This window comes from Streptomyces sp. SCPE 10 (assembly GCF_051980735.1).
Taxonomy (GTDB): domain Bacteria; phylum Actinomycetota; class Actinomycetes; order Streptomycetales; family Streptomycetaceae; genus Streptomyces; species Streptomyces misionensis.
Genome location: NZ_CP197069.1, coordinates 2933867 through 2991537, shown reverse-complemented (window position 1 = coordinate 2991537; position 57671 = coordinate 2933867). Strand labels below are relative to the sequence as shown.

Sequence of the window (57671 nt, the reverse complement as noted above, 5' to 3'; positions counted from 1 at the left end):
GTGGGAGCGGTCCCACGGGGTGACCGGGGCTCTCTCCCCCGTGGCTTGAAACCACCAAAGGTCCTTCCCTCTGCACCCATTGACACGCCGTTGACCAGCACCTTCATCGCATGCCGAGCGCTGTGGGCTGGCCGCTGCTCGAACCGAGAGGGCAGGTCCGGGCCGTCGCACACCGGCGGTCGGATTCCTGAGGTCCGTTCCCACTGGAACAAGGAGTAGTGGAATGCGCATCACCCGTACCGGCGGCCACGGCCGCAGAGCGGCGGCCGTGGCCACGGCGGTCCTGGCGGCCTCCGCAGTGCTGCTGACCGGCTGCAGCAGCGACGGCGGCTCGGACGCCTCGGACTCCAACGGGAACATCACCCTCAAGCTGGCGGACTTCGGCCAGTTCGGCTACAAGGAAGCCGGCCTGCTGGAGCAGTACCACAAGCTCCACCCCAACATCACGGTCAAGGAGGAGACCACCGCCAACGAGCAGGACTACTACCCGAAGCTGCTTCAGCAGTTGAACTCGGGCAGCGGTTTCGGCGACGTCACGGGCATCGAGGTCGGCCGCATCAAGGAGGTCGTGGACACCCAGGCGGGCAAGTTCGCGGACCTCAGCAAGTCGATCAACGTGAGCGACTGGGTCTCCTGGAAGGAGAAGCAGGCGACCGCGCAGGACGGTTCGGTGATCGGGGCCGGCACCGACATCGGCCCGATGTCCCTGTGCTACCGCAAGGACCTGTTCCAGAAGGCGGGCCTGCCCACCGACCGCGAGGCCGTGGCGAAGGCGGTCTCGGGCGGCTGGGAGGACTACCTCAAGCTGGGCGAGCAGTACCAGAAGAAGGCGCCCGCCGGCACCAAGTTCATGGACTCCGCGAGCGCCATGTACAACGCGGTCGTCAGCTCCTCCTCGGAGCAGTACTACGACTCCTCCGGCAAGCCGGTCTACAAGGACAGCGCGTCCGTCAAGCAGGGCTGGAACCTGGCCGCCGAGGCCGCCTCGAAGAAGCTCAGCGCCGGCCTGGCCCAGTTCCAGGACCCGTGGCAGGCGGCGCTGCGCAAGGGCACCGTGGCCACCGTGGTGTGCCCCGCCTGGATGGCCGCGCAGATCTCGACCTACTCCGGTGACGCCTACAAGGGCAAGTGGGACATCTCCCGCGCCCCCGGCACCACCGCGGCCAACTGGGGCGGCTCCTTCCTGGCCGTGCCCAAGGGCGGCAAGCACGTCAAGGAGGCCATCGAGCTGGTCAAGTGGCTGACCGCCCCCGAGCAGCAGGCCGCCGTCTTCAAGGCCGTCGGTGTCTTCCCGTCCAACAAGGGCGCGTACCAGCTGGCCAGCGTGAAGAACGCCAAGCTCCCGTACTTCAGCGACGCCCCGATCGGGCAGATCTACGCCGACGAGGCCAACTCCATCCCCGAGGCCGTGCTCGGTGCGAAGGACGGCGTGATCAAGGACACCATCTCCACCCAGATCAACAACATGGAGCAGCGCGGCACCAAGCCGGACAAGGCCTGGAAGGACGCCACCGACACCATCGACAAGGCGATCGGCTGACGACCGCCGGGTGCGGGCGGCTCCACCGGCCGCCCGCACCCGCGCCCGCGCGGGGCCGTGTGCCGGCCGCCGTCGCGGGCGCGGGGCCGCCGGGCGGGGCGGGCCGGGCACCGGGCCATGGACAGCGGGACCCGGACCGGCGCCGCCACGCCCGGCAGGACCACACCCCGACCGGCGCTTCCCGCCCGACCGCCACGTCCGGCGGGAAGCGCCGGCCGGGCGGGCACCAGGCCCCAGGCCGGTGCCCGGCGGGACCGGACCCGGCGTCCGGTCCCGCCGGGGCCGGCCCCGCACGCACGTCAGGCCGCGGCGCGGGCCGCTCGGCACTTCAGTCCATCCGCACAAGGAGCGGCGGGACGGGCGCCCGGTTCCCGAACGCGTCTTTCGCCCCGTACCCGGCCCAGACCTTCAGGGAAGGACTCCCTCGTGGCAACGACAACCCCCGTACGGGGTACCAGCACCCCGCCCCCCGGCGGCTCCGGCGCCGCGCCGAACGGCCGCGGCGGATGGCGCAGCCGGCTGTGGCGCTTCGACGACATCGCGTCGCCGTACGCCTACATCGCCCCCTTCTTCCTCGTCTTCGGCGCCTTCGGGCTCTACCCGCTCCTCTATACCGGGTGGATCGCCCTGCACCGGGTGGAGATGACGAGCCTGAGCCAGTCCCAGTGGGTCGGCTTCGACAACTTCTCCAAGATCCTCCAGGACTCGGAGTTCTGGACGGCGGTCGCCAACACCTTCGTCATCGGCGTCCTCTCCACCGTCCCGCAGCTCCTCGTGGCGCTCGGGCTCGCCCACCTGCTCAACTACAAGCTGCGCGCCAGCACGTTCTGGCGGACGGTCATCCTCACCCCGTACGCCACCTCGGTGGCCACCGCCGCGCTGGTGTTCGCCCTGGTCTTCCGGGCCGACGGCGGCGTCCTCAACTGGGTGCTGCACTTCTTCGGCGCGGGCAACACCGACTGGGGCAACGGGGAGTGGACCTCGAAGATAGCCATCTCGGTCATCGTGATCTGGCGCTGGACCGGATACAACGCGCTGATCTACCTCGCCGCCATGCAGGCGGTGCCCAGCGAGCTGTACGAGGCCGCCTCGATCGACGGGGCGACGCGCTGGCAGCAGTTCCGCAAGGTGACGATCCCCTCGCTGCGGCCCACGATCCTGTTCACCATCGTCATCTCGACGATCGGCTCCATGCAGCTGTTCGGTGAGCCGCTGCTGCTGCAGGGCGGCACGCTCGGCGCCGTCGGCGGCAGCGAGCACCAGTACGAGACGCTCAGCATCTACCTCTACAACTACGGCTGGAAGCTCGGGCATCTGGGCCCGGCCGCCGCCGTGGCCTGGGCGATGCTCGTCCTGCTGCTGCTCATCGCCTTGATCAACTGGATCGTCGGCCGGTTCGTGCGCAAGAGCGCGGCCTGACGGGAGCGATATCGATGACCACGATCAGTCCCACCAACACCGCCGCGCCGGAGGTCCTCGCCCACGAGGGCAGTGGCCGCCGACGCTTCAAGATCGGCGCCGGCCAGCAGCTCAAGGGCGGCCCGTTCACCTACATCGCGCTCGTCGTCGTCGGCCTGGGCTCGATCCTCCCGCTGTACTGGACGCTGGTGGCCGCCTCGCACGACCAGCAGCGGGTCCTGGACACCCCGCCGCCGCTGATACCGGGCGGCAGGCTGTGGAGCAACCTCCAGGCGGCCTGGGAGCAGGCCAACCTGGGCAAGGCCATCGTCAACAGCGTGATCGTGGCCGGCTGCATCACCGCCGCCACCCTGTTCTTCTGCACCCTCGCCGGGTACGCCTTCGCCAAGATGCGCTTCCGCGGGCGCGGTGTGCTGATGACCGCGGTCATCGCCACCCTGACCATCCCGCCGCAGCTCAGCGTGGTCCCGCTGTTCATGCTGATGTCCGACATCGGGTGGGGCGGCAAGCTGGAGTCGGTGATCTTCCCGACCCTGGTCGGCGCCTTCGGTGTCTTCTTCATGCGCCAGTACCTGCTGGAGGCCCTGCCCTACGAGCTGATCGAGGCGGCCAAGGTGGACGGGGCGAACAACCTCCGTATCGTCTGGAACGTGGTCCTGCCCGCGGCCCGGCCCGCGATGATGGTGCTCGGCATGCTCACGTTCGTGCAGGCGTGGAACGACTTCTTCTGGCCCTTCCTCGCGCTGAACCAGGAGAACCCCACCATCCAGGTGGCGCTCGGCCAGCTCAGCGCCTCCTACACCCCCGACCAGAGCATCGTCATGGCCGGAGCCCTGATCAGCACGCTGCCGCTGCTGGTCGTCTTCATCGTCTTCGGCAAGCAGATCGTCGGCGGGATCATGGCGGGCGCCGTCAAGGGCTGAGGCCCCCGGGCCCGTGCCCCGCGGCCGGGTCCGCCCCGCACGTCCCGCCGCGGGCACCGCTGCGGCCCGTCCGGTACGACCCGCACACCGTACGGCCCGCCCCGCGCGCGGGCCGTACCGGACGGGCGTTCACCACGCCCCGGCCCGTTCCGTCCCCCGACCCCCACCCACCCCCGGTCCCGCACCGCCGGACCACCTTCCGTACCCTTCCGCACGCCACCTTTGGGAGCGCTCTCACCATGACCGCCGTACGACCCGAGACCAGTGCCCAGCAGGCGTCGAGCACCTCGTTCCCACCGGGCTTCGTCTGGGGTGCCGCCACCGCCGCCTACCAGGTGGAGGGTGCCGCCGCCGAGGACGGCCGCACCCCCTCCATCTGGGACACCTTCAGCCACACCCCCGGCAAGGTCCGCAACGGCGACACCGGTGACATCGCCGCCGACCACTACCACCGCTACCGCGACGACGTCGCCCTGATGAAGGACCTCGGCCTCAAGGCGTACCGGTTCTCCGTCTCCTGGTCCCGGGTCCAGCCCACCGGCCGCGGCCCCGCCGTCGAGCGCGGCCTGGACTTCTACCGCAGGCTCACCGACGAGCTGCTCGAAGCGGGCATCACCCCGGTCGCCACCCTGTACCACTGGGACCTGCCGCAGGAGCTGGAGGACGTCGGCGGCTGGCCGCACCGCGACACCGCGCACCGGTTCGCCGAGTACGCCGAGATCATGGCCCGCGCCCTCGGCGACCGGGTCGGCGTGTGGACCACCCTCAACGAGCCCTGGTGCAGCGCCTTCCTCGGCTACGGCTCCGGCGTGCACGCGCCCGGCCGCACCGACCCGGCCGCCACCCTGCGCGCCGCGCACCACCTCAACCTGGCCCACGGCCTGGGCGTCGGCGCGCTGCGCTCGGTCCTGCCGTCGTCCGCGCAGATCTCCCTCACCCTCAACCTGCACCAGGTGCGCCCGCTGACCGACAGCGTCGCCGACGCCGAGGCCGCGCGCCGTATCGACGCGGTCGGCAACCGGATCTTCACCGGCCCGGTCCTGGACGGCGCCTACCCCGAGGACCTGCTTGCCGACACCGCGCACCTCGTCGACTGGGCGCAGCTGGTGCACGACGGCGACCTGGCGGAGATCTCCCGGCCCATCGACGTGCTCGGCGTCAACTACTACTCGCCCACCGTGGTGTCCCTGGCCACCGAGGGCGTCGGCACCACCAAGAACGACGGCCACGGCGCCAGCGAGCACTCCCCGTGGACCGGCTGCGACGACGTCGCCTTCCACCTCGCCAACGACCAGCTGACCGCGATGAACTGGGCCATCGACGCCAACGGGCTGCACACCCTGCTGACCGGGCTCGCGGCCTCGCACCCGCAGCTGCCGCTGATGGTCACCGAGAACGGGGCCGCCTTCGACGACTACGCCTCTCCCGAGGGCCGGGTCGAGGACCCGCAGCGGATCGCCTATCTGCACGGCCACCTGGAGGCGGTGCACCGGGCCATCGCCGACGGGGCGGACGTCCGCGGCTACTTCCTGTGGTCCCTGCTGGACAACTTCGAGTGGTCCTACGGCTATTCGAAGCGCTTCGGCGCCGTCTACGTCGACTACCCCACCCAGCGCCGCATCCCCAAGGCGAGCGCCCACTGGTACGCCGGCGTGATCCGCGACAACGCGCTGCCGGCCGCCCGGTGAGCGAGGCGGGGGCCTGACCGGCCACGGGTCCGAGGGGCGCGGCCGCGAGCCCGGCCGCGCCCCTTCGCGTTCCCGCGGGGGCGGGGGAGCCGGCCCGGCGAGGGACGATGGGAGCGGGGGCGGATCGGTCCCTGCTGTTACATTCCTGGCCTGAGGGCGGCGAACGGGAGGCGCGACCATGTCGGTCAACGGTGGACGGGGCCGGGGCGGCCGGCGGCCGACCCTGGAGGAGGTCGCCGCGCGGGCCGGGGTCGGCCGCGGCACGGTCTCGCGCGTGATCAACGGCTCGCCCCGGGTCAGCGACGCGACCCGCGCCGCGGTGGAGGCGGCGGTCGCCGAACTCGGCTACGTCCCCAACACCGCGGCCCGCGCCCTGGCCGCCAACCGCACCGACGCCATCGCGCTGGTGGTGCCCGAGCCGGAGACCCGGTTCTTCGCCGAGCCGTACTTCTCCGACATGCTGCACGGGGTGGGTGCCGAACTGGCCGAGACCGAGACGCAGTTGCTGCTGATCTTCGCGGGCAACGACCGGGAGCGGCGGCGGCTGGCCCAGTACCTGGCGGCCCACCGGGTGGACGGCGTCCTGCTGGTCTCGGTGCACGCCGACGACCCGCTGCCCGATCTGCTGGCCCAGCTGGAGATCCCGGCGGTGATCAGCGGCCCGCGCTCGGCCGCGGAGACGCTCACCTCGGTGGACTCGGACAACTACGGGGGCGCCCGCGCGGCCGTGGAGCACCTGCTGTCCCGGGGGCGCACCCGGATCGCCCACATCACCGGCCGCCCGGACGTGTACGGCGCCCAGCGCCGTGTCGACGGCTACCGCGACGCCCTGCGCGCGGCCGGCCAGGAGCCGGACGAGCTCCTCGTGGAGCCGGGCGACTTCACCGAGGAGGGCGGCCGCCGGGCGATGTCCGCCCTGCTGTCGCGCCGCCCCGATCTGGACGCGGTCTTCGCCGCCTCGGACGTGACGGCGGCCGGCGCCCGCCAGGTGCTGCGCGAGGAGGGCCGCCGCATCCCGGACGACGTCGCCCTGGTCGGTTACGACGACTCCGCCATCGCCCGCCACATGGACCCGCCCCTCACCAGCGTCCGCCAGCCCATCGAGCAGATGGGCCGGACCATGATCAGCCTGCTCCAGTCCGAGATAGCCGCCGCCGGCCGCGGCCCGCAGCAGCGGCACACGGTGCTGCCGACGGAACTGGTGCCGCGGGCGTCGTCCTGAGCGGGCGCCCCGGGGGGCACCGCGAGGGCGGTGCGCGGCTCGGGGTCCTCGGCCTCGGACGGGGCGGCGCCGAGGGCCGCGCTCTGGGCGGTCGGGGCCGCGCGGGCGTGAGCGGCCGCGGCCGGGTCGGCGGGCGTCGAGCGCGGGGTGGCCGGCGTGCTCTGCGGCGGTTTGGGGCCTGAACGCGAAACAGCCGGTGATCCCGTCGTGCGACGGAATCACCGGCTGTTCGTTCAGGGTGAGTGACGGGACTCGAACCCGCGACATCCTGGACCACAACCAGGTGCTCTACCAGCTGAGCTACACCCACCACGACCGGTGTGGGAACTTGTCGTTTCCCCGACCGGCCGAGAAGAAGTCTACAGGGTCCGAAGGGGTGCTCGCGCACAGGTTTTCGCGCCGCACCCCCAGGGCCCCCGGACGTACTACTTCGCCGGCACCACGTGCTTGGCCGCGATCGTCCGCGCCGTGTCCGAGTCGGGGCCGGGCTGCGGGACGAAGATGGCCTCGCGGTAGTAACGCAGTTCGGCGATCGACTCGCGGATGTCGGCGAGGGCCCGGTGGTTGCCGTTCTTCTCCGGGCTGTTGAAGTACGCCCGCGGGTACCAGCGGCGGGCCAGCTCCTTGATCGAGGAGACGTCCACGATCCGGTAGTGCAGCCAGTCCTCCAGCGTCGGCATGTCCCGCAGCAGGAAGCCGCGGTCGGTGCCGACCGAGTTGCCGCACAGCGGGGCCTTGCCCGGCTCCTTCACATGCTCCTTGATGTACGCCAGGACCCGCTCCTCGGCGTCCTGGAGCGTCGTGCCGCCCGGGAGCTCGGCGAGCAGCCCGGACGCGGTGTGCATCTGACGCACCACCTCCGGCATCGTCTCCAGCGCCCGCTCCGGCGGGCGGATGACGATGTCCACCCCCTCGCCGAGTACGTTCAGCTCGGAGTCGGTGACGAGGGCGGCCACCTCGATGAGAGCGTCGTCGGACAGCGAGAGGCCGGTCATCTCGCAGTCGATCCACACCATGCGATCGTTCATGCGACCACCCTAAGGCGGACCTCCGCGTTTGGGATGCCCCGCGTCGGTACCGGCCGCGGACGAGAAGACGGCCACAGGGGAGAACAGGGGAGAACCGCGGGGAGCCGCGAGGGGATCGCGGGGAGCCGCCGGGAAAGGGAGCGGGGGCGGAGCCCGAAGACTCCGCCCCCGCTCCCCGACCGTCGGGACCCGTCAGCTTCCGGCGCGCGGTCCGGGGAGCAGCGTCACCGCCCCGGCCGCCGCCGTGCGCCGGCTCTGGATCGGCACCCCGCTGTCCCGTTCCGGGTGCAGCATCGCGGGCACCGAGCCCATCGGACCGGGCCCCGGCAGGCCCGGGGACGAGATCGGCTGGCCGGACGGCGGCTGCGCGCCGGCCGCCTCCGGCTCACCCGGCTTGTCGCCCTGCGGCCGGCGGGCCCGGTAGGCGGCCCGGTACGCGGCGGGCGAGGAGCCCAGCTGGCGGCGGAAGTGCCCGCGCAGCGCGACCGGCGAGCGGAATCCGCACCGGCCGGCCACCTCGTCCACCGAGTAGTCCGACGTCTCCAGCAGCCGCTGCGCCTGGAGCACCCGCTGGGTGATCAGCCACTGCAACGGCGCGCTGCCGGTGAGCGAGCGGAACCGGCGGTCGAACGTACGGCGGCTCATGTACGCGCGGGCCGCCAGCGTCTCCACGTCGAACTGCTCGTGGAGGTGCTCCAGCGCCCAGGCGACGACCTCGGCGAGCGGGTCGGCGCCGATCTCCTCCGGTAAAGACCGGTCGAGGTAGCGCTCCTGACCGCCGGAGCGGCGCGGCGGGACCACCAGGCGCCGGGCGAGCGCGCCGGCCGCCTCGTTGCCGTGGTCCGTGCGCACGATATGAAGACAGAGATCGATTCCGGCCGCCGTACCCGCGCTGGTGAGCACGTCGCCGTCGTCGACGAACAGCTCCCGCGGATCGACGTGCACCGACGGATAGCGCTTGGCCAGCGTCGGCGCGTACATCCAGTGGGTGGTCGCCGGGCGGCCGTCCAGCAGCCCGGCCGCCGCCAGCACGAACGCGCCGGTGCACAGCCCCACGATGCGGGCGCCTTCCTCGTGCGCCCGGCGCAGTGCGTCGAGCGCCTCCTCCGGTGGCGGCGCGGTGATCGAGCGCCAGGCCGGTACGACGACGGTGCCGGCGCGGGAGATCGCCTCCAGCCCGTGCGGCGCGGTGAGTTCGAGGCCTCCCGTGGTCCGCAGGGGGCCTTCCTCGCCGCCGCACACCAGCAGTCGGTAGCGCGGTACCCCGGCGTCCTGGCGGTCGATCCCGAACACCGACAGCGGTATGGAACTCTCGAAGATGGGGCCGCCGCTGAACAGCAGCACCGCGACGATCTCCTTGCGGCGACGTCCGGACAGTTTCCGGACAGCGGCTTCCGGCGCGGCAGTGGAGTCGTGGCTCATACTGCTAAGCCCCCCTCGGTGGTCGCGGCTCCTCGGTTGTGTCGCTCCTGCACGTTTCCCCTCGGTCCTGCACGAGTCCCCCGCCATAAGACAGTCAAGATCGAATCTACTGGGTCCCGCGCACGCACGGTGACCAGTTCCAAATGCGGCACATTGTCGACATGACAACTTGGCGTGAAGCATTCGATCACGAAGGGTTGCACTCGCGAGCCGTGCAGGGAAGTGCGCCTCGTGGCAGTGGCCAAAGCGCGTAGGGTGCGCAGCGCCCCACGGACCCTTTCCGTGCAGGTGGAACGGGGGTTGAGGGGTGGTCAGGACCGCCTTTGGGCGAGAACCGGAAGTTGGCTGAAAAGAAGCGCTTGGAAGCGTGGAAACCGGTCAGTCGACCGGTGTCCGCTCCCGGGTGTGACGTCCGCCTCTTTGCACGCCGGAACGGTCCGCCCCGCGCGCGCCCCCGTGCCGGGCACCGCGCCCCCGGCCCCCGCCCGCACCGTCGGCACCCCGCCGCGCGCCGCGCGCTCCCCGCGCCCGGCGACCCCCTCGCACACCCCGGCCCGCCCGTGCGCCGCGCGCGCCCCGCGCACCTCGCGCACCTCGCTCCGAGCGGCGCAGCAGCAGCCGGCAGACGGCGGTGACGGCGGCCAGGCCCAGCGCGGTGCCCGTGGCACCGGCCAGCGAGGTGCCGTACCAGACCAGGACCACGGGGACGAGGACGCAACTGAAGGCGGCCCAGCGGATCAGCTCGCTCGCGCTGTCCGGCGCGGCGGGCTCCTCGTCGGTCCGGGGACCGGGCATCTCGTACTCCCTGTGGCGCCTCGTGGCTCGCTGTGGCGGTGGCTCACCCCCTTCAACGCCCGTCCGACCGGTCGGTCACCGGCCGTGCGGCTGTGAATCCTGTGCAAACCGCCTGTACGGGGCAGCGAGCATTGCGTTACGGGCGCGGCTCGTGCATGCTCCGGTGAACCCCTACGGACGTCTGGGGACCTTACGGAGCGTGCAAGGGATCTGGGCTCGGGAGGCGTGCCGCCGTACCCTTGGGGGTATGGGGTGGGGAAGATGTTTCCCGGACAGCTCCGCTGCACACTGTCGCCCATCCCATAAAGGATCACAACGCCGAGACAGCCATGGCCGGTCACGAATTCTTCGAACCCGCGGACCGCAAGCGGCCGGTCGCCGATCCCACGGCGGCCGAACCCCTGGCGGCGGACGAGTCACGCCAATCCTGCGATCCAGCCTTCCGGCACGGGGTCGTCGTCGGCTTCGACGGCTCCACCTCCAGCGAGCGCGCCCTCGCCTATGCGATAGGCATGGCCCACCGCTCCCACTCCGGCCTGATCATCGTGCATGTCGCCAACCGGCTGCCGACCACCGTGTGGGCGGGCTGCGAGCCCCCGGTCTTCGTGGACGTACCGGACCACCGCACGGAGGTCCTCGGTCTCGAACTGGCCTGCGCGGACTACCTCTCCGAGGTGCCGTGGATCCTGGTCGAGCGCGGTGGGGACATCTGCCACGAACTCGAGGAGGTGGGGCGGGAGTACGAGGCGGACGCGATCGTCGTCGGCTCCACCCACGGCATCGTGGGCCGGATCTTCGGCTCCGTCGCGGGGCGGCTCGCCCGCCGGGCGCGGCGGCCGGTGATCGTCATCCCCTGACACGGGAAGGACCCCCGTGCGCCGCGCACGGGGGTCCCCTTCCGGTCCGCTACTCGACCGTCACCGACTTCGCCAGGTTCCTCGGCTTGTCGATGTCCCGGCCGAGCGCCTTCGCCGTGTGGTAGGCGAGGAGCTGCAGCGGGATGCCCATCAGGATCGGGTCGAGCTCGTCCTCGTTCTTGGGGACGACGATGGTCTGGTCGGCCTTCTCCTGGTGCCGGTGGGCCACCGCGAGGATCTTGCCCTCGCGGGCCTTGATCTCCTCCAGCGCGGCGCGGTTCTTCTCCAGCAGGTCGTCGTCGGGCACGATCGCGACCGTCGGCAGGGCCGGCTCGATCAGCGCCAGCGGGCCGTGCTTCAGCTCGGAGGCCGGGTAGGCCTCGGCGTGGATGTAGGAGACCTCCTTCAGCTTGAGGGAGGCCTCACGGGCGACCGGGTAGCCGCGGACCCGGCCGATGAAGAGCATGGAGCGGGCGTCGGCGTACAGCTCGGCCAGCTCCTTGATCTGCTCCTCCTGCTTGAGGATCTCGGTGATCTGCTCGGGCAGCCTGCGCAGGCCCTCGATGATCCGCTTGCCGTCGCGCACCGAGAGGTCGCGGGTGCGGCCCAGGTGCAGGGCGAGCAGCGCGAAGGCGACCGTGGTGTTGGTGAAGCACTTGGTCGACACGACGCAGACCTCGGGGCCCGCGTGCACGTAGATGCCGGCGTCCGCCTCGCGCGCGATCGCCGAACCGACCACGTTGACGACGCCGAAGACCCGCGCGCCCTTGCGCTTGAGCTCCTGCACGGCGGCGAGGACGTCGTACGTCTCACCGGACTGGGAGACCGCGACGTACAGGGTGTCGGGGTCCACCACCGCGTTGCGGTAGCGGAACTCGGAGGCCGGCTCGGCGTCGGCGGGGATACGGGCCAGCTCCTCGATCATCTGGGCGCCGATGAGCCCCGCGTGGTACGAGGTGCCGCAGCCGAGGATCTTCACCCGGCGGATCTGCCGGGCCTCGCGGGCGCCCAGGTTGAGACCGCCGAGGTGCACGGTGGAGAACCGGTCGTCGATCCGGCCGCGCAGCACGCGGTCGACCGCGTCGGCCTGCTCGAAGATCTCCTTGTGCATGTAGGTGTCGTGGCCGCCCATGTCGTACGACTCGGCCTCCCACTCCACCGTGGTGGGCTCGCTCGTGGTGCGGGTGCCCTCGGTGGTGTAGGTGCGGAAGTCGTCGGCCTTGAGGGTGGCCATCTCGCCGTCGTCCAGGGTCACTATCTGACGGGTGTGCATGACCAGGGCGGCGATGTCGGAGGCGACGAACATCTCCTTCTCGCCGATGCCGAGGACGACCGGGGAGCCGTTGCGGGCCACCACGATCCGGTCGGGGAAGTCGGCGTGCAGCACGGCGATGCCGTACGTGCCCTCGATCAGCCGGACCGCCTGGCGGACCTTGTCCTCCAGCTTCTCGGCGGTCGAGCGGGCGATGAGGTGGGTGAGGACCTCGGTGTCGGTCTCGGAGAGGAACTCGACGCCGTCCGCCTCCAGCTTGCGGCGCAGGTCGGCGGCGTTGTCGATGATGCCGTTGTGGACGACGGCGACCTTGTTGTCGGCCGACATGTGCGGGTGGGCGTTCACGTCGGAGGGGGCGCCGTGGGTGGCCCAGCGGGTGTGGGCGATGCCGGTGGTGCCCTTGAAGCGCGCCGGGATCTTCGCCTCCAGGTCGCGCACCCGGCCCTTGGCCTTGACCATCTTCAGGCCGGGCGCCTTCGGGGAGGTGACGACGACGCCCGCGGAGTCGTACCCGCGGTACTCCAGCCGCTGGAGGCCCTCCAGGAGGAGGGGGGCGACGTCACGCTTCCCGATGTAACCGACAATTCCGCACATATACAGGTATTCCTAGCCGTAGACGATGCGGCGCAGCTGCCTGAGCGTCAGCTCGGGCGGTGCCACCGCTCGATATCTGAGGTCCGCCCCGATCCGTTCGAAGATCTCCGCGTTCACCAGGCCCTGGGCCTGGAGTTCGCGGTGGCGGCGACGGACGAAGTCCTCCGTCGACTCGTCGAAGTAGGCGAGCACGTCCTGGATCACCCGCAGCGCCTCGCCCCTGGCCAGGGGCGTGGACCGCGTCAGATGATCTACGAGTTCGTCGTGCACCCGGTAGATCCTCGGGCAACAGAGACGGATTCGCAAGAATCCTGCCCGATATCGGGCAGCCCACGGCCGGGCGGGGCCGCGAAGTTGCCCCAGCCCTGTGGGGCACCTCACATCCTGTCCAGCACCGCCCGCTTGGCCAGGGTGAACTCCTCCTCGGTCAGCACCCCGTCACGGCGCAGCTCGCCCAGCTCCCGCAACCGGCGCAGCAGCGCGTCATGGGTGTCCTCGGCGGCCCCCCGCTCCGGTGCGGCCCCCTGCTCCGGCAGTGGCGTTCGCCGTGGGGCGGGCGACTCGTCGCGGGGCCCGGCGGACCCCGGCGCCGAGGGGTGCGGCAGCCGCGCCTGCACGGCGGCGGCCACCAGCGCCATCAGCGGGTCCTTGCGGAAGCCCCACAGCTCCACGGCGTTCGGGTCGTACTTGGCTCGCGCGGTGACCGGGGCGCCCCGCACTACGAACCGCAGGTGCCCGTTCTCCAGCCCGGACGCGGGCCGCCACTGCACGCCGAGGATGTCGGCGAGCGGGAGGGTCCGGGTGCCGGTCTCGGCCTTGACGTCCTCGGTCTTCCAGTTCCACTCCAGCCGCACCCGCTCCCCGTCGAAGTGCGCGCTGCCGTCCCCGGCGGACGCGGACACCGGCAGCGGCGGGCCCGGCAGCAGAAAGCCGGAGACCGGCTCGGCGGAAACCCCCTCCAGCAGCAGGGCGTTGCGCACCTCGTCCGCGAAGTACTCGGCGACGCCGTACCGGTCGGGCCGCACGGTCAGCCGGTAGGGGTCGTCGGCCTCGCCGAGCCGGCCGCCGGTCGCCTGGAGCAGCGGGTCGGCGCCCTCGCGCAGCCGCAGCCTCAGCCACCCCGACTTCTTGCCCCGCTCGACGGAGACGGAGGCCAACGCCCCCAGCGGGACCACGAGTTCACCGAGTTCCCGGCGCAGCGACCCGACCGACCCGTCCCGGCCCGGAGTGAGCCGCAGGGCGTCGCCGTCGAAGACCCAGGTGCCGTCCTTCTGGATGATTTCCGCCACAGAGGGATTGTTTCACCGGATCTGCGGGAGAGTGGTCTCGACCAGATACGAAGGGAGCGCATGTGAGACGGAACCACAGCTCGACTCCCCGAACCGGCCGCGTTCTCGGTTCGCTGCTGCTCGCCCTGGCGGCCGGCGCCTTCGCCCTCGGCGCCGCCCCCACCGTGCCCGAGGCGCGCGCCGCCGCCGCGGGCGCCCGTGCCGCGGCCCCCATCCCGCTGGGCCGGGTGGTCCCGGCCCCCGCCTCCGTCACCCCGGGCGGAGCGCCGTACCGCCTCACCCGGGGCACCGCCGTCCGGGTCGACGACTCGGCCGGGGTCCGCCGCGTCGGCGCCTATCTCGCCGGCATCCTGCGGCCCTCCACCGGCTATCCGCTGCCGCTCACCGACCACGGCGGCGGCATCCGCCTCCACCTGGCCACGACCGGCCTGGGCGCCGAGGGGTACCGGCTGCACAGCGGCCCCGACGGGGTCACCCTCACCGCGGACACCCCGGCCGGCCTCTTCCACGGTGTGCAGACGCTGCGTCAGCTGCTGCCGGCCGCCGTGGAGAAGAAGACGGTGAGCCGGCGGAGCTGGCGGATCGCCGGCGGCACCATCGAGGACCGGCCCCGCTACGCCTACCGCGGCGCCATGCTGGACGTCTCCCGGCACTTCTTCGGCGTCGACCAGGTGAAGCGGTACATCGACGAACTCGCCCTGTACAAGGTCAACGAGCTGCATCTGCACCTCAGCGACGACCAGGGCTGGCGCATCGCCGTCGACTCCTGGCCGCGCCTTGCGTCCTACGGCGGCGCCACCGAGGTCGGCGGCGGCAAGGGCGGTTACTACACCAAGGCGCAGTACCGGCAGATCGTCTCCTACGCCGCCTCCCGCTACGTGGAGGTCGTCCCGGAGATCGACATGCCCGGCCACACCAACGCGGCCCTCGCCTCGTACGCCAAGCTGAACTGCGACGGCGTGGCACCCCCGCGCTACACCGGCACCAGCGTCGGCTTCAGCTCGCTGTGCGTCTCCAAGGACGTCACCTACACCTTCGTCGACGACGTCGTGCGGGAGCTGGCCGCGCTCACCCCGGGCCGCTATCTGCACATCGGCGGCGACGAGGCACACTCCACCAGCCACGCCGACTACGTGACGTTCATGGACCGGGTCCAGCCGATCGTCGCCAAGTACGGCAAGACGGTCATCGGCTGGCACCAGCTCACCGGCGCCCACCCCGCCAAGGGCGCCCTCGCCCAGTACTGGGGCCTGGACGGCACCAGCGCGGCCGAGAAGGACCAGGTCGCGCAGGCCGCCCGCAACGGCACGGGGCTGATCCTGTCCCCGGCCGACCGGGTGTACCTGGACATGAAGTACACCAAGGACACCAGGCTCGGCCTCACCTGGGCGGGCCTGGTGGAGGTGCGCAGGTCGTACGACTGGGACCCCGGCGCCTATCTGCCGGGCGCGCCGGCGTCGGCGGTCAGGGGCGTGGAGGCGCCCCTGTGGTCGGAGACGCTGAAGACGTCCGCCGACATCGAGTACATGGCCTTCCCGCGGCTGCCGGGCGCGGCCGAGCTGGGCTGGTCGCCGGCGGCCACCCACGACTGGGACACCTACAAGGTGCGCCTGGCCGCCCAGGCCCCACGCTGGGACGCCCTCGGCATCCGCTACTACAAGTCGCCGCAGGTGCCCTGGCCCACGAGCTGAGACGGAGGGGAACGGGCGCCCCGGAGGACCGTACTCCGGGGCGCCCGCCCGTCTCCGGGTTCTCGCGGTCCCAGGGCTTCAGAACCCGGCGATGGGGTTCTCCAGGGTGCCCACCAGCTGGAGCGACCCCGACGGGTCGGCGAGGTCCACCATCTGCCGGTTGTCGCGCAGCTGGAGCCGGTTGAGGCAGGACAGCGCGAACTCGGGGGCGAACACGTCGTACCGCCGGAACCGGTCGGCGAGCTGGGGGTTCGCCTCCTGGTAGGCGCGGGTGACGTGCGCGACCGTCCGCCAGAACTCGTCCTCCGTGAGGACGCCCTCGGCGGCGAGGAGGGCGGCGAGGAAGCGGAAGAAGCAGTCGAAGACGTCGGTGAAGACCGACAGCAGCCTCTCCTCCTCGGGGACGTCGGCGCGGATCCGTGCCACCTCCGGCGGCAGCGGCGTATCCGGGTCCATCACCACGATCTCCTCGGCGATGTCCTTGTACACCGCCCGCCGCACGACCCCGTCCCGCAGCACCAGGATGGTGTTCTCGCCGTGCGGCATGAACGCCAGGCCGTAGGCGTAGAAGCTGTGCAGCAGCGGGACGTAGTACGCCCGCAGGTACGCCGCCAGCCAGTCGGCCGGCGCCAGCCCGGACCGCGCGATCAGCGCGCCCGCGAACGAGGCGCCCTCGTGGTCCACGTGCAGCAGGGAGGCCATGGTGGCGAGCGACTCGCCGTCCTGGAGCGCGGGCACCGGGCTCTCCCGCCACAGCGCGGCCAGCATCTTGCGGTAGGGGGAGTGGCGGTCGGTGGCCCGCTCGTACTCCAGGTGCCGGTAGCCGACGGCGGCCCGCTCCCGGATGATCGTCAGACCGGTGCCCTTCAGCACCGGGTCGTCCTCGATCAGCCGGGCGAGCCAGTCGTTGATGGCCGGGGTGGCCTCCATGTAGGCGGCCGAAAGCCCGCGCATGAAGCCCATGTTGAGCACGGACAGGGCCGTCTTCACATAGTGCTTGTGCGGGTCGCTGGTGTTGAAGAAGGTCCGGATGGACTGCTGGGCGAGGTACTCGTCGTCGCCCTCGCCGAGGCAGACGAGGTGACGCCGGGCGATCTCCGCGGCGAAGGTGACCGACAGCTTGTTCCACCACTGCCAGGGGTGGACCGGCAGGAAGAGGTAGTCGGCGGGGTCCAGGCCCTGCGCGGTCAGCGTCCGGTGGAACCGCTCGACGGTCGCCGCGCCCAGCTCGCCCCGGACGAAGCCCTCGTACTCGATCCCGGCCCCCGCCGTGAACGCGGCCCGCGAGCGGTGCGCGGCCAGCCACACCAGGCGGATCGGGCGCGCGGTCTCCGGGGCGTACGACAGGTACTCGTCGACGCCGAACCCGAGCCGTCCGTTGTTGGCGACGAAGCAGGGGTGGCCCTCGGTCATCCCGGTCTCGATCGCCTGGAAGCCGCTCGCGGCCAGCTCGGCCGCCGTGACGCGGGGCTTGGTGAGCTTGTAGCAGGTGCCGGCCAGGGTGGAGGAGATCTCCTCCAGGTAGACCGGCAGCATCTCGTCGCTCAGCCCCAGCGACCCCTTCAGCTCGATGAAGAAGTCCAGTGCGGCGAGCGGGAGTTCACTGCCGTCGCGGTGGCGGGTGATCGAGCCGGCGTCGACCTGCCAGTGGTCGAGGGCGCGGCGCACGGCGGTGAACCGGTACGTGGTGAGCCCGTCGTCGCCGCGGACGACGTACCCCTCGCCGTCCTCCTCGGGGGTGATCAGGCGCTCGTGCGCGAACTCGGCGAGCGCCTTGCGTATCAGCAGCCGGTTGGCGGTCGCCCAGCGGTCGGGGGACAGGTGGGCCACGGCCTGCACGGGGGTCATCGGGCCACCGCCCGGGTGAACTGCTCGCGGGTGCAGAAGCTCAGCAGGGCCTGCTTCTCCGGCTTGCCGATCTCCCGCTCGGCCACGAAGCCGACGGCCGCGTTGAGGGCGTGCACGGCCGTGTTGCGCACGTCCGGCTCGACGACGACGCGCCGCACCGCCGGATCCTGGAACAGGCGGGCCATGACGGCGGTGAGGACGGCCCGGGTGAAGCCGTGCTCGGGTGTGTCGGTCGCCGGGGTCAGGAAGTGCATCCCGACGTCACCGGGGCGCGCCTCGTAGAGGCCGACCAGTTCCCGGTGCGCCGGGTCGTACTTCTCCATGAGGAAGACGGGCCGCTCGCCGCGCAGCCCGAGGAGGGCCTCCTGGTGCTCGTCGGCGGCCATCTCCGTGTACACGCGCTCGATGTCCGCCGGCCGGGCGTCCTGCATCATCCAGAAGGCGGCCTTGGGGTGGGTGATCCAGGAGTGCAGCAGCGCCGCGTCCGCGCGCGGATCGACGGGACGGAAGCCGAAGTCGGTGTCGGTCATACGGCGAACTCCTGGAAGGCGATGGACTTCTCGACCGGGTAGTGCTCGCTGCCGAGCAGCTCGCGGATGATGGTCGCGTTGCGGTACGGGCCCATGCCGAGGTCGGGGCTGGTGATGCTGTGGGTGTGGACGCCGGCGTTCTGGAGGAAGACGCCGCGGCCGGTGACGTCGATGCTGTAGTTGCGGGCGACGTCGAAGCGGCCGTGGCCGTCGAAGCGCAGCCGGTCGCGGAGCGGGGCGAGGAAGGCCGGCGGCTCGTAGTGGTAGCCGGTGGCCAGCACCAGGCCCTCGCTGCGGATCTCGAAGTCCTTGCCCTGCTCGTCCTGGCGGAAGCCGAGGGTGTAGCTCCCGTCGTGGTAACGGGCGCTCACCAGTGAGGAGTTGGTGAGCAGCCGGGTCGGCAGCGGCCGGTCCCCGCTCGCCACGTCCTTCTGGTACAGCAGGTCGAAGATCGCGTCGATCAGCTCCGAGTTGATGCCCTTGAACAGGCCCTTCTGCTGCTTCTCCAGCCGGTAGCGGGTCTCCTCGGGCAGCGCGCGGAAGTAGTCGATGTAGTCCGGCGAGGTCATCTCCAGCGTCAGCTTGGTGTACTCCAGCGGGAAGAACCGCGGGGAGCGGGTGACCCAGTTGAGCTGGTAGCCGTGGACGTCGATCTCGGACAGCAGCTCGTGGTAGATCTCCGCCGCGCTCTGCCCGCTGCCGACGACCGTGATCGATCTCTTCTCGCGCAGCTCCGCCTTGCGGTGCATGTACGCGGAGGTGTGCAGCAGGTCCCCGCCGAGGCCGCGGCAGGCCTCGGGGAGGTAGGGCACCGTGCCCGTGCCGAGGACGAGGTGCCGGGCCCGGTACGTCTCCCCGGCGGCGGTGCGCACGAGGTACAGCTCGCCCTCCTCGTCGTACGACACCTCGGTGACCGTGGTGCCGAACCGGACGCTGCTCAGCCGGTTCGCGGCCCAGCGGCAGTAGTCGTCGTACTCCACCCGCAGCGGATAGAAGTTCTCCCGGATGTAGAAGGAGTACAGCCTGCCCTTCTGCTTCAGGTAGTTGAGGAAGGAGTACGGCGAGGTCGGGTCGGCCAGGGTGACCAGGTCCGACATGAACGGGGTCTGGAGGTGGGCGCCGTCCAGGAACATCCCGGCGTGCCACTCGAAGCCGGGCTTGGACTCCAGGAAGACGGCGTCCAGCGCGTCGATCGGCTCGGTGAGGCAGGCGAGACCGAGGTTGAAGGGGCCGAGACCGATCCCCACGAGGTCGTGGACGCGGCTGGCTTCAGGAAGCGCGGTCAAGGGATTCTCCCAGGTACTGCTCGGCGTGGCCGGCGATCAGATCGAGGACGGCGGCGATGTCGGCCGGGGTCGTCTCGGGGTTGAGGAGGGTGAACTTCAGGTAGTGGCGGCCGCCGACCTTGGTGCCCGCGACCACGGCCTCACCGGAGGCGAACAGGGCTTTGCGGGCATGGAGGTTGGCCCGGTCGATCTCGGCCGGGTCGGTGACGGCGGCCGGGACGAAGCGGAACACCAGGGTGGACAGGGACGGCTCGACCACCACGTCGAACCGCGGGTCGGCGGCCAGCAGCCGCCACCCGGCCACGGCCAGGTCGCAGACCTCGTCGAAGAGTTCGCCGATGCCGTCGGCGCCCATGGTGCGCAGGGTCAGCCACAGTTTGAGGGCGTCGAACCGGCGGGTGGTCTGGAGGGACTTGTCGACCTGGTTGGGGATGCGCTCGCGCACCGTGCGGCGCGGGTTGAGGTAGTCGGCGTGGTAGGTGGCGTGCCGCAGGGTGGCGCCGTCGCGGACCAGTACGGCGGAGGAACTCACCGGCTGGAAGAAGGACTTGTGGTAGTCGACGGTGACCGAGTCGGCGCGCTCGATGCCGTCGATGCGGTGCCGGTACTTCCGGGAGGCGAGCAGCCCGCAGCCGTAGGCGGCGTCCACGTGCAGCCACACCCCGTACCGGTCGCACAGTTCGGCGATGCGGGGCAGCGGGTCGATGGAGCCGAAGTCGGTGGTGCCGGCGGTGGCGACGACCGCCATCGGCACCAGCCCCGCACGGCGGCAGCGCTCCAGTTCGCCGGCGAGGGCGACGGTCCGCATCCGCTTGTCGCGGTCGACGGGCACGGTGACGACCGCGTCCTCGCCGAGCCCCAGCAGTTTCGCCGACTTCTGCACACTGAAGTGCCCGATCTCCGAGGCGAGGATCCGCAGCTTCGCCGGGTCGTGGCACTTGGCCTCCTCCCGGGCCAGCAGCAGCGCCTGGAGGTTGGACTGGGAGCCGCCGGACGTGAAGACCCCGTCCGCGGCCGGCCCGAGCCCGATCCGCCCGGCCGTCCAGTCGATCAGCTTGCGCTCGATGAGGGTGCCGCCTGCCGACTGGTCCCAGGTGTCCAGCGAGGAGTTGACCGCGGAGAGCACCGCCTCGCCGAGCACCGCCGGGATGACGACCGGGCAGTTGAGGTGGGCGAGGTAGCGGGGGTGGTGGAAGTAGACCGCGTCCTTCAGATAGACGTCCTCCAACTCGTCCAGCGCGGCCCCGGTGTCGCCGAGCGGCCGGTCCAGGTCGATGGCGTCGACACGGGGCGCGAGCGCGTCCGGCGCGACGCCGGTGAACGGCCGCTCGACACCGGCGAGTTTCTCCGCCACCCGCTCGACTCCTTCGGTCACGGAGCGGCGGTAGTGCTCCGCGGTGCGGCCATTGAGCAGGTGGGAGCGCATGGGGGTGTCCTCCGGTGAGGTGGATTCAACTTAGGTTAGCCTAACCTAACTTTCCTGGTTCGAGGCGCACGTCTGCGCGGACGAGGGCCATGCCCCGAGGGGGGCTACTCCCCCGTCGCCCGCAGCTCTTCCTCCGTCAGGCCCCGGCGCCAGTAGCCCACGAACGTCACCCGGCGCCGGTCCACGCCGCGGTCGGCGACGAAGTGCCGGCGCAGCGCCTTGACGTGGGCCGATTCTCCGGCGAGCCACACGTAGGGTCGTGCGGCGTCGTCCAGTGGGGCCTCGCGGAGGGTGGTGAGCGGTTCGGGGGAACCGGTTGCGCGTACCAGCCAGGTGATCTCCGCGTCGGCGTCCGTGCGCACGTCCTGGACGTCACCGGCGCAGGGGACATGGAACCAGGCGCGCACGGGGGTGCCGGCGGGGAGGGATTCGAGGATGGCGGTCGCGGCCGGTACGGCGGTCTCGTCGCCCCACATCACCACCAGGTCGGTGTCCTCGGGCGGCCGGAACCGGATCGACCGGTTGTCGGCGACCACCGGGCCGAGCAGCAGCACCCGGTCGCCGGGCACGGCGCGCGAGGCCCACCGGGAGGCGGGCCCCGCGGGCGTCGGGGCGCCCGGCTCCGTGCCGTGCAACGCGAAGTCGATGTCGACCTCGTCCGGGTCCCGGCGCAGGGCCCGCAGGGTGTACGACCGCATCACGGCCCGCACGTCCTGCGGCAACTCCCGCCACCGCCGGGACCAGTCGTCGTCCAGGTCGAGCGGTACGACGGGCTCGGTCTGCCCGGGGCGCGGCAGGAACAGGGAGAGCGACTGGTCGCGCCCGTCGGAGTGGAAGGCGTGCAGGGCGTCGCCGGTGAAGGTGACCCGGACGAGCGTCGGCCCGAGCCGCCGCGTCCGCGCGACCTGGAGGGGGAAGAACCGGAAGGGGGAGGCGACGGCTGTCGTCATGAACGGGCTCCTGAGGGGGTGGGGTCAGGGCTGGGTGTGCTCCGCGCGCCGGTTCAGCGGACCTTCTTCGCCTTCTCCAGCGCCTCGGCCAGGTTCGTCAGCAGCGGGACGCACTTGTCGTACGACAGGATCGGCTCGGGGGAGCGGGGGATCACCTGGCCCGCCTTCACCGCGGGCAGCTTCTTCCAGGTCGGCTTGGTGATGTCCGCGGGCTGGATGGCCGAGGTCCGGTCGTCCATCATGATGATGTCGGCCTGGTACTTGTCGACGTTCTCCCAGCTCAGCGACTCGTACCAGCCGCCTCCCTGCTTCTTCGCACTCTCCGGCGGCTCCACGAAGTTCACCCCGAGCGCCTTGAAGTACTCCAGGTCGACGGAGAGGTTGGTGCCGGAGACGTAGAAGAGCTGGTCGCTCGCGCTGCCCGCCATCACCTTGATCTCGGGCCGGGCCTTGGCCGCGGCGCGCAGCCGGGCCGCGGCCTCCTCGAACCGCTTCTTCGCGGCGGTGACCTTCGGCGCCTTCATGTCGGCGCCGAGCGACGCCGCGAGGTCCCACATCCGCTGGAGGGGCTCGGTGAGCGGGCGGTCGTAGACGGAGATGCCGACGCTCGGGGCGAGCGCGCCGATCTTCTTCGCGGACTCCTCCGGGACGTACCAGAGGGTGCCGGCGTCGTCGAACATGGTGCTGATCAGCACGTCCGGGGCGAGGGCGGCGTACTTCTCGATGTTGAACTGCCCCCAGGCGTTGCCGAGGACGGTCACCTTGCTGACGTCCATGTCGCCGGCCTGCACGTCCGGCTTGCCGTCCTTGGTCGTCGTGGGGCCGAAGACGCCCTTGACCCGGACGCCGTAGTCGTGGAGCGCGGCGCCGACGCCGGTGAAGGCGACGATGTTCGCCGGGGTCCGATCCAGCTTCACGGTCGTACCGCGGTCGTCCTTGAAGGACCAAGGGCCGGACTTCCCGGTGGCCGCCGCTTTGCCGCTGCCTTCGCCCTTGTCGTCCCCGCAGGCCGCGAGCGCGGCGCCGAGTCCGACGGCGCCGCCCGCGGCGAGCAGGCCGCGGCGGGAGAGGTGGAGGGCACGGGCATGGGACATGGGTATGACCGCTTTCGAACGGGGCGCGACGCCCGCCGGACAGGTGCAAAGGTAGGTTAGCCTAACCTTCCTTGCTGTCCAGGGTGTGGTGTGCGGACCGGCTGTCCGGCACCCTGCCGCCGACACGGGAAAGGCCGCGCGGCCCGGGTGGCGGTCAGGTCGCCCACCCGGGCCGCGCGGCCCGTTCCCCGGTGCCGGGGCCCGTCAGCTCACCAGTCCCAACTCCCGGGCGATCAGCATCCGCTGGACCTCGCTCGTGCCCTCGCCGATCTCCAGGATCTTGGAGTCGCGCCACATCCGGGCGACCGGGTACTCGTTCATGAAGCCGTAGCCGCCGTGGATCTGGGTGGCGTCCCGGGCATTGTCGACGGCGATGGTGGAGGAGTAGAGCTTGGCCAGGGCCGCCTCCTTCTTGAAGGGCTCGCCGCAGACCAGGCGGGAGGCGGCGTCGCGCCAGGCGAGGCGGGCCGTGTGGGCCTTCATCTCCATGTCGGCGATCTTGAACTGGATGGCCTGGTTGGCGCCGATGGGCCGGCCGAAGGCGTGCCGCTCCTTGGCGTACTTCACCGACTCGTCCACACAGCCCTGGGCCAGGCCCGTGGCCAGGGCGGCGATGGCGATGCGGCCCTCGTCCAGGATGCGCAGGAACTGGGCGTAGCCGCGGCCCTCCTGGCCGACCAGGTTGGCGGCGGGCACCCGCACGTCCACGAAGGAGAGTTCACGGGTGTCCGAGGCGTTCCAGCCGACCTTGGAGTAGGGCGCGGCCACCGTGAAGCCCGGGGTGCCGGACGGGACGATGATCGAGGAGATGAGCGGCTTGCCGTCCGGCTTGCGGCCGGTGACCGCGGTGACCGTCACCAGCCCGGTGATGTCCGTGCCCGAGTTGGTGATGAAGCACTTGGAGCCGTTGATGACCCATTCGTCGGTGTCCGGGTCCAGCCGGGCCGTCGTACGGGTCCCGCCCGCGTCGCTGCCGCCGTCCGGCTCGGTCAGCCCGAAGGCGCCCAGGATCTCGCCCGAGCACAGCCGGGGCAGCCACTCGCGCTTCTGCTCCTCGGTGCCGAAGAGGTGGATCGGCATGGCGCCGAGCGAGACGCCGGCCTCCAGGGTGATGGCCACCGAGGAGTCCACCCGGGCCAGCTCCTCCAGGGCGATGCCGAGCGCCAGGTAGTCGCCGCCCATGCCGCCGTACTCCTCCGGGAACGGCAGCCCGAACAGACCCATGCGGCCCATCTCGCGGACGATCTCGTACGGGAACTCGTGCCGCTCGTAGAAGTCGCCGATCTTCGGCGCGACGACGTCGTGCGCGAACTCCTCGACCGTGCGGCGGAGTTCCTCCAGCTCGGGGCTGAGGCGGTGGTCCATGCTGATCACTGTTCCTTGTGGGAGAGAGCGCGGACGGTACGGGAGGGGCTGGGCCGGTCGAGGTGGGCGGCCATCCACACGCTGGTGGCGGTCAGCCGGGCGAGGTCGACGCCGGTCTCGATACCGAGCCCGTGCAGCATCCAGACCAGGTCCTCGGTGGCGAGGTTGCCGGTGGCGGACTTGGCGTACGGGCAGCCGCCGAGCCCGCCGGCCGACGCGTCGACCGTCGTCACGCCGTGCTCCAGGGCCGCGTAGGTGTTGGCGAGCGCCTGTCCGTAGGTGTCGTGGAAGTGCACCCCGATCTCGTCGGTCGGCACGCCCTCCTCGTTGAGCAGATCGAGGAGTTCGCGCACCTGGCCGGGGGTGGCCACGCCGATGGTGTCGCCGAGGCTCAGCTCGTCGCAGCCCATGTCCCGCAGGGCCGTGCAGACGCGGACCACCTGGCGCGGCGGCACCGCGCCCTCCCAGGGGTCGCCGAAGCACATGGAGACGTAGCCGCGCACGTGCGCGCCCGCGTCCTTGGCCTGGCGCACCACCGGCTCGAACACGGCGAGGGACTCGTCCACCGTGCGGTTGAGGTTGGCCTTGGCGAAGGACTCGGTGGCGCTGGCGAAGACCGCGATCCGGTCGGCGCCCAGCCCCAACGCCCGCTCCAGACCCCGCCGGTTGGGGACGAGGACGGGCAGCGCGACCCCGGGCAGGTCCCGCACCTGCGGGAACAGCTGCTCCGCGTCGGCGAGCTGGGGCACCCACTTGGGGTGCACGAAGCTCGTCGCCTCCACGGTCGTCAGGCCCGCGTCGGCCAGCCGGCGGATGAACTCGGCCTTCACCCCGGTCGGTACGGCGATCTTCTCGTTCTGGAGCCCGTCGCGCGCCCCGACCTCGTGGATCCGCACCCGGCTGGGCAGGCCCGGGGCCGGTACGACCATGGGCAGTCGCTCGGTGCTCACCGCGCCTCCTCCGTCGGTGCGATGACGGCCAGCACCTGGTCCATGGCGACCGTGGTGCCCGGCGTCACGTCCAGCTCGGCGACCGTGCCCGCGTGCGGGGCGGAGATGACGTGCTCCATCTTCATCGCCTCCACCACCAGCAGGCTCTGGCCGGCGACCACCTCGTCGCCGACGGCGACCTTGACGACGGTCACCGTGCCGGGCATCGGGGCGGTCAGCGAGTCGGCGCCCGCGTGCGCGGCCTGGGACAGGGAGTCGGCCACCGGGTCGTGGTCGCGCACCTGCCAGGCGTCGCCGTCGCGGCCCAGCCAGTCCCCGGCGCGGTGGAAACCGTGCCGGACGCCGTCGAGGGTGACGGTCACCGCGGTGTCCGTGACCTCGGCGGTGCCGCGCGGGGTGTACGTCACCGGCTCCTGCACCCGCAGGGGGAAGGCGGGGGGCTTGGGGGTGCCGCCCAGGCGCCAGCCGTCGGGCACGGAGAAGGGGTCGGTCCAGCCGGTGCCGCGCGGCTTCAGCGCCTGGAGGCGTACGGCCGCCGCCGCCTCGTAGACCTCCCCCGGTACCCGGGTGGTGACCAGTTCGTCCACGACCCGCTCCACCAGGCCGGTGTCCAGCTCGCCCGCCACCACGGCCGGATGGCCCAGCAGCCGGCGCAGGAAGCCCGCGTTGGTCGGGACGCCCAGCGTGACCGTCTCCGCTAGCGCCGCCCGGAGCCTGCGCAGCGCCGTCTCCCGGTCGGGGCCGTACGCGATCACCTTGGAGAGCATCGGGTCGTACAGGCTGCCGACCTCGGTGCCCACGCTGAGGCCGGAGTCGGTGCGGACGCCGTCGCCCTGCGGCTCGTTCAGCAGCAGGACGGTGCCGCCGGAGGGGAGGAAGCCGCGGGCGGGGTCCTCGGCGCAGATGCGGGCCTCCACCGCGTGCCCGGTCAGCCGGACGTCCTCCTGGGCGAAGCCCAGCGGCTCGCCGGCCGCCACCCGCAGCTGCCACTCGACCAGGTCGAGGCCGGTGACCAGTTCGGTGACCGGGTGCTCCACCTGGAGCCGGGTGTTCATCTCCATGAAGTAGTACGACGACGGGTCGTTGCCCGGCACGATGAACTCCACCGTGCCCGCGCCCCGGTACCCGCACGAGCGCGCCGCCTGCACGGCGGCCTCGCCCATCGCCGCCCGCGTGGCCTCGTCGAGGAGGACGCTCGGCGCCTCCTCGACGATCTTCTGGTGGCGCCGCTGGAGCGAGCACTCGCGCTCGCCGAGGTGGACCACATGGCCGTGGCCGTCGGCCAGCACCTGGATCTCGATGTGCCGGGGCCGGTCGATCCACCGCTCCACCAGCAGGGTGTCGTCGCCGAAGGAGGCACGGGCCTCGCGGCGGGCGGCGGCGATCTCCTCGTCCAGCACCGACAGGTCCCGCACCAGGCGCATGCCCTTGCCGCCGCCGCCCGCCGACGGCTTCAGCAGCACGGGCGCACCCAACGCGCGGGCTGCGTCGGCCAGTTCGGGGTCGCGTCCGCCGGGGACCACCGGCACCCCGGCGGCCTCCACCGTCTCCTTGGCGCGGATCTTGTCGCCCATGAGCGCGATGGCCTCGGCCGACGGGCCGATGAAGACCAGGCCCGCCTCCTCGCAGGCCCGCGCGAAGGCGGCGTTCTCGGCGAGGAAGCCGTAGCCGGGGTGGACGGCCTGCGCGCCGGTGCGGGCGGCGGCCTCCAGCAGCCGCTCCACCGACAGATAGCTCTCCGCCGCCGGCGCCGGGCCGATCCGTACCGCCGTGTCGGCCTCCCGGACGTGCCGCGCGTCCGCGTCGGCGTCGGAGAAGACCGCCACCGAGCGCACGCCCAGCGAGCGGAGCGTACGGATGACCCGTACCGCGATCTCGCCCCGGTTGGCGACCAGCACTGTGTCGAACACGGTTCCCCTCCTCACATCCGGAAGACGCCGAACTGGGGATCTCCCAGTGGCGCGTTGGCGCAGGCCGTCAGGGCGAGACCGAGCACCTGACGGGTCTCCATCGGGTCGATCACGCCGTCGTCCCACAGGCGGGCGGTGGCGTAGTACGCGTTGCCCTGGGTCTCGTACTGGGCGCGGATCGGCGCCTTGAAGGTCTCCTCGTCCTCGGCGGACCAGGACTCGCCGCGGCCCTCCAGCTGGTCGCGCTTGACCGTGGCGAGGACGCTGGCGGCCTGCTCGCCGCCCATCACGGAGATCTTGGCGTTGGGCCACATCCACAGGAAGCGGGGGGAGTAGGCCCGGCCGCACATCGAGTAGTTGCCCGCGCCGTAGGAGCCGCCGACGACGACGGTCAGCTTGGGCACGCGGGCGCAGGCCACCGCCGTCACCATCTTGGCGCCGTGCTTGGCGATGCCGCCCGCCTCGTAGTCCTTGCCGACCATGAAGCCGGAGATGTTCTGGAGGAACACCAGCGGGATGCCGCGCTGGTCGCACAGCTCGATGAAGTGGGCGCCCTTCTGGGCGGACTCGGAGAAGAGGATGCCGTTGTTGGCGACGATGCCCACCGGGTGGCCGTGGATGCGGGCGAAGCCGGTGACCAGCGTCTGGCCGTACTCGCTCTTGAACTCGGCGAACCGGGAGCCGTCGACCACGCGCGCGATGATCTCGCGGACGTCGTAGGGGGTGCGGGAGTCGACCGGGACCGCGCCGTACAGGCCGGCCGGGTCCACCTTCGGTTCGACGGCCGGCGTGACCTCCCAGGGCAGCGACCGCCGGGCCGGGAGGGTGGAGACGATGGTGCGGACGATCCGCAGGGCGTGCGCGTCGTCCTCCGCGAGGTGGTCGGTGACGCCCGAGATCCGGGAGTGGACCTCGCCGCCGCCCAGCTCCTCCGCCGTCACCACCTCGCCGGTGGCCGCCTTCACCAGCGGGGGGCCGCCCAGGAAGATGGTGCCCTGGTTACGGACGATGACCGCCTCGTCGCTCATCGCCGGGACGTACGCGCCGCCCGCGGTGCAGGAGCCGAGCACGGCCGCGATCTGCGGGATGCCCGCGCCGGACATCCGGGCCTGGTTGTAGAAGATCCGCCCGAAGTGCTCGCGGTCCGGGAACACCTCGTCCTGCATCGGCAGGAAGGCGCCGCCGGAGTCGACCAGGTAGACGCAGGGCAGCCGGTTGTCGAGGGCCACCTCCTGGGCGCGCAGGTGCTTCTTCACCGTCATCGGGTAGTACGTGCCGCCCTTGACGGTGGCGTCGTTGGCGACGATCACGCACTCGCGCCCGCTGACCCGCCCGATCCCGGCGATCACCCCGGCGGCCGGCGCCTGGCCGTCGTACATCCCGTCGGCCGCCAGCGGTGCCAGCTCCAGGAAGGGCGAGCCCGGGTCGAGCAGTGTGTCGACCCTGTCCCTGGGCAGCAGCTTGCCGCGCGCGGTGTGCCGCGCCCGCGCCCGCTCACCGCCGCCGAGAGCCGCCGCGGCCAGCTTGCCGCGCAACTCCTCGACCAGTGCGAGATGGGCCTCTTCATTGGCCCGCCAGGCCTCCGACGCGGGGTCTGCCGCGCTCCGGAGCTCCGGTGCCTCCTGCATCCTGCGGTCCCCTCACCCGGTGCTCGAACCGGTTAATGAGCGTTAACCATTTCCTTCAGGTTAACGACCGCTAACCTCGCTGTCTAGAATTGTCTTCATGGCTCCCAGAACCGACGCCCCGACCCGCCGCGAGCAGATCCTGAAGGAGGCCGCGCGGCTGTTCGCCGAGCGCGGCTTCCACGGCGTCGGCGTGGACGAGATAGGCGCGGCGGTCGGCATCAGCGGCCCCGGTCTGTACCGGCACTTCCCGGGCAAGGACGCGATGCTCGCCGAGCTGCTGGTGGGCATCAGCGGACAGCTGCTGACCGGCGCCCGGCGGCGGCTCGCGGAGGCCGACGGCGACCTGGGCGCCCCGGCGGTCCTGGACTCCCTGATCGAGGGCCACATCGACTTCGCGCTGGACGACCGGCCGCTGATCACCCTGCACGACCGCGAGCTGGACCGGCTGCGCGACAGCGACCGCAAACTGGTGCGCCAGCTCCAGCGGCAGTACGTCGAGCTGTGGGTGGAGGTGGTCCGCGAGGTCTACCCGGCGCTGACCGAGCCCACCGCCCGCTCGGCCGTCCACTCGGTCTTCGGCCTGCTCAACTCCACCCCCCACCTGGGCCGCGCGGGCACCCTCCCGGGCCGTGGCGCCACCGCGGCGCTGCTGCACCGGATGGCGCGCGGGGCGTTCGCGGCGGCCGGCGCCGCGTAGCCGCCGTGCCGCGTTCCGCCCCGGCGTGACGAGCGTTACGACCGGCCACCCCTGGACGGGCCACCTACCCGCCGGTACGCTCCAGTGAGCAAGCGCTTAGACATGCTCTTTTCCGGCATGCCGAGGTACGTGGAGGTGGGCGGCGTGCGCCGTACGGTGTTCAACGAGGATCACGAGGCGTTCCGGGAGACCCTGCGCGCCTTCATCGAGGCCGAGGTCGTACCGGTGTACGACGAGTGGTTCGCGGCCGGCCAGGCGCCGCGCGACTTCTACTACAAGCTCGGTGAGCTGGGCATCTTCGGTATCAACGTCCCCGAGGAGTTCGGTGGCGCGGGCCTGGACAGCCACAAGTTCGAGGCCGTCCTCTACGAGGAGACCGCCCGCGCGGGCGTCCAGTTCGGCGGCTCCGGCGTGCACGTGCTGCTCGCCCTGCCGTACATCAAGATGCTCGCCACCGAGGACCAGAAGAAGCGCTACCTGCCGAAGTTCGTCACCGGCGAGGAGATGTGGGCGATCGCGATGACGGAGCCGGGCACCGGTTCCGACCTCGCGGGCATGAAGTCCACCGCCAGGCTGAGCGAGGACGGCACGCACTACGTCCTCAACGGCGCCAAGACCTTCATCACCGGTGGCGTGCACGCCGACCGCGTGATCGTGTGCGCCCGCACCTCCGCGCCCACCGCCGAGGACCGCCGCCACGGCATCTCGCTGTTCGCCGTGGACACCAAGTCCGAGGGCTACTCCGTCGGCCGCAAGCTGGACAAGCTGGGCCTGAAGACCTCCGACACCGCCGAGCTGGCCTTCGTGGACGTCAAGGTCCCGGTCGAGGACCTGCTCGGCGAGGAGAACAAGGGCTTCTACTACCTCGGCCACAACCTGGCCTCCGAGCGCTGGGGCATCGCCTTCGGCGCCTACGCGCAGGCCAAGGCCGCCGTCCGGTTCGCCAAGCAGTACGTCCAGGAGCGCACCGTCTTCGGCAAGCCGGTCGCGCACTTCCAGAACACCAAGTTCGAGCTGGCCGCCTGCCAGGCCGAGGTGGACGCCGCCGAGGCCGTCGCCGACCGCGCCACCGAGGCCCTGGACGCGGGCGAGCTGACCCCCGCCGAGGCCGCCTCCGCCAAGCTGTTCTGCACCGAGGTGGCCCACCGCGTCATCGACCGCTGCCTCCAGTTGCACGGCGGCTACGGCTACATGAACGAGTACCCGATCGCCCGCCTCTACGCGGACAACCGCGTCAACCGCATCTACGGCGGCACCAGCGAGATCATGAAGACGATCATCGCCAAGGACATGGGCCTGTAAGCCCGGCGTCCCACCGCCCGGTACACGAACACCATGAGCCAGGCACTCGAAGACCTCCTCGATCTGCTCGACCTGGAGCGGATCGAGGAGGACATCTTCCGCGGCCGGTCGCGCTCCGCCGTCGTGCCCCGCGTCTTCGGCGGGCAGGTCGCGGCGCAGGCGCTGGTCGCCGCCGGGCGGACGGTCCCCGCGGACCGGCCCGCCCACTCCCTGCACGCCTACTTCCTGCGCCCCGGCGACCCCGGCGCGCCCATCGTGTACACCGTCGACCGCATCCGCGACGGCCGGTCGTTCACGACCCGCCGCGTGGTCGCCGTTCAGCACGGCAAGCCGATCTTCCACCTCTCCGCGTCCTTCCAGACGTACGAGGAGGGCCTCGACCACCAGGCGCCGATGCCGTCCGCGCCGGACCCGGCGTCCCTGCCGACCAACCAGGAGCGGCTGCGCGGCTACGGCCACCTGGCGCCCGAGGTGGTGGAGCGCTTCCTGGAGGCCCGCGAGGCGGTCGACCTCAGATACGTGGACGAGCCGCCGTACGGGAAGTTCGGTGAGCCCCGCGAGCCGCACAGCCAGGTGTGGTTCCGCACCAACGGCAAGCTGGACGACGACCCCCTGCTGCACGTCGTCCTCGCCACCTATGTCTCCGACATGACACTGCTGGACTCCGTGCTGCTCGCGCACGGCCGCGGCGGCTGGGCGGTCGGTGACGTGGTCGGCGCCTCTCTGGACCACGCGATGTGGTTCCACCGTCCCTTCCGCGCCGACGAATGGCTGCTCTACGACCAGGAATCGCCGTCCGCGTACGGTGGCCGCGGCCTCGGCCAGGCGCGCATCCACACCCAGGACGGCCGTCTCGCCATCACGGTGATCCAGGAGGGTGTGGTCCGCGTCCCGCGCCGCCCCTGACCGGGTGTTGGTCTCCCGAGGTGCCAAGTGGCGGGTGGGGTACTAGGCTCAATCAGTGAAAAGCCGCACGTGCTCGGCATGCGCGGTCGGCGAGACCGGAGGACACCTCCACCCTCAGCCGCGGTACCTGACGGCGCGACAGCGTCCGGGTGGACCGCAGGCGTCGGCCGTATCGACGTGTCGCACATGATCCAGCGGTGACATCCGAAGACCGTGCCGCACGTTCTCTCTCTGTGTGCGGTGACGGCCATCCACCTCACGCGTTCCCGAAGCGGAGCCGTGAGAGACGATGGAACGGAAGGTATCTCCTATGCGAGCACAACGCACGAGGCGTCTCTTCGCCCTGTCCGCGGCCGGTGTCATGCTGGCCGGTGGAGCCGCACTCAGCGCAGCGAGCACTGCCTCGGCGACGACGTTCGACCACCCCACCAGCTCGGTCAGCAGGGTCAACGACGACGACGGTGGCGGCTACGGCGGCGACCACGGCGGCGACCACGGCGGACGTGGTGGATACGGCGACGATGGTGGCGGCTACGGCGGCGACCACGGCGGACGCGGTGGCGACCACGGTGGTGGCGACCATGGCGGACGCGGTGGTGACCACGGTGGTGGCGACCATGGCGGACGCGGTGGTGACCACGGTGGCGGCGGTCACGGTGGCGGCGGTCACGGCGGTGGTGGCCACGGTGGTGGCGGCCACGGCGGTGGCGGTGGCGGCGGCCGCTGAGCCTGCCTCAATGACGAATACGGTGTGCGGTCCCGTTCGCGGGGCCGCACATCCTTGTGACCAGGGGCTGCCGGTCCGGCGCTACTGGTCCAGACCGGCCGCGGCGAGCAGGTACGCGGTCATCGGGTCGTAGTGGCGCGGGCTGGTCACATGGTCGTCCAGCGGCACCGCGACCTGGAGGGTGCCCTCCGACTCGGCGAGGAAGAGCGCCGGGTCGTTGCAGTCCGCGTAGCCGACCGAGTCCAGGCCGTGCTGAGCGGCGTACCCGGCCCAGCCGTGATCGGCGACCACCAGGTCGGGCAGCGGCCGGCCGGCCCGCTCAAGTCCCGTGAGAACGGCCCGCATCGGCTCACCGGAGTGGGTGTGCCACAGGGTGGCCCCGTGCTCCAGGACGGCCACGTCCGCGAACTGCATGACGTAGCCCTCGTCGGTCCGCAAGCCGTCCGGGATGACGACGATCTCGCAGCCGGCGGCGCGCAGCGCGGCGGCGGTGGCCCGGTGCACGTCCAGCAGCCCGCCCGGGTGCCCGGTGGCGAACAGCACCCGCTGGCGCCCCTCGGCCGCCTTGCGCAGCCGCGCCGCCAGCCGGTCCAGCGCGTCCACGGTCAGCTCCGGGTCGATGGTGTCCTGGCCGTACCGGTACTCGGGGTCGTCGTTGACGCCCACCCGCTCGGCCATCACCGCGAGCACGTCCTGCTCGTCCGCCCAGCGGTCGCCCAGCTCCAGACCGAGCCAGAAGTTGCGGTCGCCGTTGGCCAGGAGGCGGTAGTGGGAGAGGTTGTTCTCGCGGGGCGTGGCGACGTCCCCCGCGATACGGGTTCTCACCAGGTGGTCGACGAGCTGGGCGCGGCTGGGTGTCCCGGATATCGGCATGCCTCCCATTGTGGGGCAGCCCGGCGCGGGCGGCCCCGGGGTTCCGCCCGCTGGGACGGGGGTCACGCCCGGGCCGCTCAGTGGTGCCGCAGCGCGAACCACAACTCCATGCGCGCGTCCGCGTCGTCCAGGTCGGTGTCCAGCAGCAGGGCGCAGCGGGCGACGCGTTGCCGCACCGTGTTGCGGTGCACACCCAGGGCGACCGCGGTGCGGTCCCAACTGCCGTGCAGCGAAAGCCAGGTGCGCAGGGTGTCGATCAGCGCGGGCCGGGAGTCGAGCGGCGCGAGCAGGGTGCGGGCGTGGGCCCGCGCCTCCGCCTCGGGCACCAGCCGCGACAGTCCGGGGCGGGGGTCGTGCCGGACCAGCGGGGCGCGGGCGGCGCGGGCGCGGGCCAGGGCCCGGGCCGCCTGGGCGTCGGCGGCCGGCCACTCCTGCGGCGCCGCGGGCGCGCTGACCCCGAGCGTCCAGCCGGGCACCGGGGCGGGTTCCCGGTCGGCGGGCGCGAGGACCCGTACCACCTCCCCGGCGGCGTCGACCAGCGGTGACCCGAGGGCGGCCCCGAGCGCGGCGGCGGCGAGGGCGCCGGGGGCGGGGGAGGAGAGGGACGGGGGGTGGCCGGTCGGTGCGGAGCCGGTGGGGCCGGGGGTGGTGTGAGCGGCGGGGGAGCCGGGCTCGTGCGGCTCGGGCGAGGCGTGTGCGGCGGGCGACGCCTGCGGCTCCCGCGAGCGGTGCGCGGCGGACGGCTCCCGCGGTTTCGGCGAGGCGTGCACGACGAACCAGTCGCCGTCCCCGAGCAGGGGTGCGACGGTCTCCGGCGCGGCCCCGAGCAGCAGCCGTACCAGCGCCGACGACCTCGCCGCGCCCGCCGCGCTCTGGTGCTCCCCGGTCAGCAGCGACAGCAGCACCGCGCCCACCGAGGCGATGGTGGGATCCCCCGCCTCCCGCCGCCCGGCCGCCACCCCGAGCACGAAGCCCGCCCCGGACCCGAGCGCGTAGGCGGAGAGATGCGTGCCGGCGACGGTGTCGGTGGCGGAGGAGGGCCCCGCCGGGCCCGCCGGCCGGACCACCCGCGCCAGTTCCGCCAGCGCCTCCCGCACCGCGGGCGCCGGTTCGCGGCCCGCCGCCGCGATCGGCGTGCCGTCCGGGCCGTGGAGCACCGCGTGCCCGCCGAGCCGCTGGGCCAGCCGGCGCAGCACGGACGGCACCGGGTCGGGCCGGGCGGCCGCGGCGGCGAGACTCAGCTGGGCCTCGGTGACCCGGCGCAGCTCGGCCAGCCTGGCCTGCGCCATCAGCTGCCACACGGCGCGCGCCACGGCCGAGAAGGTGGTCTGCGGCGGGACCTCCAGCAGGGGCAGCCCATGGGTGTCGCAGGCGGCCGCCAGGGCGCGCGGAACCCTCTCGTGCACCGGCGCGAGACCGAAGCCGAGGGCCGCGCCGCCCGCCGCGACGATCCGGGCGACGTACGCGTCGAAGAAGGCGTCCGGTGCCGACGCGTCGGGGATCTGCACGCCCGCCGTCAGCAGCAGCTCGCCACCCAGCAGATACGGGTACGGGTCGGCCATCTCCGAGGTGTGCGCCCAGTGGATGACGACGTCCGCGCCGCCGGGGCCCGCGATCCGGCGCAGGGCGAGGTCCTCACGGGCCAGGAGGGCGGACAGGGGGACCGGCGGGGTGGGCGGGACCGGGGCGGGGCTGTTCACCATGGTGTGCGATCCCTCCACTGCCGTACCCCCGCAATGGAGGAAACGTACACTTCGCAGTCGCTTTCCGGCCACCTAATGTCGGTCCGGAGCCGACGGCCGCGGGTACGGGCGGATGTCCCCGCGATCCGCCGTCGGCGTGTCCCCACCGCATCTGCACGACACGCCACCGGAAAGCGCGCGAAGGAGGGCCCCACATGGCCGTCGACTACACGGTGATCGTCCTGTATCTCGCCGGGATGCTGGCCATGGGCTGGTGGGGCATGCGCCGCGCCAGGTCCAAGAGCGACTTCCTGGTGGCGGGCCGGCGCCTCGGGCCCGCGATGTACTCGGGCACCATGGCCGCGATCGTCCTCGGCGGCGCCTCCACCATCGGCGGCGTCGGCCTCGGCTACCAGTACGGTCTCTCCGGCGCCTGGATGGTCTTCACCATCGGCCTCGGCCTGCTGGCACTCTCCGTGTTCTTCTCCGCGCGTATCGCCCGCCTGAAGGTGTACACGGTCTCCGAGATGCTGGACCTGCGCTACGGCGGCCGGGCGGGCGTGATCTCCGGCGTGGTCATGTGGGCGTACACCCTGATGCTCGCGGTGACCTCCACCATCGCCTACGCCACGATCTTCGACGTCCTCTTCGACATGAACCGCACGCTGGCGATCGTCATCGGCGGCTCGATCGTCGTGGCGTACTCGACCCTCGGCGGCATGTGGTCCATCACGCTCACCGACATGGTGCAGTTCGTCGTCAAGACGATCGGCGTGCTGCTCCTGCTGCTGCCGATCGCGGTGATCCGGGCGGGTGGCTTCGGTGAGATGAAGGCCAAGCTGCCGACCACGTACTTCGATCCGCTGGGCATCGGCGGCGAGACCATCTTCACCTACGTGCTGATCTACACCTTCGGCATGCTGATCGGCCAGGACATCTGGCAGCGCGTGTTCACCGCCCGCAGCGACCGCACCGCCCGCTGGGGCGGCACGGTGGCCGGAACCTACTGTCTGGCCTACGCCGTGGCCGGCGCGGTGATCGGCACGGCCGCCAAGGTGCTCTACCCCGAGCTGGCCAGCCCCGACGACGCCTTCGCCACCATCGTCAAGGCCGAACTCCCCGTCGGTGTGCGCGGACTGGTGCTGGCCGCCGCCCTGGCCGCGGTGATGTCCACCTCCTCCGGCGCGCTGATCGCCTGCGCCACCGTCGCCAACAACGACATCTGGTCGCGGCTGCGCGGAGCCGTCCGCCGGGGCGCCGACCCCGGTCCCGGGGCGCACGACGAGGTCTCGGGCAACCGCGCCTTCATCCTGGTCATGGGCCTCGCGGTGATCGGTACGGCGATCGCGCTCAACGACGTGGTGGAGGCGCTGACGGTGGCGTACGACCTCCTCGTCGGCGGTCTGCTGGTGTCGATCCTCGGCGGCCTGCTGTGGAAGCGCGGCACCGTGCAGGGCGCGCTGGCCTCCGTGATCACCGGCGGCCTGGCCGTCATCGGGCTGATGGCCGGGTACGGCATCCTCGCCAACGAGCCGGTGTACTACGGCCTGCTGGCCTCCCTGGCCGCCTACGTCGTCGTCTCCCTGGCCACCAGGCCGACCGACGAAACCGTCCTCGCCGCCTGGCGCGACCGCCTGGCCGGACGGGCCCCCGAACTCCCTTCCGAACCGGTCACGGCTCACCAGTAGAGTCGTCAGGAAAGCAGTACATGCGCCGCGAAGCGCAGGAAAGAAGGCATTTCACATGAGCGGCAACGAGACGCCCCGCGGTCCCGTCGACTCCTCCCGCGTCCCGCGGTACGCCGGGCCCGCCACCTTCGCCCGGCTGCCCCGCCTGGACGAGGTCGGCGCCGCCGACGTCGCCGTGGTGGGCGTGCCGTTCGACTCCGGCGTCTCGTACCGGCCGGGCGCCCGCTTCGGCGGCAACGCCATCCGCGAGGCGTCCCGGCTGCTGCGCCCGTACAACCCGGCGCAGGACGCGTCGCCGTTCGCGCTGGCGCAGGTGGCGGACGGCGGCGACATCGCGGTGAACCCGTTCAACATCAACGAGGCGGTCGAGACGATCGAGGCGGCGGCCGACGAGCTGCTCGGCACCGGCGCCCGGCTGATGACCCTGGGCGGCGACCACACCATCGCCCTGCCGCTGCTGCGTTCGGTGGCGAAGAAGCACGGCCCGGTCGCCCTGCTCCACTTCGACGCCCACCTGGACACCTGGGACACCTACTTCGGCGCCGAGTACACCCACGGCACCCCGTTCCGCCGCGCGGTCGAGGAGGGCATCCTCGACACCTCCGCCCTTTCCCACGTGGGCACCCGCGGCCCGCTGTACGGCAAGCAGGACCTGACCGACGACGAGAAGATGGGCTTCGGCATCGTCACCTCCGCGGACGTCTACCGCCGGGGCGCCGACGAGGTCGCCGACCAGCTGCGCCAGCGCATCGGCGACCGCCCGCTGTACATCTCCATCGACATCGACTGCCTCGACCCGGCGCACGCGCCCGGCACCGGCACCCCCGAGGCGGGCGGCATGACCTCCCGCGAGCTGCTGGAGATCCTGCGCGGGCTGGCCGGCTGCAACCTGGTCTCCGCGGACGTCGTCGAGGTCGCCCCGGCGTACGACCACGCGGAGATCACGTCCGTGGCCGCCTCCCACACGGCCTACGAACTGACCACCCTCATGTCCCGCCGGATCGCGGCGGCCCGGAAGGACGCGTAAGCGACGTGACGCACGACCACGACCTGGTACTCCAGCCGACCACCGCCCAGCGCGAGGCCGCACTGAACCCGCCCCCCGGCCGCAACGGCGGAGACCTGGTCGTGGAGACGCTGGCCGGGCTGGGCGCGACGACCGTCTTCGGGCTGCCCGGCCAGCACGCGCTCGGCATGTTCGACGCACTGCGCCGCTCGTCCCTGCGCTATGTGGGCCTGAGGGTGGAGAACAACGCGGGTTTCGCGGCGGACGCGTACGGCCGCATGACGGGGGAGGCGGCCCCGCTGTTCCTGTCGACGGGCCCGGGCGCGCTCACCTCCCTCGCGGCCCTCCAGGAGGCGGCCTCGGCCTCCGCCCCGGTCCTCGCGATCAGCAGCCAGGTCCCGACGGCGGGTCTGGGCGGTGGCCGCCACGGCTACCTCCATGAACTCCCCGACCAGTCGGCCTCGTTCCGGGGCGTGGTCAAGTCCGTCCACACGGTCCGCGCCCAGTCCCAGATCCCCTCCGCCATCGCCGCCGCCTGGACATCCGCCCTGTCGGTTCCGCACGGCCCGGTGTGGGTGGAGATCCCGCAGGACGTCCTGCTCGCACCGGCCTCGCTGCCGGTGGTGACGGCGCCGGACGCCACCCCGCAGGAGCTGCCGCCGCGCCCCGAACTGACGGCGGTCGCCGCGGACCTGCTGTCCCGCGCGTCCCGCCCGGCGATCATCGCGGGCGGCGGGGTCGTACGGTCGGACGCCTCGGGCAAGCTGCTGGCGCTCGCGGAGAGGCTCCAAGCCCCGGTGGTGACGACCTTCGGCGGCAAGGGGGCGTTCCCCTGGGAGCACCCGCTGTCGCTCCAGTCCTGGCTGGAGGACCGGTACACGACGGACTTCCTGGAGGACGCGGACGTCCTCCTGGTCGTCGGCTCGGGCCTGGGTGAACTCTCCTCGAACTACCACACGTTCCGGCCGCGCGGCCGGGTCGTCCAGATCGAGGCGGACCTGGGCAAGCTGGAGGCCAACCACCCGGCCCTCGGCATCCACGCGGACGCGCGCCTGGCGCTCCAGGCACTGCTGGAGACGGTGGACGCCCGCACGGACCCGGAGGCCCCGGCCCGGGTGCGTGCCCTGCTGTCCCGCGTCTCGGCCCGCATCGGCGCCCAGCAACTCACCCTGGAACAGGACGTCCTGGCCGCCGTCCGCCGTGCCCTGCCCGCCGGCGCCCCCTCCTTCTGGGACATGACGATCCTGGCCTACTGGGCGTGGTCGGCCTTCGACCCCCGGGGCGCGAACACGATGCACTCGGCCCAGGGCGCGGGCGGCCTCGGCTACGCCTTCCCGGCGGCACTGGGCGCGGCGGCGGCCGACCCGGCCCACCCGGTCCTCGCGGTCTCCGGCGACGGCGGCGCCCTCTACTCGATCGCCGAACTGGCCACGGCCCGCCAGTACGACCTCCCCGTCACCTGGCTGATCGTCGACGACGGCGGCTACGGCATCCTGCGCGAGTACATGACGGACGCCTTCGGCGAACCGACCGCGACGGAACTCCACCGTCCGGACTACGTGGCCCTCGCCGACTCCTTCGGCGTCCCGGGAGTGCGCACCACACCGGAGACGCTGGAACGGGACCTGACGAAGGCCCTGTCCACCCCGGGCCCCTCGGTGGTCGTCCTCCCGGCGATCCTGCGGATGTTCGCGCCGACGCACTTGGGTTAGGCGACAGGGCGCAGCGGTAACTCGACCCAGACGGCTTTGCCGATGCCGTGCGGGCGGGGGCAGCAGCCCCACCTGTCGGCGAGCGCGTCGACGATGGCGAGACCGCGACCCTGCTCGTCGTCGGCCCCTGCCGCTTTCGGCCGGGGCCGTGCGTCGTTGGCGTCGGCGACCTCCACGCGCAACCGGCCATCGTACCGCGCGACCCGCACCCCGATCTGCCGGCCGAACGGCCTGCGGGCGTGCCGGACGGCGTTGCTCATCAGTTCCGACAACAACAGCTCCGCGATGTCGGTCACTTGGGGGTCGATCTCCCACTCGGCGAGCTGCGTGCGCAGCAGCGCGCGTGCGCGTCCGGCACTGCGGGGGCGGTGAGGCAGCCGCCAGTTCGCCTCGGTCGGGTCGGTGAGGGCGGGCGGTCGGGCTGAGCTGCGATCTGGCACGGGTACCTCCGGCGTTCGTCACCAGCACGGACTCATGTGGCCATACATCTCTAGAGATGTTGGGAGTAAAGCGTCGTCACACATGCCTCGCAAGACTTCTCTAGAGAAGTAATCCCTCCGTGTTAACGGCGATGCCGAAGGACGCCCGGCTGGGGGCCGGGCCCTCTGGTGCCTAGGATGTCTAGAGATGATCAGGAGGAGAGGTCTGCATGAGCAGCCGGGAGACGGGGCGGCAGCCCAAGTACCAGCGCATCGCGGCTGAGCTGCGGGCCGCCATCGACGCCGGTCGGTACGGTCCCGGGGACCGGCTGCCGGGCGAGAACGACCTGATGACCGAACACGGTGTGGCCCGCATGACGGCCCGCCAGGCGCTGGGTCTGCTCCAGACGGAGGGCATCGCCGAAGCCCGTAAGGGTGCCGGGGTCTTCGTGCGGGACTTCCGGCCCATCCGCCGCCGTGGCATCGAGCGGCTGGCGCGGGCGCAGTGGGCCGAGGGGCGCTCCGTCTGGTCGGCCGACATCGGGAACCGGGAACTGGCCGTCGACTCCGTCGAGGTGACACGGGAGCCCGCGCCGGCTGCCGTCGCCGGGGTCATGGGCCTGGACGAGAACGCGGACCTCTGTGTCCGTCGCCGGCGTTTCGTCCTCGACGGCAAGCCGGTGCTGCTGTCCACGTCCTACCTGTCGGCCGACCTCGTCGCGGACACTCCGATCACCCGGCCGGACACGGGTCCGGGAGGCCTGTACGCCCGGCTGGCCGACCTCGGTCACGCGCCCGCCCGTTTCCGCGAGGAGATCCGCTCCCGGATGCCCAACCAGGACGAGGCCGAACGTCTGGCCCTGCCGTCCGGCGTCCCCGTGGTGCAGATCGCCCGCACGGCCTTCGACGCCGAGGGCCGGGTGGTGGAGGTCAACGAGATGGTGCTCGACTCCGCCGCCTATGTCCTGGAGTACGACTTCGAGGCGTGAGCGGCACTTCGTGCGGCCCCCGCTCACCCGAGCCGGGCCGTGACGGGTGGTTCCCGGGCGGACAGCGCCAGGGCGGGCCACCGCGCCCCAAGCACCGCCTCCCCCGCGCCCGTTGCCGCACCCGCCCCTGAGAACATGTGTGCAACTTCCGACCGCCCTTGCGAGTCAAAAGGCCGTAAGTGCCCGCAAGGGGTGTGTTCTCACGTCGTTCTCAGGGGGATTCCTCGATGGATCACCGCATCAGCCGGCGCGCCAAGGCGTCGGCGGCGGCGCTCGGTGTCGCGCTGCTCATACCCACCGTCGCGGCCGCCACCCCGGCCGCCGCGGCCACGCCCGCCGTCAGCTGCACGTCCGCGAAGAGCGGGCTCGCCACCAAGCTGAAGAAGGACATCACCGCCGCGCTCGCGAACCGCAAGGGCACCGTCGCCGTCGGGGTCTACGACCGCTCCACCAAGACGACCTGCACCCTGCGCGCCACCAGCGCCTACGACTCGGCGAGCACCGTCAAGGTCACCGTGCTCGCCACGCTGCTGTGGGACGCCAAGAAGCACAACCGGCTGCTGACCGGTACCGAGTCCTCGCTCGCCACCGCCATGATCACCAAGTCGGACAACACCGCCACCAGCAAGCTGTGGAAGCAGCTGGGCATGACGAAGATCAAGGGCTTCCTGGCCGCCGCCAAGATGACCAAGACCGTGCCGGGCTCCGGCGGTTACTGGGGTCTGACGCAGGAGAACGTCAACGACGAGCAGAAGCTGCTCCAGCTGATCACCGCGAAGAACAGCGTGCTCAGCGACAACTCCCGTGCCTACATCCAGAAGTTGATGGGCAAGGTCATCTCGTCCCAGCGCTGGGGCACCCCCGCCGGCGCCCCCTCCACCGTCTCCGTGCACGTCAAGAACGGCTGGCTGCAGCGCTCCACGCACGGCTGGCGGGTGCACAGCCTCGGCACCTTCAACGGCGCCGGGCACGACTACATGATCTCCGTGCTCACGCAGGACAACAGCACCATGAGCTACGGCGTGACCACCATCCAGAACGTCGCCAAGGCCGTGCACAAGGACCTGGTGCCGACCACCGCCAAGACCGCGCTCTACGTGCCGACCGGCAAGCCGGCCGAGGCCTTCGTCGCCACGCCGCCCCAGGGCTGAGACCGGGCCGGGGAGTTCGGGGGGCCGGGCACGTTTCACCGCGCGGCCTCCCGTGCGCCACCGACCGGCCGTACGGTGATCGACCATGCGCCTGAGAACCGTACTCACCACCCTCGCCGCCGGCCTGGCGGCGGCCACCACGCTGACCGCCGCCGGGACCGCCCAAGCCGCCCCGGCCGGCCCCGCCAACCCGCCTGCCGGGCACGCCTGTTCGTCCGCCGTCACGATCGACGGCTTCACCGACGCGCTCGACAAGACGACGTACCACGGCACCTTCGTCGGCAACTTCTCCGCCCTCGCCGTGGACCGGGACGGCTCCCTGGCCGCCCTGTCGGACCGCTCCGACCTGTTCCGTCTGGACAGCCGGACACTCGCGCCGCGGGGTGTCGTCCACCTCTTGGACGAGCGGGGCGCCGACCTCGACTCCGAGGGCCTCGTCATCGACCGGGACGGCACACGGCTGGTCGGCTCCGAGACCGAGCCGTCCGTCCGGCGCTACTCGCCCGACGGCAGGATTCTCGACCGGCTCCCCGTGCCGTCCTCCCTCCTCGTCGCCCCGGCCGGCCGCGCCACCGCCAACGCGACGTTCGAGGGGCTGACCCTGCTGCCCGGCGGCCACACCCTCCTCGCCTCCATGGAGGAGCCGCTCGCGGGCGACGCCGCGGACCTCGTCCGGTTCCAGACCTGGACCCGGACCGCGGGCGGGCGCTTCCGGCTCGCCGCCCAGTACGCCTACCGCATCGACGCCGGCCTCGGCGTCCCCGAGGTGCAGGCCACGCCCGACGGCCGGCTGCTCGTCCTGGAACGCGGCTTCACCGCGGGCGTCGGCAACACCGTCCGCCTCTACCTCGCCGATCCGCGCCACGCCACCGACACCCGCGGCATCGAGAACCTGACCGGGCAGCCGGGCGTGCGGCCGATCCGCAAGACCCTGCTCGCCGACATCGCCGACTGCCCCTCCCTCGGCGCCACCGCCAAGCAGCCCCAGCCCAATCCCCTCCTGGACAACATAGAAGGCATGACCGTCACCGGCCGTGACCACGCCGGGCGTCTGAAGGTCCTGCTGGTCAGCGACGACAACCAGAACGCCGTCCAGACGACCCGCTTCTACCACCTGCGGGTTCGCGTCTGACCCACGGCCCCCGATTGTTGCGGAGGGATGAAATCCGCTCCCGCGCGCGTTGGTGCCTTCCGGTGGAGAACGACAACCGGGAGGCACCGCGTGCGACCACATCGGGGATGGGCGAGACGACTCGCTGGCTATGCCTGGCGGTATCCGAAGGACGTCGTCCTGGCGCTCGGCGCCTCCCTCGCCGGCATGGCCGTCACCGCGGTGGTCCCCCTGATCACCAAGGTGATCATCGACGACGTGATCGGCGCCCACACCCGCTCCATGGCCCCCTGGGCCGGTGCCCTGGTCGTCGCCGCCGTGCTCGTCTACGGCTCCACCTATGTGCGCCGCTTCTACGGCGGCCGGCTCGCCCTCGACGTCCAGCACGACCTGCGGACCGAGATGTACGACACGATCACCCGCCTCGACGGCCGCCGCCAGGACGAGCTGTCGACCGGGCAGGTCGTGGGCCGCGCCACCAGCGACCTCCAGCTGATCCAGGGCCTGCTCTTCATGCTCCCGATGACCATCGGGAACGTGCTGCTCTTCCTGGTCTCCCTGGTGATCATGGCCTGGCTGTCGCTGCCGCTGACCCTGGTCGCCCTCGCCGTCGCCCCCGCGCTCGGCTGGATCGCCAAGCGCAGCCGCAGCCGGCTGCACCCCGCCACCTGGTACGCCCAGGCCCAGGCCGCCGCCGTCGCGGGCGTGGTCGACGGCGCGGTCAGCGGCGTCCGCGTGGTCAAGGGCTTCGGGCAGGAGGAGCAGGAGACCGGCAAGCTGCGGGCCGTCGGCCGCAGGCTGTTCGCCGGCCGGCTGCGCACCATCCGCCTGAACAGCAAGTACACCCCCGCCCTCCAGGCCGTGCCGGCGCTGGGCCAGGTCGCCATGCTGGCCCTCGGCGGCTGGCTGGCGGTGCGCGGGCACATCACCCTCGGCACCTTCGTCGCCTTCTCCACCTACCTCGCCCAGCTGGTCGGCCCGGTCCGCATGCTGGCGATGGTGCTCACCGTCGGCCAGCAGGCCCGCGCCGGCACCGAGCGCGTCCTGGAGCTGATCGACACCGAGCCGTCGATGGCGGACGGCACCAGGGAGCTGCCCGCGGACGCGCCCGCCACCGTCGAGTTCGACGACGTGTCCTTCGGGTACGGCGCCGACGCCAAGGTCCTGGACGGGCTCAGCTTCGAGATACGCCAGGGTGAGACGCTGGCGGTGGTCGGGTCCTCCGGCTCCGGCAAGTCCACCCTCTCCCTGCTGCTGCCGCGCTTCTACGACGTCACCCACGGCGCTGTCCTGATCGGCGGCCACGACGTCCGCGAGCTGACCCTGTCCTCGCTGCGGGCCGCGATCGGCCTGGTCCCCGAGGACTCCTTCCTGTTCTCCGACACCGTCCGCGCCAACATCGCCTACGGCCGCCCCGACGCCTCCGACGAGGAGATCGAGGCCGCCGCCCGCGCCGCCCAGGCGGACCGTTTCATCCGGGAACTGCCCGAGGGCTACGACACCAAGGTCGGCGAGCAGGGCCTGACCCTCTCCGGCGGCCAGCGCCAGCGCGTCGCCCTCGCCCGCGCCCTGCTCACCGACCCCCGGCTGCTGGTCCTGGACGACGCCACCTCCGCCGTGGACGCCCGCGTCGAGCACGAGATCCACGAGGCCCTCAAGCAGGTGATGCGGGGCCGGACCACCCTGCTGATCGCCCACCGCCGCTCCACCCTGAACCTCGCCGACCGCATCGCCGTCCTCGACCACGGCCGGCTCGCCGACCTCGGCACCCACGAGGAACTCCAGGGACGCTCCGCCCTCTACCGCAGGCTGCTGACCGACCCGGACGAGCTGGGCGGCGTCTCCCCGGGACACGCCCTGCCGGCCGGGCCCACCGACGACGACACCCTGCGCGCGGAGCTGGACGCCGAGTACGACGCCGAGCGGGGCGTGACCCCCCGGCTGTGGAGCGGCGACCGCGCGCCCAAGGACCAGGCGCTGGCCGGCACCCCGGCCACCCCCGAACTGCTCGCCCAGGTGGCCGCGCTGCCCCCGGCCACCGATACCCCCGGCATCGACGAGCGGCAGGCCGTGCAGCCCGAGGACTCCTACGGGCTGCGCCGCCTGCTGCGCGGCTTCGGGTTGCCGCTGCTGGCCAGCCTGGCGCTGGTCGCCGTGGACGCGGGCGCCGGCCTGGTGCTGCCGGTGCTGATCCGGCACGGCATCGACGCGGGCGTCACCAAGCTGGCCATCGGCGCCGTCTGGTCCGCGTCGCTGCTCGCGCTGCTGGTGGTGCTGGTGCAGTGGGCCGCGCAGATCGGCGAGAACCGGATGACCGGCCGTACCGGCGAACGCGTCCTCTACACGCTGCGGCTGAAGATCTTCGCGCACCTCCAGCGGCTCGGCCTCGACTACTACGAGCGCGAGCTGACCGGCCGGATCATGACCCGGATGACCACCGACGTCGACGCCCTGAGCACCTTCCTGCAGACCGGCCTGGTCACCGCGTTCGTCTCGGTCGTCACCTTCTTCGGCATCATGGTCGCCCTGCTGGTGATCGACGTCCGCCTCGCCCTCGTCGTGTTCACCACGCTGCCCCCGCTGATCGTGGCCACCTTCTTCTTCCGCCGGGCCAGCGTGAAGGCGTACGAACTCGCCCGCGAGCGCGTGTCGGCGGTCAACGCCGACCTCCAGGAGTCCGTGTCCGGACTGCGGATCGTCCAGGCGTTCCGGCGCGAGCGCGACGGCGGGCGGCGGTTCGCCGGGCGCAGCGACAGCTACCGGCAGGCCCGGCTGCGCGGCCAGCGCCTGATATCGGTCTACTTCCCGTTCGTGCAGCTGCTGTCCTCGGTCGCCGCGGCGGCCGTGCTGATCGAGGGCGCGGGCCGGGTGGCGGACGCCACCCTGACCACCGGCGCCCTGGTCGCCTACCTCCTCTACATCGACCTGTTCTTCGCGCCCGTGCAGCAGCTGTCCCAGGTCTTCGACGGCTACCAGCAGGCCACCGTCTCCCTCGGCCGCATCCAGGAGCTGCTGCGCGAGCCCACCTCCACCGAGACGGCCGAACGGCCCAAGGAGGTGCGCTCGTTGCGCGGCGACATCGCCTTCGAGGGCGTGAGCTTCGCGTACGGCGACAACGAAGCGGCGCTGCGCGACGTCGAGCTGACGATCCCGGCGGGCCAGACGGTGGCCTTCGTCGGCGAGACCGGCGCCGGAAAGTCCACCCTGGTCAAGCTGGTGGCCCGGTTCTACGACCCCACCGCCGGGCGGGTCACGGTCGACGGCACCGATCTGCGCGACCTCGACCTCACCTCCTACCGGCACCGGCTCGGCGTCGTCCCGCAGGAGGCCTACCTGTTCCCGGGCACCGTCCGCGACGCCATCGCCTACGGCCGCCCCGACGCCACCGACGCCGAGGTGGAGGCGGCGGCGCGGGCGGTCGGCGCGCACGAGATGATCGCCACCCTCGACGGCGGCTATCTGCACGAGGTCGCCGAGCGCGGCCGCAACCTGTCGGCCGGCCAGCGCCAGCTGATCGCGCTCGCCCGCGCCGAACTGGTCGACCCCGACATCCTCCTCCTGGACGAGGCCACGGCCGCCCTGGACCTCGCCACCGAGGCCCAGGTCAACCAGGCCACCGACCGCCTCGCGGGCCGCCGTACGACGCTGGTGGTCGCCCACCGGCTGACCACGGCCGCCCGCGCCGACCGGGTGGTGGTGATGGACCACGGCCGGGTCGCCGAGGACGGCACCCACGAGGAACTGCTCGCCCGCGACGGCCGGTACGCCGAACTGTGGCGGACCTTCGCCGGCCGGCCCGAGCCGGAGGAGCCGGTCGGGGCGATCCGCTGAGCCCCTCCTGGTGCGGGGGCCCGTTCCGTTGACGGCCGTGCAACCATCCGCCACACCCCCGCGTCCGTACGTCTGTACGGCCGCCGGGGGAGGCGTGGCTGCGCTTCGGGGAGGACAGCAAGTGGACAGTGGTGCGATACGCCGGCGCTCCTCGCTCGGTGCGGCCTTGCTGGTCGCGTCCGGGCTGCTCGCCTTCGCGGCGTCCGGCACCGCACAGGCCGCGCCCAGCAGCTGCGCGGGGCACCAGGTGAGAAGCATTCCCTTCGGCGCGGGTGTCACCCGGGTCTACAGAAGCGGGGACTACGTCTGCGCCGTCACCGTCGCCCGCCGGCCCGGCACCGTCCGCACCATGTCGGTCAGCGTCCAGGCCCGCGGCAGCCGCCCGGCCACGGACTCCGGCCGCTACAGCCGGCACGCCGGGCCGGTGACCGTGCACGCCGGGCACCGCTGCGTGTGGATCCGTGGCTCGATCGGCAGCGAATCCGTCAGCACCGGCTGGATCCTCTGCTGACCAGGCGTCCCCTTCGACACGCTGGGCGCTGTGCGCTCCCTTGACGGAAAGAAACTTTCCGGATATTGGTGGCTCCTCGGAAGTTTCCTTCAGCGGTTCTCCTCTGGGAGGGAGCGCACGTGCCCGACACCAGCACGGGAAGCGACACCAGCAAGAGAGACACCGGAACCACCCGGAACGCCGCACGGCCGTCCCGGCGTACCGTCCTCGCCGCCACCGCCGGCCTCACCGCCGCGCTGACCGTGCCGGCCACCGCCCACGCCGACACCCCCGACGAGCGCTCACTGCGCGCCCTCGTCTCCCGGATGACGCTGGAGGAGAAGGTCGGCCAGCTCTTCGTGATGCGGGCCTACGGCACCTCCGCCACCGACCCCGACCAGGCCGACATCGACGCCAACCTGAGCGAGCTGGGCGTGCGCACCGCCGCCGAGCTGATCGCGAAGTACCGGGTCGGCGGCATCATCTACTTCACCTGGGCCCACAACACCGGTGACCCGCACCAGATCCTGGAGCTGTCCAACGGCATCCAGCGGGCGTCCCTGGCGCAGCCGCGCGGGCTGCCGATGCTGATCGCCACCGACCAGGAGCACGGCGCGGTGTGCCGGGTGGGCAAGCCCGCGACCCTCTTCCCCGGCGCGATGGCGATCGGCGCGGGCGGCTCCCGGTCGGACGCCCGCACCCTCGGCCGGATCTCCGGCGCCGAACTGCGCGCCCTCGGCATCAACCAGGACTACTCGCCGGACGCCGACGTGAACGTCAACCCGGCCAACCCGGTGATCGGGGTGCGCTCCTTCGGCGCCGACCCGGCGGCCGTCGCGGAGCTGGTGGCGGCCGAGGTGAAGGGCTACCAGGCGGCCCGGGTCGCGGCCACCGCCAAGCACTTCCCGGGCCATGGCGACACCGCCGTCGACAGCCACTACGGCTTCCCGGTCATCACCCACAGCCGGGAGCTGTGGGAGAAGCTGGACGCGGTGCCGTTCCGGTCGGCCATCGCGGCGGGCATCGACTCGATCATGACCGCGCACATCCAGTTCCCGGCCCTGGACGACTCCGGCGACCCGGCCACCCTCTCCCACCCGATCCTCACCGGCATCCTGCGCGGTGAACTCGGCTACGACGGCGTGGTGATCACCGACTCGCTGGGCATGGAGGGCGTGCGCACCAAGTACGGCGACGACCGGGTGCCGGTGCTCGCCCTGAAGGCGGGCGTGGACCAGCTGCTCAACCCGCCCTCCATCGACACCGCGTGGAACGCGGTCCTGAAGGCGGTCCGGGACGGCGAGCTGACCGAGGCCCGCCTCGATGAATCGATCCTGCGCATCCTGCGCCTGAAGACCCGGCTCGGGCTCTTCGCGCGGCCGTACGCCGACCGGCTGGCCGTGGACCGGGTGGTGGGCACGAAGTCCCATCTGGCCACGGCCGACCGCATGGCCGAGCGCACCACGACCCTCCTGGTCAACGAGGGCCGCACCCTCCCCCTCGACCACCGCGAGCAGCGCCGCCTCCTGGTGGTCGGCGCCGACCCGGCCTCGCCGTCCGGCACCACGGGCCCGCCCACGGGGGTGCTGGCCGCCGCCTTCACGGAGCTGGGCTTCACCGCCACGGCGCTGTCCACCGGCACCGCCCCCTCCGCCGCGACCGTCGACAAGGCGGTGGCCGCCGCCCAGGACGCGGACGCGGTGGTGGTCGCCACCTACAACGTCACCGCGGGCAACTCCCAGCGGACGCTGGTCGACCGCCTGGTGGCGACGGGCAAGCCGGTCGTGGCCGTCGCCGTGCGCAACCCGTACGACGTGGCCCAACTCCCCTCCGCGCGGGCCTGCGTGGCGACGTACTGCTGGACCGACGTCGAACTGCGCGCCGCCGCCCGGGTGATCGCGGGCCGGGTGAAACCCCGCGGAAAACTCCCGGTACCGGTCGAGCGGGCCGACGACCCGACCCGGGTGCTGTACCCGATCGGCCACGGTCTGACGTACTAGCGCACACCGGACCCTCGTCGCCCTCCGGCCGGCCGCCACCGGTGGCCGGCCGGCGAGGCGCCGTGAGCCGCCGCCGCACCGTCGACGTCCCCCGGCGAGGGTTCGGCAGGACCCGGCCGGGTCACGCCGTCCCGTCGAGCAGCCGCACCAGGTGGTCGTGGCCCGCGGTGAGCAGGTCGGGCAGCGGGGCGGCGTGCTCGTGCCACCGCTTCTCGTACTCCCAGCACAGCCAGCCGTCCCAGCCGCCCCGGCGCAGCACGGCCACGAGCTCGGCGAGCGGCAGCACCCCCGCGCCCAGCGGCAGCGGGGTGGTGTCCTCGGCCGACGCGATGTCCTTGACCTGCACATAGCCCAGGCAGGGGGCGAGCGCGGCATAGGTCTGCGCGGGCTGCTCGCCGCCCAGCCAGGTGTGCATCACATCCCACAGCGCCCCCACCCGGCCGTGCCCCACCGGCCCGAGCACCCGGATCGCGTCGGCCCCGGTGCGGTGCGAGTCGTGGGTCTCCAGCAGGATCCGCACGCCGAGCGCGGAGGCGTCCTCGGCGGCGGTGCCCAGTCGCCGGGCGGCGATGGCGTCGGCGTCCTCGGACTCCCCGCCGGGGAACACCCGCACGAACGGCGCTTCGAGGTCGTGCGCGAGCCGCAGCAGTTCGCGCATTTCGGCCAGTACGGGTGCGTCGTCGCCGGGGGCGGCGATCCGCACGTACCCGGCGAGCGCCAGCGGTTCGACACCGGAGCCGCGCAACAGCGCCGCGGCGTCGGCCCGTTCGGCGGGGGTCAGCCCGGTGTGCACCGCCTCCTCGGGATGCGCCCGCAGCTCCACGCCCTGGAAGCCGTGCGCGGACGCGAGCGCCAGCACCTCGGGAAGGGCCGTACCGGGGACACCGAGAGTGGAGAACGCAAGCTTCATGCCCACCGACCATACCCGGCCGCCGCCCGCCCCGCCGCCGTGCCGCAATGTCACGACTTCTCCAAGAAGAGCCCACGTATTGCCGCTTTTTCGTCATCGACCACTGTCATCCGATCAGCCCGGGTAGGAAGCGTCTGCTGTCCGGTCCGCAAAGACCCGCAAGAAGGGTGATACATGGCAGAGTTGACTCGACGCAGACTCCTGGGCTCGGGCGCCGGTGCGGCGGCCATCAGCCTGCTCCCGCCGAGCGTCCAGAAGGCCGTCGCCGCCGGACCGCCCCGCAAGGGCTCCCTGCGCGACATCGAGCACGTCGTCCTGCTGATGCAGGAGAACCGGTCCTTCGACCACTACTTCGGCACGCTCTCCGGCGTGCGCGGCTTCGCCGACCCGAAGGCGCTCAAGCTGCGCGGCGGGCGCAGCGTCTTCCACCAGCCGGACACCGCCAACCCCAAGGGCTACCTGCTGCCCTTCCACCTCGACACCCGCGCCTCCAGCGCCCAGGCCATCCCGTCGACCAGCCACGCCTGGACGGTGCAGCACCAGGTCTGGAACGGCGGCCGGATGGACCGGTGGCTGTCGGCCCACCGCAAGGCCGACGGCGCCAAGGCCCCCTACGTCATGGGCTACTACACGCGCGAGGACATCCCGTTCCAGTTCGCGCTCGCCGAGACCTTCACCATCTGCGACAACCACTTCTGCTCGGTCCTCGGCCCCACCTGGCCCAACCGCCTGATGTGGATGACCGGTACGGTCGACCCGGCCGGCACCCACGGCGGCCCGGTCACCACCAACGCGGCCCCGGCGCCCTACCGCTGGACGACGTACGCCGAACGCCTCCAGGCGGCCAAGGTCAGCTGGAAGGTCTACCACCAGGACGACGACTACGGCTGCAACCTGCTGGAGCGGTTCGCCGCGTTCCGGAACGCCAAGCCCGGCTCCGCCCTGCACGAGCGCGGCGTGCGCCCGCAGCCCGCGGGCACCTTCGAGGACGACGCCCGCGCCGACCGGCTGCCCGCGGTGAGCTGGATCGTGCCGCCCGGCCACCAGTCCGAGCACCCGGACTACCTGCCCGCCGCCGGCGCGGACTTCGTGGCGTCGAAGATCGAGGCCATCGCCGCGAACCCGAAGGTGTGGCGCAAGACGGCCTTCATCCTCAGCTACGACGAGAACGACGGCTTCTTCGACCACGTCCCGCCGCCCACCCCGCGCGCCGGGACGAAGGGCGAGTTCATCGGCGGGCTCCCGATCGGCGCCGGCTTCCGGGTGCCCGCGATCATCGTCTCGCCGTGGACGGTGGGCGGCTGGGTCGCCACGGAGGCCTTCGACCACACCTCGGCCCTGCGCCTCCTGGAGCGCTTCACCGGCGTCGGGGAACCCAACATCAGCGCCTGGCGGCGTGCCACCTTCGGCGACTTCACCAGCGCCTTCCGCTTCTCCCAGGCCCGCACGAGCCCGCCCTCCCTGCCCGGCGGCACGGCGGCCCGACTCCGGCAGGCGCAACAGGAGGTGGCCACCCTGCCCAAGCCCCGCCTGCCCGGCGGCGACCAGACCTTCCCCCACCAGGAACCGGGACGGCGACCGCAGGTGTAGCCGTACGACACCACCGGCCCCGCCGCCCGGAAAGTGCCCGGGCGGCGGGGCGCGGGGAGTGCGGATCCGTCCGCCGGGGGGCGCCGGAGGCTTCCGGTGTGCGGTGGTGGCCGGCCGGGGTCCGACGGCACTCATGTGCGGACCTCGCCCCGTCAGCCGGCCGAGGGCCCTCGTGTGCGCCCGCCCGCCGGACCGCCCCCGCGCCTCACTCCCGCGGCGCCCCCGTCGACCCCCGCACCATCAACTCCCCCCGCACCGAGGCGGTTCCGTCGCCGGGCGCGTCCTCGCGGCCCATGGCGAGGCGGCCCGCCCGGGCGCCCGCCTCGGCCAGGGGCAGCCGCACCGTCGTCAGGGCGGGCACGGCGTCGATGCTGCACGGCAGGTCGTCGAACCCGGTGACCGAGACGTCGTCGGGGATGCGCAGCCCGGCGTCCCGCAGTGCGGCGCACGCCCCCAGCGCGACGGAGTCGTTCGCGGCGACGAGCGCCGTCAGCGAGGGATCGCGCCGCAGCAGTTCCAGCGCCCCCTCGTACCCCGACCGGCGGTCGAACCGCCCGTGCACCGTCCAGCGGGCGTCCTCCTCGATGCCCGCCGCGGCCAGCGCGAGCCGGTGCCCTTCGAGCCGGTGCCGGGTGGTGGTGCGCTCGGCGGGTCCGGCGATGCAGCCGATGCGCCGGTGGCCGAGGGCGACCAGGTGGTCGGTGACGGCACGCGCCCCGCCGAGGTTGTCGAAGGTGAGCGTGACGGCCCCGGTGCCGGCCACCGGCGGCCGCCCGCACAGCACCACCCGCGTCCCGCCGTCCGTCAGCTTGCGCAGCTTCGCCGCGACCGCCGCCGCGTGCGGCGCGTCGGTCACCGCCCCGCCGGTCAGCACCACGGCCGCCGCCCGCTGCCGCTGGAGCAGCGTCAGGTACTTCAGCTCCTGCTCCGGCGAGCCGCCCGTGTTGCAGACGACCGCGAGCCGTTCGCAGCCCGCCCGGCCCCCGCTGCCGCCGATCTCCGCCTGGATCGCGCTCGCCATGATCCCGAAGAAGGGGTCGGCGATGTCGTTGACGAGGATGCCGGCCAGATCGGACGTGGCGGCGGCGAGCGCGCTGGCCGGACCGTTGACGACGTAGTCCAGCTCGTCCACCGCCCGCAGCACCCGCTCCCGCGTCGCCGCGGCCACCGGGTAGTTGCCGTTCAGCACGCGCGACACCGTCGCGGGGGAGACCTGGGCGTGCGCCGCCACGTCCGCCAGGGTCACCGTCATCTCGTCGTCCTCCGGTCGCGCAGTTCGTCGTACGGCCTTGTGAACGGCCAGGTCAGCGGCCCGTGCCGGGTGCCCGCCGCGATGGGGACCAGGCCCGCCGCCCGGCCGCGGTCTTGTGCCGACCGCCGTCCTGAGGCTAGCTTCCTCCCCGCCAGAAAGCGCTTGCTATGGCGTTTGTCTCGCAGGCGACACGGCACACAGCGGCACAAAAGAGGCCCTTGGAGGGGACCGACGTGACACGCACGACGACGGTGCGCATCGCCATGAACGGCGTGACCGGGCGCATGGGCTACCGCCAGCACCTGCTCCGGTCGATCCTCGCCCTGCGCGACCAGGGCGGCCTCGACCTCGGCGACGGCACCGTGCTGTGGCCCGAGCCGGTCCTGCTCGGCCGCCGCGAGCACGCCCTGAGGGAGATCGCCGAGCGGCACGGCCTGGAGCACGTCTCCACCGACCTGGACGCGGTGCTCGCCGACCCGGATGTCGACATCTACTTCGACTCCCAGGTCACCGCCGCCCGCGAGGAGGCGATCAGGAAGGCGATCGCCGCCGGGAAGCACGTCTACACCGAGAAGCCCACCGCCACCGGCCTCGACGGCGCCCTCGCACTCGCCCGCCTGGCCCGGGAGAAGGGCGTACGGCACGGCGTCGTCCAGGACAAGCTCTTCCTGCCGGGCCTGCTGAAGCTGAAGCGGCTGGTCGACGGGGGCTTCTTCGGGAGGATCCTGTCCGTGCGCGGCGAGTTCGGCTACTGGGTCTTCGAGGGCGACTGGCAGCAGGCCCAGCGTCCCTCCTGGAACTACCGCGCCGAGGACGGCGGCGGCATCGTCGTCGACATGTTCCCGCATTGGGAGTACGTGCTGCACGAGCTGTTCGGCCGCGTCACCTCCGTCCAGGCGCTGACCGCGACCCACGTGCCGCGGCGCTGGGACGAGCACGGCAAGCCCTACACCGCCACCGCCGACGACGCCGCCTACGGCATCTTCGAGCTGGACGGCGGTGCGGTCGCGCAGATCAACTCCTCCTGGGCGGTCCGCGTCCACCGCGACGAACTGGTGGAGTTCCAGGTCGACGGCACGGAGGGCTCGGCCGTCGCGGGGCTGCGCGACTGCCGCGTCCAGCACCGCTCCGCCACCCCCAAGCCGGTCTGGAACCCCGACCTCCCCGCCACCGAGCGCTTCCGCGACCAGTGGCAGCGGGTGCCGGACAACGGGGAGTTCGACAACGGCTTCAAGGCCCAGTGGGAGCTGTTCCTCAGGCACGTCTACGCCGACGCCCCCTACCGCTGGGACCTGCTGGCCGGCGCCCGCGGTGTCCAACTCGCCGAACTGGGCCTCAAGTCCGCCGCCGAGGGCCGCCGCCTCACCGTTCCGGAGATCGCCCTGTGACCATCCGCCTCCCCGCCGCCGACGGCACGCTGCGCCAGTACGAGCCGCGCGCCGAACCCCTCCCCGCCGCGCCCGGCGCCCCCTTCACCTCCCGTACGGTCTTCGCGGCGGCGCATGTCGTCGCCGACCCGTACGCGGACGTCTCGCCCGACTCGCCGGCCGCCGTCGACTGGGACGCCACCCTCGCCTTCCGCCGCCATCTGTGGTCCCACGGTCTCGGGGTCGCCGAGGCGATGGACACCGCCCAGCGCGGCATGGGGCTGGACTGGGCGGGCGCCGCCGAGCTGATCCGGCGCAGCGCCGCCGAGGCGAAGGCGGTCGGCGGGCGCATCGCCTGCGGCGTCGGCACCGACCAGCTCACCGGCGCCGACCGGATCGCCGGCGGTCTCGCCGGGATCCGCGCCGCCTACGAGGAACAGCTCGCCGTGGCCGAGGAGGCGGGCGCCCAGGCGATCCTGATGGCCTCCCGCGCGCTGGCCGCCACCGCCCGCGGACCCGAGGACTACCTGGAGGTCTACGGTCATCTGCTGCGCCAGTGCGCCGAACCAGTCATCCTGCACTGGCTCGGCCCGATGTTCGACCCGGCCCTGAAGGACTACTGGGGCACCACCGACCTGGACGCCGCCACCGAAGTGCTCCTCGATGTCGTCGCCGCCCACCCCGGCAAGGTCGACGGCATCAAGATCTCCCTGCTGGACGCCCGCCGCGAGATCGAGCTGCGCCGCCGTCTGCCCCGGGGCGTGCGCTGCTACACCGGCGACGACTTCCACTACCCGGAGCTGATCGAGGGCGACGACCAGGGCTTCAGCCACGCCCTGCTCGGCGTCTTCGACCCGCTCGGACCGTCGGCGGCCCGGGCGGTACGGGCCCTGGACACCGGTGACGCGGCCGGCTTCCGCGAACTGCTCGATCCGACCGTCGAGTTGGCCCGTCATCTGTTCCAGCGCCCGACCCGCTTCTACAAGACGGGCGTGGTCCTGCTCGCCTGGCTCGCGGGCCACCAGTCGCACTTCACGATGGTCGGCGGCCTCCAGTCCGCCCGTTCCCTCCCGCACCTCGCCCGCGCCTACGAACTGGCCGACTCCCTGGGCCTGTTCCCGGACCCGGCGCTCGCCGAGGACCGCATGAAGACCCTTCTCGCCCTGTACGGAGTGACCTCGTGACCGGTCTCGACCGCTTCTCCATCAACCAGATGACGGTGCGGCAGCTGTCCCTGCCCGAACTGGTCGCGGCCTGCGCCGAGTCCGGCATCGGCAAGGTGGGGCTGTGGCGCGAGCCGGTCCAGGCGTACGGCCTGCGGGAGACCGCCGCGCTGGTCCGCTCGGCGGGGCTGGAGGTGACCACCCTGTGCCGGGGCGGCTTCCTCACCGCGACCGCCCCCGCCGAACGCGCGGCCGCCCTCGCCGACAACCGCCTGGCGGTGCGGGAGGCGGCGGCGCTCGGCACCGACACCCTGGTGCTGGTCTCCGGCGGCCTCCCGCCCGGCGGCAAGGACCTGGGGGCGGCCCGCGAACGCGTCGCCGACGCGCTGGCCGAGCTGGCCCCCTACGCCGAGGAGCACGGCGTCCGCCTCGCCGTGGAGCCCCTGCACCCGATGTTCGCCGCCGACCGCTGTGTGGTCTCCACCCTCGCGCAGGCCCTGGACCTGGCCGAACGCTTCCCCGCGCACCAGGTCGGGGTGGCCGTCGACACGTACCACGTCTGGTGGGACGACCAGGCGCCCGCGCAGATCGCCCGCGCGGGCGCCGGGGGCCGCATCCACACCTTTCAGCTCGCCGACTGGACCACCCCGTTGCCCGCGGGCGTCCTCAACGGCCGGGGCCGGCTCGGCGACGGGTCGATCGACCTGCGCGCGTGGTGCGGCCGGGTGGCGGCGGCGGGCTACACCGGCCCTGTCGAGGTGGAGATCTTCAACGAGGACCTGTGGGCCCGGGACGGACGGGAGGTGCTGAAGGAGACGGCGGAGCTGTTCCTGGAGCACGCCGGCGGATGACCGCCGGCCCGGCCGGGGCTTCAGGCGGAGGTGCGCAGCGGCGGCACCGCCGGGACCTCCGGGGCGTTGGCGATGGCCTCGGGAGTCAGCCGGAACTGCTCGGGGTAGGCGTCGCGCTGCGTGCGGCGGGCGGGCTCGCTGGTCCGCCAGGTGTAGAGGCAGCGCCCGCACTGGAGCACGTCCCAGACGCCGGGCACGGGCGAGGAGTACAGCTTCTCGATGGTCTCGAAGGCGCAGCGGGGGCAGATGGTCATGGCGGGTTCTCCTTCTTCGCGGTGACGGCGGGATCGGCTGCGGCCGGTCAGTCGCGGGCCTCGGCCATGAGCCGCTGCAGCTTGGCGGCCCACTCGCGGGTCTCCGGCAGGTCCTTGGCGGGGGTGGCGAAGCTGCCGCGGTTGTCGGGGCTGACGGGGGTGGTGGCGTCGATGATCATCTTGCTGGTGATGCCGGCGGGCTGGGCGGCCGGCGCGAGCTCCAGCACCGACAGGTTGGGCACGATCACGACGTCGCCGGACGGGTTGACCTTCGAGGACATCGCCCACATGACCTGCGGCAGGTTGAACGGGTCCACGTCCTCGTCGACGACGATGACGGTGGCGACGTAGCCGAGGCCGTGCGGGGTGGTCATGGCGCGCATGGCCACCGCCTTGGCGAAGCCGCCGTACCGCTTCTTCGTGGAGATGATGACCAGCAGGCCGTGCGTGTACATCGCGTTGACGGCCTGGACCTCGGGGAACTCGGCACGCAGCTGCTTGAGCAGCGGGACGCAGGTGTTGGGCCCGACGAGGTAGTCGACCTCGGTCCAGGGCATGCCCAGGTACAGCGACTCGAAGACCGGGTTCGTGCGGTACGAGACGCGGTCGATGCGGATGACGGGCATCCGGCGACCGCCCGAGTAGTGGCCGGTGAACTCGCCGAAGGGACCCTCGATCTGGCGCTCGCGGCTCTCGATGACGCCCTCGATGACGACCTCGGAGCCCCAGGGCACGTCGAAGCCGGTGAGCGGGGCGGTGGCGATGGGGGCGGGGGCGCCGCGCAGGGCGCCGGCCATCTCGTACTCGCTCTGGTCGTACGCCATCGGCATCCCGGCGACGATCGTCATCACCGGGTCGTTGCCGAGGGTGATGGCGATCGGCAGGTCCTCGCCCTTCTCCTCCGCCTTGCGCAGGTGGATGGCGACGTCGTGCACCGGCACCGGCTGGATGGCCAGCCGGTTCCGGCCGATG

General features: G+C 72.3%; 47 protein-coding genes and 1 tRNA gene (1 of these 48 cut by a window edge). 23 read left to right on the top strand and 25 right to left on the bottom strand.

Translation table 11 applies throughout. The annotated features are described in order from the left end of the window. Positions 1 to 223: 223 nt before the first annotated feature. From ACSP97_RS13975 to ACSP97_RS13955, 5 genes are all read left to right on the top strand, one after another. Positions 224 to 1540, top strand: a complete 1317-nt coding sequence (locus tag ACSP97_RS13975; protein ID WP_355324830.1) for an ABC transporter substrate-binding protein — start codon at positions 224 to 226, stop codon at positions 1538 to 1540. A 426-nt stretch (positions 1541 to 1966) separates the two neighbouring features. Beyond that, positions 1967 to 2959, top strand: coding sequence for a carbohydrate ABC transporter permease (locus ACSP97_RS13970; RefSeq protein ID WP_358273878.1), 993 nt, complete (start codon positions 1967 to 1969; stop codon positions 2957 to 2959). Positions 2960 to 2973: 14 nt separating this feature from the next. Beyond that, on the top strand, positions 2974 to 3882 hold the full coding sequence (locus ACSP97_RS13965; protein WP_355145039.1) for a carbohydrate ABC transporter permease: 909 nt from the start codon (positions 2974 to 2976) through the stop codon (positions 3880 to 3882). 239 nt (positions 3883 to 4121) lie between these two features. Then, on the top strand, positions 4122 to 5570 hold the full coding sequence (locus ACSP97_RS13960; RefSeq protein WP_440557749.1) for a GH1 family beta-glucosidase: 1449 nt from the start codon (positions 4122 to 4124) through the stop codon (positions 5568 to 5570). 178 nt (positions 5571 to 5748) lie between these two features. Beyond that, positions 5749 to 6792 carry a LacI family DNA-binding transcriptional regulator gene (locus ACSP97_RS13955; RefSeq protein WP_355145035.1) on the top strand — a complete coding sequence of 348 codons (1044 nt, stop codon included), beginning with the start codon at positions 5749 to 5751 and terminating at the stop codon, positions 6790 to 6792. A gap of 237 nt (positions 6793 to 7029) precedes the next feature. Here the strand turns inward: ACSP97_RS13955 and ACSP97_RS13950 are convergent. The 4 genes from ACSP97_RS13950 to ACSP97_RS13935 all read right to left on the bottom strand — a co-directional run bounded on the left by ACSP97_RS13950 (position 7030) and on the right by ACSP97_RS13935 (position 10037). Beyond that, positions 7030 to 7102: transfer RNA gene (locus ACSP97_RS13950), tRNA-His, on the bottom strand. 115 nt (positions 7103 to 7217) lie between these two features. Then, the gene (gene orn / locus ACSP97_RS13945) at positions 7218 to 7820 is read right to left on the bottom strand and encodes an oligoribonuclease (RefSeq protein ID WP_358678546.1); all 603 of its coding nucleotides are present in this window, start codon (positions 7818 to 7820) and stop codon (positions 7218 to 7220) included. Positions 7821 to 8012: 192 nt separating this feature from the next. Beyond that, positions 8013 to 9242, bottom strand: a complete 1230-nt coding sequence (locus tag ACSP97_RS13940; protein WP_355145031.1) for a helix-turn-helix domain-containing protein — start codon at positions 9240 to 9242, stop codon at positions 8013 to 8015. Between the two features lie 378 nt (positions 9243 to 9620). Then, positions 9621 to 10037: a hypothetical protein gene (locus tag ACSP97_RS13935; RefSeq protein ID WP_355145029.1), complete on the bottom strand. Its 417-nt coding sequence runs from the start codon at positions 10035 to 10037 to the stop codon at positions 9621 to 9623. Positions 10038 to 10366: 329 nt separating this feature from the next. On the opposite strand from ACSP97_RS13935, the gene ACSP97_RS13930 reads away from it, so the two are divergent. Next, entirely contained in the window at positions 10367 to 10894 is a 528-nt protein-coding gene (locus tag ACSP97_RS13930; protein ID WP_358295679.1) for a universal stress protein, read from the top strand. A gap of 49 nt (positions 10895 to 10943) precedes the next feature. On the opposite strand, the gene glmS is transcribed toward ACSP97_RS13930, so the two are convergent. The 3 genes from glmS to ACSP97_RS13915 form a co-directional block, all read right to left on the bottom strand. Then, positions 10944 to 12761 (bottom strand): glutamine--fructose-6-phosphate transaminase (isomerizing), encoded by a 1818-nt coding sequence (gene glmS, locus ACSP97_RS13925; RefSeq protein WP_358295682.1) that lies wholly within the window; start codon positions 12759 to 12761, stop codon positions 10944 to 10946. Between the two features lie 12 nt (positions 12762 to 12773). Next, complete coding sequence (locus ACSP97_RS13920; protein WP_355145023.1) at positions 12774 to 13031, bottom strand: hypothetical protein; 258 nt, start codon at positions 13029 to 13031, stop codon at positions 12774 to 12776. 107 nt (positions 13032 to 13138) lie between these two features. Continuing rightward, positions 13139 to 14050: a DUF4429 domain-containing protein gene (locus ACSP97_RS13915; RefSeq protein ID WP_355145021.1), complete on the bottom strand. Its 912-nt coding sequence runs from the start codon at positions 14048 to 14050 to the stop codon at positions 13139 to 13141. 62 nt (positions 14051 to 14112) lie between these two features. On the opposite strand from ACSP97_RS13915, the gene ACSP97_RS13910 reads away from it, so the two are divergent. Next, positions 14113 to 15741 carry a beta-N-acetylhexosaminidase gene (locus ACSP97_RS13910; protein ID WP_440557746.1) on the top strand — a complete coding sequence of 543 codons (1629 nt, stop codon included), beginning with the start codon at positions 14113 to 14115 and terminating at the stop codon, positions 15739 to 15741. Positions 15742 to 15819: 78 nt separating this feature from the next. Here ACSP97_RS13910 and ACSP97_RS13905 read toward each other — a convergent pair whose 3' ends face one another. The 10 genes from ACSP97_RS13905 to ACSP97_RS13860 form a co-directional block, all read right to left on the bottom strand. Further along, positions 15820 to 17589 carry an IucA/IucC family protein gene (locus ACSP97_RS13905; protein WP_440557745.1) on the bottom strand — a complete coding sequence of 590 codons (1770 nt, stop codon included), beginning with the start codon at positions 17587 to 17589 and terminating at the stop codon, positions 15820 to 15822. Further along, complete coding sequence (locus ACSP97_RS13900; RefSeq protein ID WP_358678531.1) at positions 17586 to 18119, bottom strand: GNAT family N-acetyltransferase; 534 nt, start codon at positions 18117 to 18119, stop codon at positions 17586 to 17588. The genes ACSP97_RS13905 and ACSP97_RS13900 overlap by 4 nt, the downstream gene beginning before the upstream one ends. Further along, the gene (locus ACSP97_RS13895; protein ID WP_355527713.1) at positions 18116 to 19405 is read right to left on the bottom strand and encodes a lysine N(6)-hydroxylase/L-ornithine N(5)-oxygenase family protein; all 1290 of its coding nucleotides are present in this window, start codon (positions 19403 to 19405) and stop codon (positions 18116 to 18118) included. The genes ACSP97_RS13900 and ACSP97_RS13895 overlap by 4 nt, the downstream gene beginning before the upstream one ends. Next, positions 19389 to 20831, bottom strand: coding sequence for a lysine decarboxylase DesA (gene desA / locus ACSP97_RS13890; protein WP_355145011.1), 1443 nt, complete (start codon positions 20829 to 20831; stop codon positions 19389 to 19391). The genes ACSP97_RS13895 and desA overlap by 17 nt, the downstream gene beginning before the upstream one ends. Before the next feature lie 104 nt (positions 20832 to 20935). Further along, positions 20936 to 21781, bottom strand: coding sequence for a siderophore-interacting protein (locus ACSP97_RS13885; RefSeq protein WP_358273890.1), 846 nt, complete (start codon positions 21779 to 21781; stop codon positions 20936 to 20938). A gap of 53 nt (positions 21782 to 21834) precedes the next feature. Further along, positions 21835 to 22875 carry an ABC transporter substrate-binding protein gene (locus ACSP97_RS13880; RefSeq protein WP_355145007.1) on the bottom strand — a complete coding sequence of 347 codons (1041 nt, stop codon included), beginning with the start codon at positions 22873 to 22875 and terminating at the stop codon, positions 21835 to 21837. 204 nt (positions 22876 to 23079) lie between these two features. Beyond that, a complete protein-coding gene (locus ACSP97_RS13875; RefSeq protein WP_355145005.1) occupies positions 23080 to 24240 on the bottom strand; it encodes an acyl-CoA dehydrogenase family protein in 1161 nt (386 codons plus the stop codon). A 5-nt stretch (positions 24241 to 24245) separates the two neighbouring features. Next, complete coding sequence (locus ACSP97_RS13870) at positions 24246 to 25169, bottom strand: hydroxymethylglutaryl-CoA lyase (protein ID WP_440558425.1); 924 nt, start codon at positions 25167 to 25169, stop codon at positions 24246 to 24248. 17 nt (positions 25170 to 25186) lie between these two features. Then, entirely contained in the window at positions 25187 to 27100 is a 1914-nt protein-coding gene (locus ACSP97_RS13865; RefSeq protein ID WP_440557741.1) for an acetyl/propionyl/methylcrotonyl-CoA carboxylase subunit alpha, read from the bottom strand. Positions 27101 to 27111: 11 nt separating this feature from the next. Then, a complete protein-coding gene (locus ACSP97_RS13860; protein WP_440557739.1) occupies positions 27112 to 28728 on the bottom strand; it encodes a carboxyl transferase domain-containing protein in 1617 nt (538 codons plus the stop codon). Positions 28729 to 28825: 97 nt separating this feature from the next. Between ACSP97_RS13860 and ACSP97_RS13855 the strand changes: the two genes are divergently transcribed. From ACSP97_RS13855 to ACSP97_RS13845, 3 genes are all read left to right on the top strand, one after another. Then, a complete protein-coding gene (locus ACSP97_RS13855; protein ID WP_070027405.1) occupies positions 28826 to 29425 on the top strand; it encodes an SACE_7040 family transcriptional regulator in 600 nt (199 codons plus the stop codon). A 144-nt stretch (positions 29426 to 29569) separates the two neighbouring features. Next, positions 29570 to 30727, top strand: a complete 1158-nt coding sequence (locus tag ACSP97_RS13850; RefSeq protein WP_146466430.1) for an acyl-CoA dehydrogenase family protein — start codon at positions 29570 to 29572, stop codon at positions 30725 to 30727. Positions 30728 to 30760: 33 nt separating this feature from the next. Next, the gene (locus ACSP97_RS13845) at positions 30761 to 31633 is read left to right on the top strand and encodes an acyl-CoA thioesterase (protein ID WP_355324804.1); all 873 of its coding nucleotides are present in this window, start codon (positions 30761 to 30763) and stop codon (positions 31631 to 31633) included. A 256-nt stretch (positions 31634 to 31889) separates the two neighbouring features. Here the strand turns inward: ACSP97_RS13845 and ACSP97_RS13840 are convergent, their stop codons facing one another. The 3 genes from ACSP97_RS13840 to ACSP97_RS13830 all read right to left on the bottom strand — a co-directional run bounded on the left by ACSP97_RS13840 (position 31890) and on the right by ACSP97_RS13830 (position 34936). After that, entirely contained in the window at positions 31890 to 32333 is a 444-nt protein-coding gene (locus ACSP97_RS13840) for a hypothetical protein (RefSeq protein WP_440557737.1), read from the bottom strand. 108 nt (positions 32334 to 32441) lie between these two features. Then, a complete protein-coding gene (locus ACSP97_RS13835; protein ID WP_355144994.1) occupies positions 32442 to 33233 on the bottom strand; it encodes a phosphatase in 792 nt (263 codons plus the stop codon). A gap of 77 nt (positions 33234 to 33310) precedes the next feature. Continuing rightward, on the bottom strand, positions 33311 to 34936 hold the full coding sequence (locus ACSP97_RS13830) for a PucR family transcriptional regulator ligand-binding domain-containing protein (RefSeq protein WP_440557735.1): 1626 nt from the start codon (positions 34934 to 34936) through the stop codon (positions 33311 to 33313). Positions 34937 to 35130: 194 nt separating this feature from the next. On the opposite strand from ACSP97_RS13830, the gene ACSP97_RS13825 reads away from it, so the two are divergent. From ACSP97_RS13825 to ACSP97_RS13815, 3 genes are read left to right on the top strand one after another with little or no spacing between them, the layout of a single operon-like run. Next, entirely contained in the window at positions 35131 to 36603 is a 1473-nt protein-coding gene (locus tag ACSP97_RS13825; RefSeq protein WP_355144990.1) for a sodium:solute symporter, read from the top strand. Positions 36604 to 36658: 55 nt separating this feature from the next. After that, positions 36659 to 37630: an agmatinase gene (speB, locus tag ACSP97_RS13820; protein WP_440557733.1), complete on the top strand. Its 972-nt coding sequence runs from the start codon at positions 36659 to 36661 to the stop codon at positions 37628 to 37630. A gap of 5 nt (positions 37631 to 37635) precedes the next feature. Next, complete coding sequence (locus tag ACSP97_RS13815) at positions 37636 to 39321, top strand: thiamine pyrophosphate-binding protein (protein ID WP_440557731.1); 1686 nt, start codon at positions 37636 to 37638, stop codon at positions 39319 to 39321. Here ACSP97_RS13815 and ACSP97_RS13810 read toward each other — a convergent pair. Beyond that, the gene (locus ACSP97_RS13810) at positions 39318 to 39761 is read right to left on the bottom strand and encodes an ATP-binding protein (RefSeq protein WP_440557729.1); all 444 of its coding nucleotides are present in this window, start codon (positions 39759 to 39761) and stop codon (positions 39318 to 39320) included. The two genes, ACSP97_RS13815 and ACSP97_RS13810, sit on opposite strands and share 4 nt — an antisense overlap. Before the next feature lie 209 nt (positions 39762 to 39970). Between ACSP97_RS13810 and ACSP97_RS13805 the strand changes: the two genes are divergently transcribed. The 6 genes from ACSP97_RS13805 (at position 39971) to ACSP97_RS13780 (ending at position 49312) form a co-directional block, all read left to right on the top strand. Then, entirely contained in the window at positions 39971 to 40729 is a 759-nt protein-coding gene (locus ACSP97_RS13805; RefSeq protein ID WP_355144982.1) for a GntR family transcriptional regulator, read from the top strand. A 227-nt stretch (positions 40730 to 40956) separates the two neighbouring features. After that, on the top strand, positions 40957 to 41880 hold the full coding sequence (locus tag ACSP97_RS13800; protein WP_440557727.1) for a serine hydrolase: 924 nt from the start codon (positions 40957 to 40959) through the stop codon (positions 41878 to 41880). Between the two features lie 85 nt (positions 41881 to 41965). Next, positions 41966 to 43012 carry an esterase-like activity of phytase family protein gene (locus ACSP97_RS13795; protein WP_440557726.1) on the top strand — a complete coding sequence of 349 codons (1047 nt, stop codon included), beginning with the start codon at positions 41966 to 41968 and terminating at the stop codon, positions 43010 to 43012. 90 nt (positions 43013 to 43102) lie between these two features. Then, positions 43103 to 46822, top strand: a complete 3720-nt coding sequence (locus ACSP97_RS13790; RefSeq protein ID WP_440557724.1) for an ABC transporter ATP-binding protein — start codon at positions 43103 to 43105, stop codon at positions 46820 to 46822. A 121-nt stretch (positions 46823 to 46943) separates the two neighbouring features. Beyond that, the gene (locus ACSP97_RS13785) at positions 46944 to 47333 is read left to right on the top strand and encodes a hypothetical protein (protein ID WP_440557723.1); all 390 of its coding nucleotides are present in this window, start codon (positions 46944 to 46946) and stop codon (positions 47331 to 47333) included. A gap of 119 nt (positions 47334 to 47452) precedes the next feature. Then, positions 47453 to 49312, top strand: coding sequence for a glycoside hydrolase family 3 protein (locus ACSP97_RS13780; RefSeq protein ID WP_358273909.1), 1860 nt, complete (start codon positions 47453 to 47455; stop codon positions 49310 to 49312). Positions 49313 to 49433: 121 nt separating this feature from the next. Here ACSP97_RS13780 and ACSP97_RS13775 read toward each other — a convergent pair whose 3' ends face one another. Beyond that, positions 49434 to 50222, bottom strand: a complete 789-nt coding sequence (locus ACSP97_RS13775; RefSeq protein WP_440557721.1) for a sugar phosphate isomerase/epimerase family protein — start codon at positions 50220 to 50222, stop codon at positions 49434 to 49436. A 174-nt stretch (positions 50223 to 50396) separates the two neighbouring features. On the opposite strand from ACSP97_RS13775, the gene ACSP97_RS13770 reads away from it, so the two are divergent. Beyond that, entirely contained in the window at positions 50397 to 51812 is a 1416-nt protein-coding gene (locus ACSP97_RS13770) for an alkaline phosphatase family protein (RefSeq protein WP_355144968.1), read from the top strand. Positions 51813 to 52017: 205 nt separating this feature from the next. Here the strand turns inward: ACSP97_RS13770 and ACSP97_RS13765 are convergent, their stop codons facing one another. Continuing rightward, complete coding sequence (locus ACSP97_RS13765) at positions 52018 to 53064, bottom strand: LacI family DNA-binding transcriptional regulator (protein ID WP_364724194.1); 1047 nt, start codon at positions 53062 to 53064, stop codon at positions 52018 to 52020. Between the two features lie 233 nt (positions 53065 to 53297). On the opposite strand from ACSP97_RS13765, the gene ACSP97_RS13760 reads away from it, so the two are divergent. From ACSP97_RS13760 to ACSP97_RS13750, 3 genes are read left to right on the top strand one after another with little or no spacing between them, the layout of a single operon-like run. Continuing rightward, positions 53298 to 54452, top strand: a complete 1155-nt coding sequence (locus ACSP97_RS13760) for a Gfo/Idh/MocA family protein (protein ID WP_355324765.1) — start codon at positions 53298 to 53300, stop codon at positions 54450 to 54452. Beyond that, complete coding sequence (locus ACSP97_RS13755; protein WP_440557719.1) at positions 54449 to 55615, top strand: dihydrodipicolinate synthase family protein; 1167 nt, start codon at positions 54449 to 54451, stop codon at positions 55613 to 55615. The genes ACSP97_RS13760 and ACSP97_RS13755 overlap by 4 nt, the downstream gene beginning before the upstream one ends. Continuing rightward, positions 55612 to 56445, top strand: a complete 834-nt coding sequence (locus tag ACSP97_RS13750) for a sugar phosphate isomerase/epimerase family protein (RefSeq protein WP_355324760.1) — start codon at positions 55612 to 55614, stop codon at positions 56443 to 56445. The genes ACSP97_RS13755 and ACSP97_RS13750 overlap by 4 nt, the downstream gene beginning before the upstream one ends. 20 nt (positions 56446 to 56465) lie before the next feature. Here ACSP97_RS13750 and ACSP97_RS13745 read toward each other — a convergent pair whose 3' ends face one another. Together ACSP97_RS13745 and ACSP97_RS13740 are read right to left on the bottom strand one after the other, a co-directional pair. Then, complete coding sequence (locus tag ACSP97_RS13745; RefSeq protein WP_059263127.1) at positions 56466 to 56699, bottom strand: non-oxidative hydroxyarylic acid decarboxylases subunit D; 234 nt, start codon at positions 56697 to 56699, stop codon at positions 56466 to 56468. A gap of 47 nt (positions 56700 to 56746) precedes the next feature. Continuing rightward, on the bottom strand, positions 56747 to 57671 hold the 3' portion of the coding sequence (locus tag ACSP97_RS13740; protein WP_355144958.1) for a non-oxidative hydroxyarylic acid decarboxylases subunit C. Its footprint extends 506 nt past the window's final position; 925 of the gene's 1431 nt are visible here — the last part of the coding sequence; the start codon falls outside the window, past its right edge — the gene reads right to left on this strand; it ends in the stop codon at positions 56747 to 56749.

Excerpts from the sequence above, each read along its gene's own strand:
- ACSP97_RS13975 (WP_355324830.1), top strand. The coding sequence starts at position 224 with ATGCGCATCACCCGTACCGGCGGCCACGGCCGCAGAGCGGCGGCCGTG.
- ACSP97_RS13965 (WP_355145039.1), top strand. The coding sequence starts at position 2,974 with ATGACCACGATCAGTCCCACCAACACCGCCGCGCCGGAGGTCCTCGCC.
- ACSP97_RS13960 (WP_440557749.1), top strand. The coding sequence starts at position 4,122 with ATGACCGCCGTACGACCCGAGACCAGTGCCCAGCAGGCGTCGAGCACC.
- ACSP97_RS13955 (WP_355145035.1), top strand. The coding sequence starts at position 5,749 with ATGTCGGTCAACGGTGGACGGGGCCGGGGCGGCCGGCGGCCGACCCTG.
- orn (WP_358678546.1), bottom strand. The coding sequence starts at position 7,820 with ATGAACGATCGCATGGTGTGGATCGACTGCGAGATGACCGGCCTCTCG.
- ACSP97_RS13940 (WP_355145031.1), bottom strand. The coding sequence starts at position 9,242 with ATGAGCCACGACTCCACTGCCGCGCCGGAAGCCGCTGTCCGGAAACTG.
- ACSP97_RS13935 (WP_355145029.1), bottom strand. The coding sequence starts at position 10,037 with ATGCCCGGTCCCCGGACCGACGAGGAGCCCGCCGCGCCGGACAGCGCG.
- ACSP97_RS13930 (WP_358295679.1), top strand. The coding sequence starts at position 10,367 with ATGGCCGGTCACGAATTCTTCGAACCCGCGGACCGCAAGCGGCCGGTC.
- glmS (WP_358295682.1), bottom strand. The coding sequence starts at position 12,761 with ATGTGCGGAATTGTCGGTTACATCGGGAAGCGTGACGTCGCCCCCCTC.
- ACSP97_RS13905 (WP_440557745.1), bottom strand. The coding sequence starts at position 17,589 with ATGACCCCCGTGCAGGCCGTGGCCCACCTGTCCCCCGACCGCTGGGCG.
- ACSP97_RS13900 (WP_358678531.1), bottom strand. The coding sequence starts at position 18,119 with ATGACCGACACCGACTTCGGCTTCCGTCCCGTCGATCCGCGCGCGGAC.
- desA (WP_355145011.1), bottom strand. The coding sequence starts at position 20,831 with ATGCGCTCCCACCTGCTCAATGGCCGCACCGCGGAGCACTACCGCCGC.
- ACSP97_RS13885 (WP_358273890.1), bottom strand. The coding sequence starts at position 21,781 with ATGACGACAGCCGTCGCCTCCCCCTTCCGGTTCTTCCCCCTCCAGGTC.
- ACSP97_RS13880 (WP_355145007.1), bottom strand. The coding sequence starts at position 22,875 with ATGTCCCATGCCCGTGCCCTCCACCTCTCCCGCCGCGGCCTGCTCGCC.
- ACSP97_RS13875 (WP_355145005.1), bottom strand. The coding sequence starts at position 24,240 with ATGGACCACCGCCTCAGCCCCGAGCTGGAGGAACTCCGCCGCACGGTC.
- ACSP97_RS13870 (WP_440558425.1), bottom strand. The coding sequence starts at position 25,169 with ATGGTCGTACCGGCCCCGGGCCTGCCCAGCCGGGTGCGGATCCACGAG.
- ACSP97_RS13860 (WP_440557739.1), bottom strand. The coding sequence starts at position 28,728 with ATGCAGGAGGCACCGGAGCTCCGGAGCGCGGCAGACCCCGCGTCGGAG.
- ACSP97_RS13855 (WP_070027405.1), top strand. The coding sequence starts at position 28,826 with ATGGCTCCCAGAACCGACGCCCCGACCCGCCGCGAGCAGATCCTGAAG.
- ACSP97_RS13845 (WP_355324804.1), top strand. The coding sequence starts at position 30,761 with ATGAGCCAGGCACTCGAAGACCTCCTCGATCTGCTCGACCTGGAGCGG.
- ACSP97_RS13835 (WP_355144994.1), bottom strand. The coding sequence starts at position 33,233 with ATGCCGATATCCGGGACACCCAGCCGCGCCCAGCTCGTCGACCACCTG.
- ACSP97_RS13830 (WP_440557735.1), bottom strand. The coding sequence starts at position 34,936 with ATGGTGAACAGCCCCGCCCCGGTCCCGCCCACCCCGCCGGTCCCCCTG.
- ACSP97_RS13825 (WP_355144990.1), top strand. The coding sequence starts at position 35,131 with ATGGCCGTCGACTACACGGTGATCGTCCTGTATCTCGCCGGGATGCTG.
- speB (WP_440557733.1), top strand. The coding sequence starts at position 36,659 with ATGAGCGGCAACGAGACGCCCCGCGGTCCCGTCGACTCCTCCCGCGTC.
- ACSP97_RS13805 (WP_355144982.1), top strand. The coding sequence starts at position 39,971 with ATGAGCAGCCGGGAGACGGGGCGGCAGCCCAAGTACCAGCGCATCGCG.
- ACSP97_RS13800 (WP_440557727.1), top strand. The coding sequence starts at position 40,957 with ATGGATCACCGCATCAGCCGGCGCGCCAAGGCGTCGGCGGCGGCGCTC.
- ACSP97_RS13795 (WP_440557726.1), top strand. The coding sequence starts at position 41,966 with ATGCGCCTGAGAACCGTACTCACCACCCTCGCCGCCGGCCTGGCGGCG.
- ACSP97_RS13775 (WP_440557721.1), bottom strand. The coding sequence starts at position 50,222 with ATGAAGCTTGCGTTCTCCACTCTCGGTGTCCCCGGTACGGCCCTTCCC.
- ACSP97_RS13770 (WP_355144968.1), top strand. The coding sequence starts at position 50,397 with ATGGCAGAGTTGACTCGACGCAGACTCCTGGGCTCGGGCGCCGGTGCG.
- ACSP97_RS13765 (WP_364724194.1), bottom strand. The coding sequence starts at position 53,064 with ATGACGGTGACCCTGGCGGACGTGGCGGCGCACGCCCAGGTCTCCCCC.
- ACSP97_RS13745 (WP_059263127.1), bottom strand. The coding sequence starts at position 56,699 with ATGACCATCTGCCCCCGCTGCGCCTTCGAGACCATCGAGAAGCTGTAC.